Genomic DNA, 56,216 nt, shown 5'->3' on the forward strand with positions numbered 1-56,216 from the left:
ACCCAGTGCTGAAACGGTAAGATTACCGAGTTTGCGCGTTGACATAATCTCTCCTGCTTGCGATGAATCGTTATTGTTCTGTGCCCCGGAAGCGACAGATGTGGAGGCGCCCCACGATAGCGAGCTGACCGCCATACCCGCGCTTAGTAACGCTGTCCGGGATATAAAACTGCGTCGACTGATTGTTTCAGGCGACGTTGAGAATGCCTCAGCCGAAGCGTCGAACTTGTCTAGTTTCATGGTGATCTCCAGAGGATGAATGACGTTAAGCTGCAGCGCATAAATCCGCACCCTACGAAAAACGCGCCAGTCCTTTGTAGGGTCGCCATTTATGGTGACCGAGAAAGCTTACTGACGAGCATTAGGGAAATTATTCCGCCCAATTCTTCAGCCAGTACGCATAAGGCACTGGCAGCACTGACTCTGGTGAGCTGATATTAAGGTCGCCTGCTGCCTGGAAAACCCAGTGCGGATTGGCCAAAAGCGTGCGGGCAAAAAACACCAGATCAAGTTTTGCATCCTGGATAAAGTCGTTAGCATCGCTGGCTCTGGTGATCATCCAACTGGTTGCTACCGGAATTCCGCTTTCTCTGCGCACCCGTTCAGCGTAGGGAACCATGAAATTTGGCCCCCAAGGTACCTGCTCGTCGGGAGTTGAGAGCGCCAACCCAACATCAATAAAGTCGATGCCGGCTTTTTTCAGCCATCGAATGACTTCCAGAGATTCAGCAAAGCTGTGTTCAGGACAGGCATCAAATTCGATGACGCCGAGCCGAGCGGTGAGTGGCAGGTGTGCAGGCCAGACGGACTTTACGGCCTCAACAACATCAAGCATAAAGCGGGCGCGGTTGGCTAAAGAGCCGCCGTATTGATCTTCACGAAGGTTGGTTTTTGATGAAAGGAATGTTTGAGCCATAAAGCCGTGGGCAAAATGCAGTTCAAGCCATTCAAATCCAGCTTCCGCCGCACGCCGCGCGGCCTCTCTGAAAGCATGAATGGTGTGCTTGATTTCCTCTAAAGACATCTCATGAGGAACGTAATCACTGTCTTGCACATAGGGCACTGCGCTGGCAGCAACCGGAATCCATGCCTTGGGATCCTGTTGATCCAAAGGCGCGCCACCTAGCCACGGAGGAGTGCATCCCGCTTTTCTACCCGCATGCCCAAGCTGAATCCCCGCTACCGCACCGGCTTGTTTGATGGCTGAGGCAACCGAGGCTAATCCTACAGTATGAGCATCGCTCCACAGGCCCAGGTCACCCGGTGTAATACGTCCTTCAGGCAAAACGGCGGTTGCCTCTACGATGAGTAAACCCACGCCTCCGTTTGCCAACATTGAATAATGTGACTTGTGCCAGTCGTTAATGAGTCCACCGTCAGCCTGATATTGGCACATCGGCGAGGCAACGATTCTGTTGCGAAGGGTAATATCTTTAAGCGTGTAGGAATCAAATAAACCAGGCATTTTTAGTCTCGGCTCTTCAGATTAAGTGTTGAGCCATTATGGGGCGGCTTTGGCTCGCCAGGCTTGTCAGATCTGCCGAGAGAATTGCCTAAAACGACGCATGTACCTCGAAGAGTACATATTGAATTCTACTGATGATAAAATCGCCGTATTCAATTTTGGGGCGTTTGGTGGGCTTTAATGGTCGATAGTAATTTGAATGCTGGCGTTGGGGATTTGGCTGCGCTGATTAGCAGGATTGCCCAAAACGAGGGGGATCACTCAACCGCTATAGCTTCACTCTCGGTTCATCGCCGCAATATGGCAACGTTGCCCGTGCACTGTATTTATCAGATGGGTTTAGGTGTGGTGGTGCAGGGCGCAAAAGAGATCATGCTGGCGGGGAAACCGACGCATTACAGTGCGGGCGAATCTCTGCTCACCACCATCGATTTGCCGGTGGTATCGCATGTGACTCGGGCTAGCCAGCGCGAGCCTTTTCTAGGCTTGATGTTAACCTTTGATGCTCGCATGGTGGTGCAGATTGCCGCGCTGATGCCACCCGCCAAGTCCATTAAGGAAATACCACTCAATCCACTCTCTGTCGAACCTCTGGATGAGGGGTTGATTGATGCGTTAAGCCGCTTAATTAAGCTACTTGATGAGCCGGATTTGATGGCTCATCTTGAACCGCTTATCCAGCAAGAAATTGTGATGCGTTTATTAGCCAGCAACCACGGTCCACAGTTAAGACATATGGCGACTGCCGGTTCACCCAGTCAGAACATTTCCAGGATCGTTGGCTGGCTGAAGCAAAACTTCACGCGGCCTGTCAGCATGGAAGAACTGGCAGCGAATGCTTTTATGAGTCCATCGACGTTTCGTCAGCATTTTCGCGCTATGACCGGTGTCAGCCCTTTGCAATACCAGAAAAAGCTACGACTCCAGGAAGCCAGACAGCAGATGTTGAGCAAAAACCTCGATGCCAACAGCGCGGCGTTAATGGTTGGTTATGAGAGTGCATCGCAGTTCAGCCGTGAATACAGACGCGAGTTTGGCGAATCTCCGCAAAGAGATATCAAACGCATGCGTTTATCTGAAGAAGGATAAAGGGTATTCGCTGCCTATTGCCTGCGGTGATTGGATAATATCGCTAATCGTAATTTCTTTATAACCTCCCACAGTATCCAGTATTCGTCTTCTATCTCCTTGAATAAAAAAAATTAGCTTCGGACACCTAAAGTCATCGGCATTGCTGCCGATACAAACCTGTGAATTTTTTTTATCAATCAGTCTCAACCATTAATCATTGTTTCCTCCGCACGACAGAGGATTTTTCAATCAAGGATTTGATGTGAATTTACCCTTTTCTAAAAAAGCTGCATCCGTGTTGATCGCCGCTTCTCTGACTTCCAGTTGTGCCTCAATGAATGATTTTGCCCGTGATTACGGTACCGCTGCCGGTTGTATCGGCGGTGCCGCATTGGGCGGCGGCATTACTTACCTCGTCACTCATGATGCTAAGAAAGCGCTGGTGGGTGGACTGGCGGGCGGCGTGGCGGGATGCGTGGTCGGGAACGTTTGGCAGAATCGTGAACAGGCGCTGGCTAAAGTCGCCCAGGAAGAAAAAATTCGCATCAGCACTCAGGCACTCAAGGCGCAGGAGAACAGCAAGCAGGAGCCGGTGGGGATTGTTGCACAAGTTGAGGACGGCACCATGTTCGCCATCGACAGTGCCGAACTGACCAGCAGCGGCATGCGTCAGGTGCAAAAAATTGCTGCGGCGATGAAAGGCGGCCAGCAATCTTCCAGCGATGTTTTGCTGGTGGTTGGACATACGGACGCCACTGGCAACGCCGAACACAATCAGCAACTTTCTGAAGCGCGTGCCCGCAACGTTGGGCTGGTGCTGGAGCAAAGTGGCATCAAAGCCAGCCAGCTCTATTTCCAGGGCGTGGGTTCCTCACGTCCATTGGCGGATAACGATTCCATTTCGGGTCGGGCACAAAACCGCCGGGTTGAAATCGTGGCGTTAGCGAATGAAACGCTGCTGCGCCAACGTCTGGCGCTAGAGAGCAACAACCCACTCTATTTACGTCACAGCTCTGCGGCTGAAAGCACGCTGGCGCGCACTTCAACCACCAAGACGGCGCCACGTAAAACGAGCAAGAAGGCTGCGACACAAAACGCAGAAGTAAAAGCGCCGGAAGTGGTGACCCAACCGACACAAGCCATCGCTGAGAGCAATCCCGCTAACTTTGTTGATTTTGGTGGCAAGCCCACCAGCGCACAGGTCACGGGTCTCGCCAGCAACTTAAAGCCGCTGTCACAAGGTTTCAGCCTGATTAGCCAGGCGCAAGCCAGCAGCGTCAGCGGTAGCTGTCTCACCGATCTTCCTCGCGTCAGCGGACTGGCAAAGAATTTAGCCAGCGGTAAAGCCATCGACCAGCATGATACGCGCGAATATCTGCCCAATATGAACGGGCGCGCCTGGGCGGGATTGGTGAATGGCAACCTGGTAACTTTGACGCCGGTATTTGTTCTCAAAGACGGTGCAGTGGTGACGCAAAACCCACAAGTGCTGATCACGCCGAACTACGCGCAGGGTAATCGCAAAGCGCTGCAAGGCATGGCGAGTGTCGCCAACAGTTGGGAAGGGGAAGACAGCATTCTCTACCGCGTCTACATTGCCGATGCCCAGCAACAACCGATCTCCTGCGTCGACCTGTTGCTGCCAAAGTCGGGCAAGCCTGCGCAACAAGGACAACTTTTCTACAGCAACCATCGTCAGCCGTGGCTGGCCAATTACGCACCTCAGCGTGGATAAACGGATAACTCTCTTATGGAAATTTTAGATACTTTAATGCAGGCGATCGCTACCTATCGCTACATCTTCTGGCCGCTTTTCGGGTTGTTGGCGCTAACACTTGGCGTGATCAAATGGTGGGATCAAGTTCGTTACTTCTTCCTCAACCTGTTTTGTTCCCTACCGCTGTTTGGCCACATCACCCGTTTGTCGCGCAGCCATGAATCTCGCCGTGCAGGCACCGGTGGACGCATCTGGCATCCGGCAGAAGAAGCGTTGTGTGGCAAGTTCTATCAGTTTCATAGCATCTCCAACCGCGATGCCGATTTTTATCTGCGCTGCGTTAACTATCTGAACAAAGTGGATGAGCGAGGCCGCAAACCGACCAGCGTGGTGCTGTGGTTATGCAGCATCGCGCTCGTCATTCTGGAAGCCTTTATCTTTGCGCTGGTGCTGTCGCCATTCATTGCCAACAACATCTCTGCCAACCAGGCGGAGTTGTCGGCGATTGTGGTTTCGGTGCTGATTGGTGTGATTCTGGTGCCTGCAACCCATTTAATGGGCACGCAGTTACACAAAAATACGCTGTTGAGCAAAATCCGGTATTGGCATAAAGAAGCACGTCTGGAAGGCCATGCGCAGGCGCTGGTGAAAGATAACCGCGTCTCGCTGGAAAACAGCCGCATTGATGATGATGCGCCCAGCTATTTGCAAATGCTCAACCGTGTGAACCACGGTATTGGCGCAAAACCGCAATATGTCCAAACGGTGGTGACGCTGCTGTTGATCGTCACCTTCGCGGTAGGCGCCTATTTCATTCGTGCGGCAACCATCAATGCCGCCGAAACTCAGGCGGTTAATGGCACGCCATTTAGCCAGACCAGCGCGGCGAACAACGCTTCACCTTTTGAGTTGCCACAGCAAGCGGTGGAAGATAATCAGCAGGCTGATAAGCAAGCGGCGAAAGAGGTGAGTGACAACCGCGTGTTCGCTTCCAAATTAACCTTCATTATCCTGTCGGTGATTTTCATCGGCGTACAGATCATCGGAATTTTGATTGGTTATTACCGTTCTCTGGTCGGCATCGAATCGCGCCTGGCGGCGAAATATATCGGTAATTTCAGCAGCTCTGAAGAGTTTGCCGCGTGGTACGCCATGCGCCGTGAACGCGTGGAGCGTGATGCGCAAGATAAACTGGCGAGTTTGCAGAATCGTATGGCGATGCAGCGTGCCAGCAGCGCCAGCATTGCACAAACCGATGTGCGGACCTTTGATGACTACGTGCGCGGTAAGCAGCGCGATAAAGCGCTGGCTGACGATCAGCATCAGCAATTTAACGCCACGCGCGCAACCGTTGCTCCAGAGCGCCCGGTGCATCAGCCAGAACCGGCTTTGGTATTTGAACCCACAACGCCAACGCCTGCACCGGTGGCACTGGAAACGGCACCTGCTGCTAACGCCGATGAAAAAGCGCGCATTGCGGAATTGGGCGATTTGACAGCCTTAGATGATGAAGAACTGCGTTTAGTGGCTGAGGATTTGGGTCTGTCACTTGAAGCACTGCTCAGTCGTCGTAAAGTGCAGCGCGTGCTCAATAAGGCCAGAGGATAATTAGGTGAAGATCAGCAAATGGTGTTTGCTGCTGTTAGCCGGGGTGAGTGCCCTGGCGCAGGCTGCGGACCGCAACGATATTCCGAGCTGCTATGACTATGCCAAACTTAGTCAATATCGCCCGGCCAACAGCGGTCGTGAACTGGTGGTGATTATTGATCAAACGGTGAAAGTCCCCCTGGACATCAAGAATGCCAGCTGGCAGCAGATCATGCGCTTTAGCCAGCCCGGCGATCATGTGGTGCTGTATCAGTTTTCAGCGTTATTGCAGAACAATTTCATGCAGCGCTTATTTGATGGGCGTCTGGAGCCGTTACTCACGGACAAGAAAATCCGCGACAATCAAGGCATGGAGAGTTTGAAGAACCTCGACAAATGCCTGAGTGAGCAGAAGCAATATTTCGCGAGCGCGTTGGGCGGACTGATGGCAAAAAGTTTCGCTGAGAAGGGCGATAACATCGCTAAAAGCGAGATTCTCGATAGCCTTAAGCGCATCAGCCACGATCTTCAGCAGGATCAAAGCGCATCACGCACCTTGTTCCTCATCTCCGATATGCTGGAAAACAGTGCTTTCGATAGCTTCTACCGCAATAACGCCCTGCGTGTGCTCTCACCAGAGAAAGAGTTGCAGCAGGTTAAACAGCAGAATCTGTTAGCGGATTTTTCCGGCGCTAAGGTGTTTATTGCGGGTGCAGGGTTGATTGATACCGATGCGAAAAACAATTACCGCTCAGGGAAAATCATTCAGCAGCTTGAGATATTCTGGCGCGACTATTTTACTGCGTCGAATGCTGAGTTGGTGAGTTTTGGTGCACCGGCGTTGAATGTGGATTTGCAGTAAGTTGCTCAGAAATGATGTATTCACTGCCTTAGCGTCAGGCTAGGGCAGTGAATATGAGTCGCGACTTCGTCACCATAATGGTTTTATGGTGGATTACCCATGTTCACCTGCTCACTGTTGACCTGGACAAAGCGCTTTAATATCTCCCGCACCTGCATTGAAAGAATGTGTGCGTATGGCAAGGTCCGCTATGAGCGATTTGCGGACATTGCTAACAGCGCTTTGTGTCAATTAACCGGGAGCATTTCAACCACGGAAAAGGCTTTATCCATGTACATCATATTATGCCCTTGAACATGATAGGGAAACTTTATACGGTCAATCCAGAACATGATCTGATACCTTTATGTCCCAATTGCCATGCTATGGTACATCGCTTTAAAAACAATGAATTAGATTAAAAAAATGAAAGAACATCTATCATCGTGCAAATGATAATATCAAAGATCTACTCACCTTTTACCGCCATCAAGTAGCTGACATTAAATTCCTAGCGAGTAATCAACCTCAGTACCTGATACTAGTCGCCCATAAATACGCCTCTACCTACTCTACGTAATTCATTTAACCACTTAATAACCTTTTCCCTATTTACTTCTCTAATAGGATATTTTCTTGCTTTACAGATTTCTTGAGCACCAGGAGAAAATGATGATGTTGTTACAATTATTCCACCCTTAGCATTTTCATCAATAACATCTGCCCAGAGAGATTTTACCAACACCTTGTCAATTTTTGATTTTGTTCGTTTGCACTGAATAAGCTGAACGGGAGGTGCGCTGGCATCTGCATTAGGATGCCAAACTCGTACATCAATACCACCATCATTTCTTCCACTTCCTATCTCAACTTTATATCCTTTTCGTTCAAAGTACTCAGCAGTTAGTGCTTCGAACTGTCTCCAATGCATTGAACCTAGTTTATCAGTATTAATTGATAAATAGTTCAAATATCTTTGATCTATGAACCTTCCATACATTGCATCTAATGATTCACTCTCAAACAAGTCTTTAAGCTCAAGTGGTGATTCCCAATCAATTACTCTTGCGGAAAGCCAGTCCCAAGGGCTAGCTTCTTCACTATTTTTAATTAATTCAACGAGTCTATGTGCAATAATCAACGCTTCACTTCCAAACTGTATTTGGATATCTTCAAAGTATTGGCTTTCATTGAAATCGTTGAATATTGATTGTTTTCCTTTGTCAAAGTGAATCTCTCCAAGATAATATAATACTTGTTGGAAAAGTTTTCTCTTGCTTGGGTCACTCCTAAACTCTATCTCGAGCAATGTAGGTGCATGACCAATAAAGTCTTGCGATGTCACACCTAGGCGATACAAAAACTTTTGAAAAGTATCTTCAATGTGATTTGTTCTGATTCGACACAACTCCTCTTTCTGACTAGTGAAAACATTAAATAGTGGGTCATCTTTGTCTAAAAGTTGAATCATTTCCTTGTTATTGAGCGCTAGTCCTGACTTATAACCTATTCTATCGCTAAAAAATGACCTAAATGATGTGTTTATTGTAATCCATGTGCCCATTAAGCAATCCTCAAAGCATTAAGTTAGTTTCATTTACTTATATATTTAAAGCTATCCTTAAGGAAGTCTGATCCATTTCAAATGTATACTTAAGACTATCCATTAGTAATATAACAAACTCAGTAGAGGTACAACGTTTGCATAAAAAATATTGCAAGGTCCGCACTTGGCACGAACCAGACCTGATTCCCAAGGGCTGCTGAGAGCGAACAGCGCAAGAGGCCGTTAGTCTGCATCTGTTGTGAGTTATATTAATTGAGTCAAATAAGTAACTTTTTTATATTTAATTTTATTTCTGTTAGTGTAGCCTTAAGTACCTGTAAACAAATCTTAGCTGTATGCTCTCTTGGTGTGAAGCCAGATGACATTTGCTGATAAGGATGAATATAATTACGAAAGTCCCTTAAAGTATGCGAGAACTTATAAGTATCAAGCTGAATGAGTCCTAAATCTTTCGCCGCATCAATAAAGGCCGCGAGATTCCAGTCATGAAAAGGCTGAACTTTACCATTACGATTCTTAGGAGAAGACTTCACCGTATTAAAAGCTCGGGGATAACTAGAGGCTAATCCAAGAAAAACCCCTTCTAAAGTACTACCAGCGATTAGTATCGTAGAGAGATAAGCCGCCGAATTATAGGTTTTTTCAATTTCATCGACTCGCTTGTTCAGAACTTCAGTTATATTAAGGTCCAAACCTAAATCAGAGATAGTAAAACCACTAAATTCACGACTCAAAAAGTCAGATTCAGATAGGTTACCGGACTTAAACGTAGTCTCTTTTAATTCAATCTTGTGAAGCTTTTTGAAATTTATTTCAGCTTCGTTTCTAACAACTTGCCATTTATCAAAAGCTAAGTACTGGTTGAAATCAAAAATATAGCGATCCAACTCATCAATACGACTTATAAAATTGACAGGATTGAAAACCTCTTTAATGCATTGATCAAGCCGTGGAGTTCCATTGATTTTTTCTAAACAATCGTCTGTATACTTCCAACGAGAAGGGAAGCCATTTCCATATGAATGATTAAAACCTAGTGCATTGAAAAACTTAACCAAATCAGGCCCAGAACGATACTCAGTAACTTCGTTTATCAAGTCTCGAAGTTTTTCACTCGTTTTATTATTAATGATCATTCAAAACCCTCAAGTACTTGTAACGTGCCTTGGAAAGAGATATGGCATTTTTTTATCGCCTCTTACGCTAGCATGTAGAGCGTAGTAATTCGGATCTTATGATATTCCTGATATGTCTTCTTCAAGTTCTTTAGCTGACTTTGAGATTACATATTTAAACCGTCTTTCTATTTCACTGTCGCTCATTTTTTTTGTTTTGTCTTTGCCTATCCACATTGAAACCAACTCCCTCTTCTGAGATTTATCAAGGTTATCAAAGTTAGGTATGTATTTGAATGTTTCAGCAGTTCCTCGGCGAAGTTCATAGAATGTTTTTATTAAGGATTTTTGTTTTATATCGGATGAAAGCCTGAAACGCCTAATCAGATTGCTCACGGTATGGTTAACGGAACGAAGTTGAGTCGTTGTGGTTATTTGAGAAAAATATGATACCCATCCAAGGCGTTTTCCTTCAAATACGCACCCCGTAATTCTCAGATTGAGCTTCCACTGGCAATAAGCTATCGCGCGCTCTTTATCTACTTTACTCTTGGCCTGCACTAATGCGTGTCTGTAAGCGGTGAAAATTTTAGCCAAAGATGCTTCAAATCTGAGAATGCTTTCATGTTTAATGAGCAATTCTCCGTGGCTTATATGATAACCAAGAAAGTCAAAGGATCCACGGAGAGAGCCAACTTTAGACTTTGAGTTCTCTTCATGTAATGGGTGAGGTTTTAGGTTCAGAAGTTCGAGTTTATCAATGACATTAGATGCCATTGATTCAGCTTGTCCATTATTCGTCAATATTAGAATATCATCAACGTAGCGCATAAACCAGATATCTGGTATTGCATTCATATCTTTGTCGAAAGTCGATAAGGAAATTTCGGCTAAGATATTTGATATTGCTAACCCTTGAGGAACTCCTATTGCATTAGATGATGCTCCTTTACTGCCTTTGAATTCGCTTACTGTAGGCACTACCAACGAAGACATTATTAATTTTTTAATCTCATTTTTTCTGACCTTTTTTTTCATCACATCAGCTATCAGCTTATGTTCAATTGAAGGATAGAAAGCTCTGAGGTCTATTTTTGCATATTCTGTGTAAATACCGCTATGCAGTGAAACCTTCAGTGAATTGATGACAGTGTGTGGAAGCCTTAACCTTGATTCGGGATAGATTTCCGTAAGGCATTCGCAGAGAGCCCTAAGCGTGATCCTGTCTCTGGCAGTTGGTATTGAGATCTGCCTTGGATTTGAGTTAGCTCCCTTTGAGATTAGTTTCTCTTTATAGGCAGTGAACTTATAACCACCAGACAAAACTTTTTCAGAAATGAATTTAACTTCACTTTTAATTCTAGGTTCAAGTTTGGCAGGGCGTACCCGGTCAATACCAATAGCTCCGGATTCTTTTATTCTTTCCTCATATATTTTCAGGAGGTTTCGTTCCGAAAAGGATTTCTTGAATTTTCGGTTAGCTGCCATAGTTTATCCAAAAAATCAGGAGAGGGAGCAAATAGAAGGAGTAAGTGAAAATGAATCGCCTTCCTTTCCAGTATTTAACTATCTGCATTTCGTCATCGGTTGGGATTCTCGAACTCAATCCTATTTGGGCAACTCGTGCAGCCTTGTCATCAATGTCAAGATGATTTTCAACCTCATCGAGTAATTCATGATATTTATCTCGTTGCTCTGGAGTTAAGGGGACACCATCAGTTGTGTTATAATACAGCCGTTGTAACGACAGATAGTTCCGTCTCATGGCAATCGCTCTTCCGCGAAAATCGAGGTTTGAAACCACAAGAGAAATTCCTAGCAAAGCTACCGAGAGTATTGATGCGATAATATCGGTATTATTTCCTAGGACTTTTGGGAAGCGAATTGATATGACGGAAAGTACCGCGCTAAATATAGCATACCAGACGAGAATAAACTGAGAATGTTTCTCAAGCCACTCTAATCTAAGATGTGCATTAATACGTGCTTTATATGTGAACCAGATATTGTCCCGCATAAAAACTCCATTTAATTTTTTTGGGATGAGGAGGGGGCAGGAGAGATTGGAACCGTTGAACACCCTGCTAAGCAGGATCAGTGAGCTTAAAGCCCAACAGCAAAGGTCGCTGTTCATTATCAGAGCCGCCCTTACATAAGTAAGAGGAAGTACCTGCCCCATCCTTCTGAATTATGTCTAATTTATCAGATTGAAGTCAATCTGATGCTTATGAAATGAATTGATTAATAATCATCCGCTCGATTAGCGAATGCTGAGACGGATTAGATCGATTAGTCAGCATCCAGTTGTACATCAACGAGTGCAGGTCACTTCCGCTTTTGGCACAAAGCGGACATCTCTATGTTTGATCGGTTTGAATATGGCTAAGACGTTAATCAAAACTGATCTCGATCTGAGTTGATAACAAAGGTATTACAACCCATATTCCCCGCTCAACAACCCAAACAGCCAATCGTTATGCCACGCATTTCTCAGCCAGTAATTTTCCCGCAGTTCACCTTCTAATACAAAACCGACTTTTTCCAGCAGTCGACGTGAGGGCGTATTGCCTGCGGTAACGGTGGCGCTCAGACGTCGGATGCCGCCGTCGCCAAACGCATAGTCACAAATCGCCCGAAGCGACTCGTGCGCATAGCCTTTGCCTTGCGCTTCCGGTGCGAACAGAAAGCCGACTTCGGCGCAGTCATTTTCACGATGAATATAGCCGCTGAAACCGATGCGATTACCTGACTGCTTCTCCCGCACTACCAGACACAACCAATGCGCGCTGCGTGGCGACCAGAGTGGCAATCTCGCAGTGAAATCGGTGTGAATTTTTTCTTCAGATTTTGCATCGGAAATGTAATGCATGACCTGTGGCGAGAGCTGGAGCTGACGGAAGAAATCCCAGTCGTCTTCGGTGATTTGCGAGCAGGTGAGTCTGAGGGTTTCGAGATGCAGTTTAGCGGTCACATTTCACCTTCGTTTATCAAATACGAAAGTGGATCAAGGTAAACCAGGTCGCCATAAATGGCGACCCTACAAATCACAACTGGAACCGCAACGCCACGCCAAATGCCTGCTCGGCACCGACAATAATCGCCGACGCTTCCTCGCGGAACGGCACGTCGCCGAGCAGCAAGCTGGCTTTCACCTTGAGCAAATCCGTGGTGCGCAAACTCAATCCTGCCATGCGTGCGCTGCCGTCGTAATCAATCGGCAATCCGGCGAAGCGCTGTTTCACATATTCCGCAGAGGCAAAGCGCACCGTCGCCACGCCCGCTTTGAGCACAAACGCGCCTTCCTGACAGGCGGTGAGCTTATCGGCACCAAACAAGCGGCTATAAGGCTGCGCGGCAGCGGCGGGATCTTGCGCCACTACCACGAATTCGACGATATCGCTCACGCCATTGGGATGGACGCGCCATGCGTCCTGCCATACCGAATCCGGCGTGTCGTGCTGGCAAAAGAAACTGCGACCGTTTGCCACCAGAGACGGGCGCAACCGCACGGTGCGGAAACGCGCTTCCTGCTCGGTGCCGTCCGGTAAGGTAACGGGACGGAAAAAGCTCGCCGGCAGATCGCCGTCGATGTCCTGACTCTCCAGATAGCGCCACACCGCGTCGGCATCCTCGGTTTTCCACACCAAACCGCTGAGGCCAATCGGCGACTGCCACAGATCCTGGCGCAGATTGCCACGTCCAGCTTCAAACCCCAACAGCTCCAGATAGTTATCACCAAAAATCGCCAGATGATTACTGGAACCGAGCGAGTGATGGCCGCGCTCGGTCAGCTGAAATCCCAGGCGACGAAACAGCGCGCTGGCGTCATCCAGCTGGCTGGCAACGTTGATCACCACATGGTCGAGACGTGGAACAGGTACAGAAATCGCCATCGGTTTTCTCCTTGCTCTCATGGTCACGATGCCAGCGCCTGTTGCTGGCGCAGCGTCAGCAGCGCGCGCTGCGCCAGTTCGGTGAAATAATGCACCGCCGGTTCCAGCATCGCTTCATCCGGATCGAATCCGGCGTGATGCAGGCCAAATTCACTGGCGCTGCCGATGCTCACAAACGCGCCCGGCAGCTGCTGCAGGTAGAAGGCGAAGTCTTCGCCGCCCATTTGTGGCGTGCCGACTTGGGTTTGATAGCCTTGCTCTGCTGCCAGTTCCAGCGCGAAATCGGCCCATTGCGGCGTGTTGACCAGTGAGGGCGGGCCTTCCTGCCACACCAGCTCCGCCTGCGCGCCAAATCCGGCGGCGATGCCATTGATCAGCGCTGTGATTTTCTGCGGGATCTGCGCGCGAATCGTGGCGTTGTGAGTACGCACAGTGCCTTCCAGTTCCACCGTTTGTGGCAGTACGTTCCAGCTGTTGCCCGCAGTAAAGCGCGTGACGCTGACCACCACCGATTCCAGCGAACTGAACACGCGACTCGGCAGCGTTTGCAGCGCGGTGACGATGTGGCTGCCAATAACGATGCTATCAATGCCTTCATGCGGACGCGCGGCGTGCGCGCCTTTGCCGGTGATATTGATTTGAAAGCGATCGACGTTGGCATAATAAGCGCCGCCGCGTGTACGCAGCGTGCCGGTCGGCAGATCCGGCGCGTTATGCAGGCCGAAAATCGCCTGCACATCTTTTAGCGCACCCGCCGCCAGCAGCTGTTTCGCGCCGGTGAAAATCTCCTCGGCAGGCTGAAACAGAATGCGTACGCGGCCGGGCAGCTGGGATTCGATGCGTTTCAGCTGCTGCGCGACGCCCAGCATCACGCTGCTGTGCAGATCGTGGCCGCAAGCGTGCATCACGCCCGGCTGCTGCGATCGCCACGCGTGATCGCTTTGCTCGTCGATGGGCAGGGCGTCGATGTCGGCACGCAGCGCAATCAGCGGTTCGCCGTGACCGATTTCTGCCACGACACCGGTTTTCAGCTCCAGCGGCAGCAGCTTGACGTTCAGTTCCTGCAGCCAACGGGTAAGGCGTTCGGTGGTGGCAAATTCCTGATCCGACAATTCGGGATGCTGATGCAGCTCGCGTCGCCAGCGCACCAGCTGTTGATGGGAAAGATCCGTCATGGTCATCCTTGTGTGTGTTCAGGTAAGAAAGGTTCGCCGAGCGTCAGCATCAGGCGGTTCGCCCAGGCGAAGAAGGCGGCGGATTGAATCAGGTCCAGCAGCTCCAGCGTGCTGAATCCCTGATCGCGCAGCGCCTGCAGCTGTTTCAGGCTGGTGGCGGCAGGCGTGATCGATAAGGTGGCAACCAGATCGATCTGCGCCGCCCAACGGGCCGATTGTCCGTGCGACAGCTCAGCGCCCGGCGCCACATTGAGCAGCTTCTGCACCGCCGGTTCATCTTTCGACAGCTGGCTGGCTTTGCGTGCATGGACCGATGCGCAGTAGATGCAGCCGTTGACCTTGCTCACTACCGTGGCGGCGAGTTCACGTTCGGCGCGCGAGAGTCCGCCAGCGGTGTAGAAGATGCCTTTATCGGTCAGCGTGCGCTGTTCGAGCAGCGGTTGATTGCGTCCCAGCAGGCGGAAATAATCGGAATCGCTATGGCCGAATTTCGCCAGCGTCGCCTGCTCTTCAGCGCTAAATTCCTGCAGCGGTTTCGCCGCCAGCCACGGTTCCCAACCCAGTTCCTGTTGGGTAAAGGCGGTGAGGGCAGTTTTCCCGCTGAGGGTGAGCGGCGCATCGTGCCATTTACCGGCAACCGCATGTGGCTGCGCAACGGTTTCTTCGCCATTGAGCAAACGCAAACCCGCGAGTAAGCGGCTCTGGAAGCTGACAAAGGCAATCAGCTGCGCCAGCGTGACGATGCCGCGCGGCGACCAGCCAGCAGTTTGCAGTTTTTCGATGTGCTGCGGCGCGGCATCAACCGGACGCAGGCTCAGCAGTTCCGCAAACGCCAGACCCGCAGCGAAGCGCGCGTTTTGCGGCTGATCGTGCTGGCGGTAATGCGCTTCAAGACTTGACGCACCATGCCAGGCCGCGACCTGCGCGGCGAGGGCGAAGCGCTCTGCTAACGGTAAATCTTCATCATCTTGCAAAAACAGCACGTCGTAGCTGCCTTGCGTGTGCTGCGTGGCGGCATGACGCTCGGCGCGGGCTTGTGCCAGTTCAGAAGCGGGATCGATATCCGCTAGCGCGGCCAGTAAATCTGTCGGTTGAGACATGCAATTCTCCAGTTAAGCGTTAGAAGGTCACCATCAATGGCGACCCTACAAATCCCAGGGTCGCCATTGATGGCGACCGCTAATGACTTAGCCGCGCAGCGCGGGCGCAATATGTTCGGCAATCAATTCGATGGAACGCAGAATGTCGGCGTGTGGCGGATCGATGGAGTGCACCTGGAAGCTGATATCGGTGACGCGTTGCAGCGACGTATCGGCGAGCAGCGACTGCCGCACCTGGTCGGCATCGCCGAAGTGCGCATCCAGCTGGCGCGCCTGTTCGTCCAGCGTATTGCCAATAACGTGTCCTGATTCACGGAAATGCTGCGCCTGGCGCTGCAAGCCCGGTTCGGCAAGGCGGCGCGCGTAGTCTGTTGAATCTGCGACAAAAGCGGTGCGCGATGCCAGAATGCGCGGCGCAATGCCCGCCGGTAATGCCGCCAGATAGGCATCGATCATCGGGTTTTGTATCTGGTCGAGCGGCAAATCCGGCTGGCCCGCTGGACGCGGCTGGGTGCGCGACAGCATCAAACCGTGCCCGGCTTGTCCCGCGCGCGCGGCACCTTCCACCGAGAAGGTGGCGATCCACACGCGCTGTGCCAGCGTCGGCGCAGCGGGATAAAGATGGTTATCCGGATGTCCCAGCGTATCGCCGCGCCAGGCGCTCAGCAGCTGATGCAGATGATCGGCAAACACGCTGGCGCGTTGGTCGATGGTGATGCCGAACGGCAGAAACGAGGTCGCGGTGCCGCCCGACCCTAAACCGACTTCGAGGCGACCGTTGCTCAGCAGATCCAGCACCGCCGCATCTTCGGCGACGCGCAGCGCGTTCTCCATCGCTAGCGTGATGATGCCAGTGCCAAGGCGAATGGTGCGGGTGTGCGCGGCAACGTGGGCCAGAAACAGTAGCGGCGACGGCAAGCCGCCTTCTTTCTCGTGAAAGTGGTGCTGCGCAATCCACGCGCTATCAAAACCGTTGCGCTCAGCGTGCTGAATCTGCTCGGTTGCCAGGCGATAGCGCTGCTGTGCGGTAGTGTCATCCAGCAGGCGGGTGAAAAATCCAATACGTTTACGCGTCATGCAGACTCCTTAATCAGCGGACGGAAAGCGGGAATCGCGTCAATCAGCGAACGGGTATACGGATGCTGAGGCGCGTTAAATAGCGTGACGGTGTCACCTTGTTCAACCACTTCACCGGCGCGCAGCACGGTGACGCTGTGCGCAATGCGGCGCACGGTGGCGAGGTCGTGGGTAATAAAAAGATAAGTGAGGCCGAGTTCACGTTGCAGCTGTTGCAGCAGTTGCAGAATCTGCGCCTGTACCGTGACATCCAGCGCCGAGGTGGCTTCATCCAGCACCAGAATCGCCGGTTGCAGAATCAGCGCGCGGGCGATGGCTACACGCTGACGCTGGCCGCCGGATAACTCACGCGGTTTGCGCGTCAGCAACTCCAGCGGTAACGCTACGCGCTGTGCCACGGCGGCGACGCGTTCCCGGCGCTGCGCGCTGCTGAGTTTCTCAAAGTTACGCAGCGGTTCCTCAATGATGGCGAACAGCGTCTGGCGCGGATCGAGCGAGGCAAATGGGTTCTGATAGACAAACTGAATCTTGCGGCGTAATTGGCGTTGCGCTTCACCGCGCAGCGCGGTGGCGTCGATCCCATCGATCACCACGCGACCGCTGTCGGCCTGCTCAAAGCCTAAAAGAATGCGCGCCAGCGTGGTTTTCCCCGAGCCGGATTCGCCGACCAGCGCGTGCGTGGTGCCGCGCGCCACCGTGACGCACACCTCTTTCGCCACCTGCAACTGCTGCTGGCGACCAAGGGAAAACTGTTTATTGATGCCGGAGAGCTGAATCGCTGGTGACGAGAAGTTGGCTTGTGTCGGCACCGACAGCGCGCTGTCGCCCGGATCGGCATCCTTTAACAGCTGCCGCGTATAGGCATGTTTCGGCGCGTTGATCACCTGCGCCGCCGGGCCTTGTTCCTGTACTTCGCCATGACGAAATACCAGCAGGCGATCGGCACGTTCTGCCGCCAGCGCCAAATCGTGCGTGACAAACAGCACTGCCGTGCCGGATTCACGGCGCAGCACATCCAGCAGATCGAGAATGCGTTTTTGCACCGTGACATCCAACGCGCTGGTGGGCTCATCGGCAATGATGATCTGCGGACGCATGGCGAGGGCGATCGCGATCAATACGCGCTGTTTCATGCCGCCGGAAAGCTGATGCGGATACTGCTTGAGGCGCTGTTCCGGATGGCTCAGCCCTACTTTTTGCAGCAGTTCCAGCACGCGCTGCTGGCGTTCAGCTTTGCTGATTTTCAGGTGCAGCTGCAGCATTTCACCGACCTGATCGCCGATGGTTTTCACCGAATTAAGCGAGTTGCCCGGATCCTGCGGCACTAAGCTGATGCTGACGCCGCGCAGGCTATCAAGACGTTTTGATGACCAGCCAGCGATATCGGTGCCGTTCAGCACAATCCTGCCGCTGTCACGGCGGCCGTTTTCCGCCATCAAACCAATAATCGCCTGCGCGGTGGTGGTTTTGCCGGAGCCGGATTCACCGACCAGCGCCACCATTTCACCGGGCTGTAATTCAAAGCTGACGTTGTGAACCACCGCACGCCACTCGCCGCGCTGGCGATAGCTGAGGGTTAAATTTTCAATGGCTAATAACGCGCTCATGCGTCACCTCCGGCCAGTTGACGGCTGATGCGGTTAGCGGCCAGCACCACGGCCACCACCACAATGCCAGGGAAAGTGGTGAGCCACCACGCGGTCGCCAGATAGTTACGTCCTTCGGCGATCAATAATCCCCATTCGGGCGTTGGCGGCGGCGTGCCGTAGCCGAGAAAGCTCAGCGTCGACAGCGCCAGAATCGCCTGACCAAACTGCAAGGCGGCGAAGGCGATCACCGCCGTCAGCGAGTTGGGTAAAATGTGACGCCACAACACGCGCCAGAAACTGCCGCCGCTGCCGTAAGCCGCTTCGACGAATTCACTGCGGCGCACGCGCACCACTTCACCGCGCGCCAGGCGGGCAAAGCTGGCAATTGAGGCGATGCCCACCGCCAGCGCGGCGTGAACGGTGCCGAAACCCAGCAGAATCAGAATGCTGAGCGACAGCAGCAGCGAGGGAATCGACAGCAGCACATCAACCAGGCGCATCAGCCAGTTTTCGGTGCGACCGCCCATCGCGCCCGCCAGCACGCCGAGCGTGGTGCCGCCAATCAGCCCCATCGCCACAGCTGCGACCGCCGCCGACAGCGACTGTGACGCACCATAAATAATGCGCGTGTAGAGATCGCGGCCTAGCTGATCGGTGCCGAGCCAGTATGCGGCCTGCGGCGGCAGACGCTGCGCGCCGGGCACGCCTTCAGTCGGACTGAAATGGGTAAACAGGCCAGGCGCAAACGCCGCCAGCAGCGTCAGCAGCATCACGCCCCACGCCAGCCACAATCCGGGCTGGATGTTGAACACGCGCGGAGTGCTGATTTTTTGCCGCGCAGTGGAGTAATCGACCAGGCTCATCGGTGGCCTCCGGCAATGGATTGCAGACGTGGATCGAACAACGGCATCAGCGCATCGACCAGCAGGTTAATCAGTACAAACGCCAGCGCGGAGATCATCACCACCGCCTGTAACACTGCGACGTCCTGATTATTCACCGCCTGCTGCGTCAGCTGGCCAACACCGCTTAGGCCAAACACCGTTTCGGTAATCAGCGCTCCGGCGATCAGTTCTCCGAGCAGCAAACCGGCGACGTTCAGCACCGGCAGCAGCGCATTGCGCATCACGTGGTGCCACAGCACATGGCTTTCGCTGGCGCCTTTGGCGCGCGCCACCGCCACAAACGGCTGGGTAGAAACCTGATCGATGCTACGTAACAGAATCTGCGCCAGCGGCGCGGAGATCGGGATCGCCACGGTAATCACTGGCAGGATTAAACCCTGCAGCGCCGACGGATTGATCACCGGGATCCAGCGCAGCTGGAAGGAGAACAGCTGAATCAGCGCGATGCCGAGCCAGAAGGTTGGCAGCGAGATAAACAGCGCCGGTACCGATTGCAGCACGGAACGCAGGAAGCGCAGCGCTGGCAAACGCGATAACGCCGCCAGCGCGAACGCGATAATCGTTGCCAGCGCAAAGCCGAGCAGCGCCAGTTGCAGCGTGGCGGGCAGGTTGCTGATCAGCTGTTCGCTGACCGGCACGCCCGCCTGCACCGAGTAACCAAAATCGCCGCGCAGCATCGCCAGCAGCGTGTGCACGTACTGCTGCCAGAGCGGATTATCCGCGCCGTAAGCCAGTCGCATTTCGGCGATCTGATCCGGGCTGAGGCCCAGATCCGGGTTCTGAAACTTGATCAGCACCGCATCGCCGGGCAGCACCTGCAGCAGAAAGAACGACAGGGTAAACGCGGCCCACAGCACCAATACGCTTTGACCCACTCTTCGCAGCAGTGAACGTTGCATCATTAACCTGCCTTAGTGTTTTTCCAGCCACGCGCCGTAGAACGACGGACGACCTACGGCTTCAAAATTCACGCCTTTCAGCCACGGCGCACCAGCAAACACCTGCGGTTCTTCAAAGATCGGAATCACATACGCCTGATCGAGCAGATAACGCTGCGCATCGCCGGTCACCGCCAGACGTTTCGCTGGGTCGACTTCCGAGGAGATAGCCAGTAACAGCGTATTCAGCTTGTCGTCGCGGAAGTTCTGTACCTTGTCGCTGGAGCCGCCTTTCTGCAGCAGCGCATCGCGGTTAGTTGGATAGAACTGGCTCTTCACTACGTCAGGATCGGCGCGGCCCACTTCGGAAACGGTAAGCGGGGTTTTCAGCGGATCGAGGTTATCCAGCACGCGGCTGCCGGCATCACCGGCTTTCACCGCCAGCGCGACACCCACCTGACGCCACTGTTGTGCCACCAGCTGCAGCACCTCTTTGTTCTGCGGCTGCGGCAGCGATTCATAAATGGTCAACGCCAGTTTCTTGCCATCCTTCTCGCGGATGCCGTCGCTGCCCGGTTTCCAGCCCGCTTCATCCAGCAGTTTTTTTGATAGCGCCGGATCGAATTTCAGCTTGTCGGCCAGATTGACGTAACCGGCCGCCGAAGTGGCGATCACCGATGTGGCCTGCGGATAGTTCGGTGAGAACAGGGTTTGCACCACTTGCTGCGCGTTGGTGGCGTGCAGCAGTGCCAGGCGTACTTTCACATCGCTGACCAGCGGGTTATCCGGGCGGAAGCTGATGCTGTCGTTGACGCCACGCGTGGGCGCCGCGTAAATCGGGAAGTTTTGCTGCTGCGCCTGCTTTTCGTCATAGGCTTGCACCTGACGAATAAAGTCGGCCTGGCCGGCCAGCAGCGCGCCGATGCGCACGCTGTCTTCCGGCGTGACGATGAATTTAATGCCGTCGAGATTGGCTGGACCTTGCTGGGCGAGATTTTTCGGGCCCCATTGATAATCTTTGCGCGCGGTTAAATCGACTTCGCGCCCGAGTTTTTCATCGCTGACCACAAACGGACCGGAACCGACAATATGACGCGCATCGCCGAGTTGATCGAAGCTACGTTGCAGCGTGCTGAGAGAAACTAATCCCGATCCAATCGTTGCGGTGCCCTGTAAAAAACCCGGTGACGGTTTTTTGAAATAGAATTTCACCGTCTGAGGATCAATAACTTCACTGCGATCGTAATTATTAATCACTTCGGAAACCGGCAGGCGCTGGGCTTTATTTCCCAGACCGTAAGTATCAAAGTTTTTGGCTACCGCATTGGCATCTAAAGGCGTGCCATCGGAGAAGGTGACGCCGGGACGAATTTTAAAGGTATATTCGGTTTTATCGGCGTTGCTGCTCCAGCTTTCGGCAATCCAGGGTTCAACTTGTAATGTTTTTGGATTCTGCCACGTCAGTTTATCGGTGATTTGATTCAGAATTCCGCCATTGGGATAAAAGCCACCGGCAGGTGGATAAAGGTTGGTGTGCGCCTGTTGTTCGAGATAAACCAGCGTGCCGCCTTTAACCGGCGTGTCTGCCGCGTGGGCGCTAAAAATCCCTGATAGCAGGGCCAAACTCAACGCCTGCAAGTGAAAATGCTTAGTCATGGTGTTTCCCTTTTTTATCAATAGCCCGACGGGCGGTTTTCATCATTGAATGCCGCACACGGGAGTTGAACCAAGGAATTGCACTAAGCTTTGCCGAAAAAAATAAATAGAAGTTTAGATCGCCAATTATGGCGACCTGATTATTGCGGAACATATATTGAGGTCGCCATAAATGGCGACCCTACGGTGATTATACGTGGTTGTTACATCACGCCCATTAAACGCGGTAACCACAGCGATATCGCCGGAATATAGGTAATCAGCATCAGCACAATAAACAACATGCCATAGAAAGGCAGCATGGCGCTGACCACTTGCTCAATCTTTTGTTTGCTCACTGCGCTGGCGACAAATAATACCGTGCCGACCGGTGGCGTAATTAAACCGATGCCCAGGTTGGTCAGCATAATCATACCGAAATGCACCGGATCGACGCCCAGCGCGGTGGCCACCGGTAACAGTACCGGGGTTAAAATCAGGATCAGCGGCGCCATGTCCATTAGCGTTCCCACCACCAGCAACAGCAGGTTGATACACATTAAAATTACATACTTGTTGCTGGAGAATTGGGTAAAGGCTTCGGTAATGATGGTGGGTAATTGCATAAAGGTCATCACCGCACCGAAACCGGCCGCGAAGGCAATCAACACCATCACAATGGTTACCGTTTTAATGGTGCGGAATACCAGAATATGCAATTGCGTCCATTTAAAATCACGGTAAATAAACATGGTGACAAAGAACGCCCAGATGCAGGCGATGGCCGCCGATTCAGAGGCAGTGAAAACGCCCGAAAGAATCCCGCCGAGAATGATGAAAATGGTAAACAGTCCCCAAAACGCATCGAAGAAGATTTTCACCGCCTGCTTGTAAGGGATGCGCTCGCCTTTGGGGTAACCACGTTTACGCGCAAAGCCGAGGCACATGACCATCAAACAGAAACCCAACAGCAGGCCGGGAATAATCCCGGCGACAAACAGGGAAGAGATGGTGACAACGCCTCCGGTGGCGAGCGAATAAATTACCGAGTTATGGCTGGGCGGGGTTAAAACCGCCTGTACCGAGCCGCTGGCGGTCACCGCCGCGGCGAAATCACGCGGATAACCTTTCTCCTCCATCTGCGGAATCATCACCGACCCAATCGAGGCGGTATCTGCTACCGAGGATCCCGAAATCGCGCCAAAGAAGGTTGAGGCGACGATATTCACCAGCGACAAACCGCCACGAATAAAGCCAACGAAAATATAGGCGAAGTTGACCAGCCGCCGGGCAATGCCGCCTTCCGCCATAATCGCGCCAGCCAGAATAAAGAAGGGAATGGTCAGCAGCGAAAACTTATTAATGCCGTTGGTAATCTGAATCACCACCGCTTCCAGCGGTAAGTCGATCCACCATGCGCCGATAAACGCGCTCAATCCAACGGCGAATGCCACCGGAAAACCCACCAGCAGCAACACTACCAAACTGCCTATCAAAATCAGTGCGTCCATTTTCTTCTCCGCTTAGTGGGTGCCGCCAAGAGTCACGATGGCGCGTTGGCTTTGATCGCCATTAACCAATCGCTCAATCACAAACAACAGCGTAAAGATCGCGCCGACCGGAATTGGCAAATACATTTCGCCGTAGGTCACCGCCGGCAATGAGGCCAGCGTTTGCACCCACATCGCTTCACACAGGTTGTAACTGGCGCGGAAAATCACCAGGCAGGTGATGATCATCAGCGCATCAGACAACTTCAGCAGCCAGCGCTGATTCGCCGGCGAGAGCCGGTCAGTCATCATCGAGACACAAATATGCGTACCCGCGCGAAACCCGACTGGCGCACCAATAAAGGTAAAGATGATCATGCAAATGATGGCGACCGGTTCTGGCCAGGATAATGCGTCGTTCAGCACATAGCGTGAGAAAATCCCGATGGGAATCACCGTCACCATGATTAACAAGGCAACGGCGGCAATCGCCATGCACAGCAAATAAAGCCCATCCATCAGACGAGAATATGCAGTCATAATGTTTACCTGGTTAAAACGCCACGAAGGCACGTGGCGTGGGGAGGATTACTTCACATCAGCAATTTGTTTCATCAAATCCTGATATTTGCCGCCAAACTGATCGCGCACCGGCTGCGTGGCTTTCATGAAGGTTTCACGATCGGTTTCCTGGAAGGTGACGCCACCGGCTTTCATCTTCTCGATGGATTGTTGGGTGTAGGTTGCCCAAAGCTGGCGTTCTTCTTCCTGCGCCTCTTTGCCTAATTTCTTCAGCAACGCCTGGTCATCCGCCGAGAGACGATTCCACAACGGTTTGGAGTAGAGAATCATTTCAGGCTGAATGAAGTGGCCAGTGAGCGTGTAGTACTTCGCAACAGGCATATAGTTGTGGGCGACAAAGGTTGGCGGGTTGTTTTCAGTGCCATCGACCACGCCGGTTTGCATGGCGCTAAACACTTCGCTCACGCCCATCGCGACCGGATTCGCCCCCATCGCTTTTAAGGTAGCCAGGGAGATCGCACTGTTTTGCACGCGGATTTTCATGCCCTTAAGATCTTCGGGTTTGGCGATCGGTTTTTTGGTGATCATGTTGCGCACACCGGCGTCGGTCCAGCCGAGGAAAATCATGCGGGCGTTGGGATCGTTATCGAATTTCTCGACGATATTTTTCCCGATATCACCATCCAGCACCTTGTGCATATGGTCCTCATCGCGAAAAACATACGGCAAGGTTAATACGCTGGTTTCTGGCGCGATGCTGGTGACCGGTGCCAGCGAAACACGAATCATATCAATCGCGCCCAGTTGCACCTGCTGCAGCGTTTGGTCTTCATCACCCAATACGCCACCGGCGTAAACCTTCATCTCTAACCGCCCGTCAGTGGCTTTTTTCAGCTTCTCGCCCATGTGTTCAAGTGCCACCACGGTGGGATAACCCGCTGGTTGTACTTCGGCTACTTTGATGACTTTAGCGGACGCCACAGCAGGGCAAAACGCTGCCGCAGAGGATAACGAAACTACCAGAAGTAATTTTTTAAACGTCATGCTTTTTCTCCAGCTAAGGGGGAGGCAGGAAGGTGCGGCGCATTGATTTTGTCGAGAGGTGCCGCGTGGTGCCAGCATAGAGAAAATAGTGGCTGGAAAAATAAGGGAATTGCGATTGGATGAATTGCGTCACATTTTGAAACGATGTTTTAATAATTTTATATTGAATATCACATTTTCAAAACATCGCCGCAACAATCCATATTTATCGGGGATAATTGTGTGTTTTCAAAGGAGTTTAAACCAAACGGTCCAATCTATCTCCCTGATATGCATAAAGTAAATATAGATACGACAATATCATGTTTTACGAACCCGCCTTCTGCGCCACACACTACTCGCCATATTCATGACGAAAAGGATAAGGCGCATGTCATACCGACTGAGTTTGCTGGATAAATCGCCGATTGCTGATGGAGAGACAGCCAGCCACGCGCTTCACCGCACTTTACAGCTGGCGCAGCAGGCGGAAAGCTGGGGTTATCACCGCTTCTGGTTGGCGGAACACCACAATAGCGATCGTCTGGCGAGTCCGTCGCCGGAACTGCTGATCGCCTGGATCATCGGCCAGACGCAACATATTCGCGTCGGGTCCGGCGGCGTGATGCTGCAACACTACAGCCCGTACAAAGTGGCGGAAAACTTCAACTTGCTGGCGTCATTAGCGCCGGGACGCATTGACGTTGGTGTCGGCAAAGCGCCGGGCGGCTTGCCGCTTTCAACGCGTGCGCTGCAGCTGGGCGTGCATCTGCAGGAGAAAGGCAGCTTCGCCGAACAGTTGACGCTGCTGGATAGCTGGCTGCAAGTGCCGCCGGTGGGCGACGAAGAAATTCTGCGCGCCACGCCGCAGCCGCCGCGTCCGGCTAATCGCTTCCTGCTGGGTGCCAGTGAAGAGAGCGCCAAACTGGCGGCGGAACTCGGCTGGCAGCTGGTGTTCGCTGCGCACCACAACGGCGATCCGCAATTAATGGAAAAAGTCCTCAACAGCTATCGCCAGCACAGCAACGGCCAGCGCGCGCTGGTGGCGGTGCAAGTGGTGGTGGCGGATTCTCCGGCGGAAGCCGACCTGCTGGTGGATAACCTGCGCGTGTATCACGTCAGTGTCAAAGATGGCCCCAGCGTCAACGTCGGCAGCGTCGAGCAGGCCGAACGTTACGTGCGTCAGGGCGGTTACAGCGATTACGTGATCGAACCACGCACGCCATCGCTGCTGAAAGGCACCGCCGCGCAGGTGCATGCCAAGCTGGATGCGCTGCATCAGCATTTCGGCATTGAAGAGTTCGTGATTGATACGCCGGTGGCTGAAGAGCAGGCGCGCGTTAAATCACTCGAACTGCTGGCCACTCATCGTTTAGTCACGGCTTGATTTGCTGCTTACGGAGGCAGGTATGACGCAATTTAGCGAACATCAGCTGATTGACTGGCGACGTGAGCTGCACAGCTGGCCGGAGTTATCCGGTCGCGAAGTCGAAACCACCGCGCGCCTGCGTCGCTGGTTACAGGACGCCGGTTTGCGTCTGCTGGATTATCCGCTGGAAACCGGCGTGATCGTGGAAGTTGGGCGCGGCGACACGCTGATTGCGCTGCGTGCCGATATCGATGCGCTACCGATTCACGAAGCCACCGGACTGGCTTACCGTTCGCGCAATAGCGGCGTGATGCACGCCTGCGGCCACGATGTACACAGCGCCGTAATGCTCGGCGCGGCCTTGCAGCTGAGAGCAGTTGAAGATCAATTGCCAGGTCGCATTCGTATTCTGTTCCAACCGGCGGAAGAGAACGCCACCGGCGCACGCCAGTTGATCAATGCGGGCGTGCTGGACGGGGTGCAGGCGATCTTCGGCATGCACAATGAACCCGGTTTGCCAACCGGTACCTTTGCCACACGCGGCGGCGCGTTTTACGCTAATGCGGATAAGTTTATCGTGCGCGTTTCCGGCAAAGGGGCGCACGCCGCGCATCCGGAAGAGGGCGTGGACAGCATTGTGGTCGCCAGCCAGATCATTCAGGCGCTGCAATCGCTCACCAGCCGTAGCTTCAACACGCTGGACAGCTTAGTGCTTAGCGTGACGCGCATCGACGCCGGTAAAACCTGGAACGTGCTACCCGGCGAGGCCGAATTTGGCGGCACGGTGCGCACCCATGACAAACAGGTGCGCGCAGAGCTGGAACAGCGCGCCCGCACGCTGGTCGAGAACATCGCCGCCGCCAACGGTGCCAGCGCCTCTTTTAGCTGGCATCCCGGTCCGCCGGTGCTGGAGAACGATGCGCGTTGGGCGCAGTTTGCCAGCAAAGTAGCGCAGCAGGTGGGTTACCGCGTGCAGACCGCTGAGCTGCACCTCGGCGGCGAAGATTTCGCTTACTACTTACAGCAGATCCCCGGCGCGTTTGTCAGCATTGGCAGCGCGAGCGAATTTGGTCTGCATCATGGCGGCTTCAACCCCGATGAAGCGCTGATTGCCCCCGCTGCACACTACTTTACTCAACTGGCTCAGCAAGCGTTGCAGCACCTCAACGCGCGATGTCGTGACGCCATTCTGAACTAGCTCGATTCACTGATTTCATTTCGATTCTGCACGGCGACACGATGTCGCCGTCAGGCTGCGCTTTGGCAAAAGAGAGAACATTATGACTGCAAGACAACTGCGATTGGGCACCATTCTGCATGGCGCATCCGGCAATATGTCCGCGTGGCGTCATCCGGCGGCGCTGGCGGATGCCAGCATCAATTTTGATTACGCCAAACATATTGCGCGCAAGGCGGAAGCGGGCAAGCTGGATTTCCTGTTTGTCGCCGATGGCCTGTTCATCAACGAAAAATCGATTCCCCACTTCCTCAATCGCTTCGAACCGCTGACCTTGCTGTCGGCGCTGGCGGGCGTCACTGAACATCTCGGTTTGGTCGGCACGGTTTCCACCTCGTACAGCGAGCCGTTTACCGTGGCGCGGCAGTTTGCCAGCCTCGATCATCTGAGCGGCGGTCGCGCGGGCTGGAATGTCGTGACCTCGCCGCTGGAAGGTTCGGCGAAGAACTTCTCGCGCCAGCAGCATCCGGAACATGCGCTGCGCTATCGCATCGCCGATGAGTATCTGCAAGTGGTGAAAGGGTTGTGGGATTCGTGGGAAGGCGACGCTTTCGTACGTAATAAACAGAGCGGCCAGTTCTTTGATCCCGAGAAGCTGCACACGCTGAATCACCACGGCGATTTTTTCCAGGTGCAAGGACCGCTGAATATCGAACGCACGCCACAAGGACGTCCGGTGGTGTTCCAGGCGGGCGCATCAGAAGATGGCCGCAAGCTGGCCGCTAAACATGCTGACGCCATCTTTACCCATCAGCCGACGCGCGAAGAAGCGCAGGAATTCTACCGCGATGTGAAAAAACAGCTGGTAGCGAATGGTCGCGAGCCGGGCGATCTGCACATTTTCCAGGGCGTTGGCGTGATTGTGGGCGACAGTGCGGAAGATGTGGAGCAGCAGTATCAAACCACCGCTGCGCTGGTTTCCATCAAAGATGCGCTCAACTATCTCGGACGCTTCTTCGATCATCACGACTTCTCACAATATCCGCTGGATGAGCCATTCCCTGAACTCGGCGATATCGGGCAAAACAGCTTCCGCAGCACCACCGACGAAATCAAGCGCAAGGCGCGCGAGCACGGCCACACGCTGCGTCAGGCAGCGCTGGAAGCCGCGACGCCGCGTCCGCTGTTTCACGGTACGCCAGAGCAGGTGGCCGATGGTTTGCAGCTGTGGTTTGAGAGCGAAGCGACCGATGGCTTCATCATTCAGGGCGGCACGCCAGATACCTTCGAACGCTTTGTCGATCGCGTGGTACCGATTCTGCAAGCACGCGGGTTAACCCGCAGCGAATACCCCGGAACCACGCTGCGCACCAGCTTTGGTCTGAAAGATCCGGTTAATCAATACACACAAAAATAAAACACGAGAATAAACGCTATGCAGAAAAAATCCCTTATCGCGCTGCTGTTGCTAGGCATGAGCAGCGCTGTATTCGCCGAAGATGTGGCGGTGAACGGTCAGAACGTCAGTGTTGAAGCCAACAAAACGCCGATTAATACCGCGAAGAATGCTGCCGCAGTAGCACAGATCCCAGCCGGACATCGCTTCGCCGTGCCGGGCTCATTCACCGTGGCGGTGGCCGCGCTGAATTCGCCGCCATTAACCGTATTCAGTGATGACAACAAAACCCTGCTCGGCAGTGAAGTGGATATCGCCCGCTTAGTCGCCGACAGCCTGGGTTTGAAACTCAACGTGGTGCCAACCTCGTGGGAAGACTGGCCGCTGGGCGTGGCTTCAGGCAAATACGATGCGGCGATCAGTAACGTGACCGTCACCAAAGAGCGCAAAGAGCGCTTCGATTTCGCCACCTATCGCAAAGATTCACTCGGCTTTTACGTCAAATCCAGCAGCCCAATTAAGGCGATCACCAAAGCGGAAGATATTGCCGGACTGCGCATTATCGTCGGCTCTGGCACCAATCAGGAATCAATTCTGCTGGCGTGGGATAAAGAGAATCAGGCCAAAGGATTGAAGCCGTTTACGCCGGTGTATACCAAAGACGATGCGGCACAAACGCTGGCGCTGCAGTCCGGTCGCGCCGATGCCTTTTTTGGCCCGAACGTGATTGGCGCATGGAAAGCGGCGCTGACTAAGCAAACACGTTTGGTTGGCAGCGTTGATGGCGGCTGGCCGAAAGCGGCGCACATCGCGGTGACGGTGAAGAAAGATGGCGGCCTGGTGCAGCCGATCAACACCGCGCTGAATGGCGTAATCAAAAACGGCGATTACGACAAGGTGCTGAAGCGTTGGGGTGAAGGCGTTGAGCGTATCGACAGTTCAGAGATCAATCCGGCCGGATTGGGCGATTAAGGAGGCCGCATGAGCGAGCAACTGTTCCGCGAAGTGTCACCGGAAGCGCCTGAATTGCAGCCGATTTTGACCGGACTGTTTGGTGAATACAGCGCGCGCTACGGCGCGTTCTTCACCAGCCAAAAAGAGGTTGAGCTGACCGAATGGTATTTGCCGCCGCGCGGGCTGTTTATCGTGCTGGAGCGGGACGGCGAGATCATCGCGATGGGCGCGTACAAACCTTATGACGCGGTGACCGCCGAGTTTAAACGCATCTGGACGCGCAGCGATCTACGACGTCAGGGATTGGCGCTGCTGATTCTGCAGGAACTGGAGCGTCGCGCGCTGCGTGCAGGCTACCAGCGCGTGTTTCTCACCACCGGTTTCCGTCAGCCGGAAGCGGTGAAGTTGTATATCGGCCACGGTTATCAGCCGCAGTTTGCGCTGCTGGAGGATATGGAAGTCTACAGCCAGCCGCCACACGATGGACGCTTGCGCTTCCTGAAAGTGATTGATGTGCATAGCGTGGCGCAGGCCAGCTAAGGAGTTGCAATGAGTAATGAACCACAACGTTTAACCGTGGTGCCGGCGCGTTATCCGGCACGTACCGTCGGCGCGATTGTCGCGCTGTTTATTCTGGCCAGTGTGATTGATTCTGTTGCCTTTAATCCGCGCTGGGAATGGGGCGTGTTCGCCAAATGGTTTTTTGATCCGGTGATCCTTAGCGGTTTGGGGCAAACGCTGCTGCTGACGCTGTTTGGCACCATTCTCAGCCTGATTTTTGGCGGCTTGCTGGCGCTGGCGCGCCTCTCGTCATCGTGGCTGCTGAGTACGCTGGCGTTCGGCTATATCTGGCTGTTCCGCTCGCTGCCGCTGATTGTGGTGCTGATCATCCTCTACAACTTCTCCTATCTGTACGACACGCTGTCGCTCGGCATTCCGTTTACCGCGCTGTCGTGGGGCCACTTCCAGACCATCAACGTGCTCGGCCAGTTCCCGGCAGCAGTAATTGGTTTGACGCTGGTGCAGAGCGCCTATAGCGCCGAGATTATTCGCGGCGGCTTTTTGGGTGTCGATCACGGTCAGTTTGAAGCGGCTTCGGCGTTGGGATTATCCTCCACGCGCCGCACCTTCCGCATCATTCTGCCGCAGGCGCTGCGCGCGATTATTCCCACCACCTTTAATGAAATCATCAGCCTCGCCAAAGGCACCTCGATGGTGTACGTGCTGGCGATGCCTGAACTGTTTTACACCATCCAGATGATCTACAACCGCACGCAGCAGGTAATTCCGCTGCTGATGGTTGGTGCGGCCTGGTATCTGATCATCACCACCGTATTGTCACTGCTGCAGCACAGCGTTGAGCGCTGGCTGGCGCGCAGCGTCACCCGTGAACCGCAGCCGTCGCGCTGGCGTCAATGGCGTAACCGCAGCGCCAAACCTGCAACCGAGGAGCTTTCCCATGTCCGAAGCCATTGATTACCGCAATCTGCATAGCGCTGGCGCCATTAGCATCACCGGCGTGAGCAAGTCGTTCGGCAAACTGAAAGCGTTGGATGATGTGTCACTGGAACTCGAACCGGGATCGGTGACGGTGATTCTCGGGCCATCGGGCTCGGGTAAATCCACGCTGCTGCGCACCATCAATCATCTTGAGCGCGTTGATGAAGGCTATATCCAGATCGATGGTGATTACATCGGTTATCAGCGACGCGGCGACAAGCTGTATGAGCTGAAAGAGAAGGCGATTCTGCGTCAGCGCATCAACGTTGGCTACGTGTTCCAGAACTTCAATCTGTTCCCGCATCTGACGGTGCTGGATAACCTGATCGAAGCGCCGATTGCGCATCGTCAGCTGTCGCGTCGTGAAGCGATCGATCGTGCCGGTGAGCTGCTGGATGTGGTGGGTTTACGCCACAAAGCCGATGCCTGGCCACGCCATTTGTCGGGCGGCCAGCAGCAGCGTATCGCGATTGCGCGAGCCTTGATGCTTAACCCACGTGTGATGCTGTTTGATGAACCGACGTCGGCGCTCGATCCCGAACTGGTGGGCGAAGTGCTGGATGTGATCAAAAAGCTGGTGCGTTCCGGCACCACGCTGGTGATTGTGACGCACGAAGTCGGTTTTGCACGTGAAGTGGCAGATAACGTGGTGTTTATGGTCGATGGCCGTATCGTCGAGCAGGGCAGCAGCCATCAGGTATTGAATCAGCCGCGCCACGAGCGCACCAAACGTTTTCTGGCACGGGTACTTTAATGGAACGAGTAATTATTACGGCGTTATTGACAGTGATGTTAGGCGCGCCAGCCATCGCAGCAGAAACGCTGGATGCCAAAAATAACGAAACGCCAATCAATATTGCGGCGAATCCACAGGCTATCGCGAAAATTCCGGCGGGTTTTCATTTCGTGAATCCGGGCTATTTAACCGTCGCCACCACGTCGATGAATTCGCCGCCGATCGGATTGTGGGCGTCGGATAATAAAACGCTGATTGGCAGCGATCCCGATATTGCACGTTTGCTGGCGGACAGTTTGGGCTTAAAACTGAAACTGGTGCCGGCCGCCTGGGAAGATTGGCCGCTGGGCATCACCGCCGGACGTTATGACGTGGCGATGTTCAATATTGCCGTTACCGAAGAGCGCAAAAAGAAGTTCGATTTCGCCACCTATCGCGCGGATAACCATGCATTTGCGGTGAAAACCAACAGCGCGATCACCGCGATTAAAGGCCGCGAAGACGTGGCAGGCAAGCGCATCATCGTTGGTTCAGGCACCAATCAGGAACGGATTTTACTCAGCTGGGATGAGAAGAACCGCGCGCAGGGCTTAGCACCGGTGCAGCCGATCTACCTCAATGATGATGCGGCAGCCACGCTGGCACTGCTTTCCGGGCGTGCTGATGCCTCGTTTGGTCCGCAGGCGATGGCAGCCTGGAAAGTTGCTTCGCGCGGGCAAACCAAAATCGTCGGCCACGGCCCGTTCCGCGCATGGGTGGCGGTGACCACTAAAAAAGGCAATGGATTGGATGTGGCGCTGCAGCAGGCGATTAATGGTGCGATTGCCAGCGGCGAATATAAACAAGTGTTGGCACGCTGGGGCGAACAGGAAGAGGCGGTGGAAACCTCGCAGGTCAATCCGCCGGGGATTGTTTATCAGTGATTTTCTAATACGCTAAATTTTGCGAGAAAGCTCACGATGTAAAAGTTGTGAGCTTTTTTTATTTCATTTGGTTTTAGGTTGGCTCACATTTATTTTTAGGTGGATTATTACTGGCTCTGTTAATTAATTGTCTTCTTTGTTTTTTTTGACAATTATTTTAAATTTCTTATTCAAATCACTAATGTTTGTGAAAAAAACCAGTGCTAAGATGTTCACGGTCTTGGGCGAGTGCGGTGTTTAACGTTTACCATTGCAAAAGGGAATTTGATTGTATGAGCTACCGTCAACCTGCATTAACCAATCAAAAATGGAAACGATTGGGGTGAAATAATGTTAGCTGAACCGTTAAATAAGAGTGTTATCAATTATGCGTGCCGTCAACGTAAACGCAAGCAGGGCGGACAACCACCGAGCGGAGGTAAAGGAATGCAAGAGCGAGTTAAAAGGCTGGAAGACAATGTGACCGAATTGGTCTCTGACGTGGCGGTGATTAAGTCAAACTATGCCACGAAACAGGATGTCGAGGCGGTCAAAGCGGATGTGGCGGTAATCAAGTCAAATTATGCGACTAAGGAGGATGTGGCTGCGGTAAAAGCCGATGTGGCAGTGATCAAGTCCAATTACGCCACTAAGGAGGATGTTGCGGCGATAAAGGTCGATTTGTATAAAGCGATGATCACACAAACCAAATGGATGGTGACTACCCAGTTTGTAACCTTAGGCGCGGGACTTTCTCTTGCGAAACTGCTGTTTTGAATTGTATGTGCTGGAACGGTCGCCATGAATGGCGACCCTACAAATATATAACGCGGTTTTTGTAGGGTGCGCATTCATGCGCACCTGGTCGCCATAAATGGCGATCATGCGAATATATGTTGTGGTTTTCGTTGGGTGCGCATTTATGCGCACCTGGTCACCATAAATGGCGACCCTACAAAGCTGGGTTATATTTTCGCTTTTTTAATCCATACCAGCGCATCTGCAACCGGCAGCGGACGGGCGAAATGGTAGCCCTGAAACAGATGACAGCCTTTATCGCGCAGGTAGGTGAAATACTCCTCACTCTCAATGCCTTCGGCGAGCACATTCAGTCCCATTTCACGCGATAACTCGATGGTTTTCTGCACCACAATCGCCGATGATTCATTTTTAAAAATCTGCATGATTAACGATTTATCGATCTTAATATCATTAATAGCAAAATCACTGATCGACTTAAGCGATGAATAGCCGACGCCAAAGTCATCAATCGCCCATTTAACACCCAATTGACTAAAATGGCTGATCACCTCGCCAATGCGCTTTTGATCATAGACAAAGGTAGTTTCAGTAATTTCAAACTTGAGACGTTCCGGACGGATTTTATAATGCGACAGCGTTAGCAAGGTATCCTGAGTGAAATCGCGGTGTATCAACTGCAGCGGACTGATGTTAATGGAAAAGGCCAAATCACCGAGATATTGACCGCGATCCCATTCGGCGATTTGCTGCAAGGCGCGTTCCATCACCCATTTGCCAATCTCTATTATCAAACCACTTTTCTCGGCCACGGGAATAAACACTTCTGGCGAGATAAAGCCTTTAGAAGGATGCTTCCAGCGTAGCAAGGCTTCAAATCCGATCAGTTTTTTATTGTTATCCACCTGTGGCTGGTAATAGAGTTCCAGCTGATTTTTTTCGATGGCTTGCGAAAGTTCGCGTTTGATTAAATCGGTTTCGGAGTAGTTGCCACGCAGTGTGAATGCGGTTAACAAGAGTGCGATCATCGGCACAGCACAGTTAACGATATAAAAGCCGGACTCATGCGGAATATTGAGCTGAAACGCGCTATGTTGCCATGTTAATCCTGTAGAAATAAAAAAGAGATAAACCACCAGGCAGATTAACGGGAATATTTTACTTAAGTAAGGTGTTTGCTGGCGTAATACCAATGCTGAACCCACGGTTAACGCCACCAAATAATTGTACTCGGAGTGTTTCTCTACCGCATGACCATTATCCAGCAGGAAAAGCAGCATTATGATCAGTAACAAAGCATGGACGATGATGTAGAGATGTTTGTTCAGCCGGTTACTGAAAGCCGCCACGACAATATAAAATCCTATCGCGGTGCTCAGGCAATATAAGGCTGTGACAGCAATTTCTCCCCTAATGAAATTAGTCGCTACCATATAAAAACCTGCCAGGATGCTGGAAAATCCAGCAATGAGCAGCGTTAGGCGTAATTTTTTCTCTGGGTTATCACCCTGCAAAATGAAGGGCAAATCTCTTAGCATGGAATATCTGGAATTAAAATAAGAGATCATCTGAGGTTCTCATTTTTTCTTTGTCATATTTTTCAAATAGCGTCGCATAATTATTTTAGATTCATGCCTGGTGAAAGTCATAGTTTTGTTTACTTAAATAATTGAATGTTCCTACCCAGTAACCCATATGCACGTTAGAATCAACTACCAACGGAGAGGCTTTTACCGAGCTTAAACCCACTTTCAACGTACTGATTGCAATGAAAATACGATTCCTGTCTGCCAACGAGCTAAAGCTGGCCGAGGTGCGTACCATCCTTGAGCCGGTCGGTGTCGAAGTGCTGCCCATCGCACGCCGTATTGAAGAGATTCAGACTGAAAATGAGGTCGAACTGGTGCGCGACAAGCTCACCAAAGCGTTCTCGATTATTGGTCGTCCGCTGTTTGTCGAGCACACTGGGCTCTATCTGGATGGTCTGAACGGCTTACCAGCCGGGCTGACGCGCATCTTCTGGAGCCGCTTGAATGCCGAGCGCTTCACCAAACTGGTGAATGGGCTGGATAGCCCATGCGTCACGGCGAAAACCGTGCTCGGCTATTGTGACGGGCAAAAAATGTATCAGTTCGAAGGCGAACTGCGCGGCACCATCGCCACCGAGCCTGCTGGTCCTCGCGAATTTCAGTGGGACTGCGTGTTTATCCCGGAAGGGCACACGCAAACATTCGCCGAAATGGGCGAGCTAAAAAATGAGATTTCAATGCGTCGCCTGGCGCTGGACCGCTTCGCTACCTTTTTGAAAACATCGCGGGGATTGGCATGAAACCCGAGCTAAAACGCGCCTACGATGCCGGTAAATTGATTCTGTTTGCCGGTGCGGGCATTTCACGCAATCTTGGTCTGCCGGAATGGCATGAGCTGATTGCGCATCTGGCTAAAGAACTGGGCTACGACCCGAAAATCTTCAATACCTACGGCACACATTTATCGCTGGCGGAGTATTACAAACAGCGTAAAGGCTCGCTGGGACCGCTGCGCAGCTGGATGGATCGCGAATGGCATCGCCCGGATATTGACGTGCGCAGTTCTGAAATTCACACCATGATCACGCAAGGCAACTTCTCACGCATCTACACCACCAATTACGATCGCTGGCTGGAGATGGCGCATGAGGCGCACAATGTGCCTTACAGCAAAGTGGCGAATGCGGCAGATTTGGTGTCGTTGACCGAAGATAAGCGCCATATCATTAAGTTACATGGTGATTTCGACGACGATACTTCCATCGTGCTGGATGAAAGCAGCTACTTTGAACGGCTCTATTTTGATTCGCCGCTGGATATCAAACTCACGCACGACGTGATGGGCAACTCGGTATTGTTTGTTGGCTACAGCATCAGCGATTTCAACATCCGTCTGTTATTCTACCGCCTGACAAAAATGTGGGGCCGCACCGGATTGGCCACCGCACGTCCCAAATCTTACCTGTTCACTAACCGCAATAATCCAGTGGCAAAAGAGGTGCTGGGGCAGTGGGGCATTGAGATGATCGTCTCGGAAGAGGACGATCCGCGCAAAGCGTTGGCGCTGTTCCTGGAAGAATTACTGGCTTAAAGGCAGAAAGTCATTGCCTGGAAAAGTTTGATCAGAATATACTGTATATAAATACAGTTAACCGAGGTGCATCATGGCAGTCGAAACCAAATATGTTGTAGTCAGAAAGGGTGAAGAAAAGATGACGTTTGCCAATAAAAAAGACGCGGATGCCTGGGACAAAATGCTTGATATGGCAGACGCCTTCACCGATTGGCTGCAGCAGCATCAGCCAGAACTGGGTGAAGCGCAGGCCGAAGCATTGGGTCTGCTGTTGGCTGAACAGAAAGATGCGGTGCAGCATATCCTGCGCACCAGCAAGCTGCCGGATATCGTAAAGGAAGAAGAGGTTGAGGCAGCGCCTGAAGCTTCTGCGGAAACCGAAGCTCCAGCGCCGGAAAAGAAAGTTCGCGCGGTTAAAGCAGCGTAAGAGGTTTTGTAGGGTGCGCATTTATGCGCACCTGGTTACACATCAAAGTTTAATTTGATACCGTGTACTACGCCCGCCGCCCGGTAATTTATCCAGACACCCTTTCGCCAGCAATTCAGTCAGATGTCGCGTAGCCGTGGCTTTACTCACTTTCGCCACTTTTTGATACTGACCTGCGCTGATGCCTTCACTAAATCCCTGTTCTCCGCCATCCAGTAAGCGATTCAGCACGCGGGTTTGTTCCGCACTCAACTCGGCCGCGTTATGCATCAACCAGAAGCGCGCTTTATTTTGCGTGCGTGTGACGGTTTCCAGTGCCTGTTCAAGACTGTCATTCAGCACATCACAAAACCACAGCAACCAATCGGTGACGTCCATTGCACCGCGCTGCGTCTCCTGCAGAATGCGGTAATAGTCGGCACGTCGCGCCAGAATCGATGCGGACATGGCATACAAACGGATGCTCTGGCTATCAGCCTGCGCCAGCACCAAATCTGTGAGGGCGCGAGTGATACGTCCATTACCGTCATCAAACGGGTGCAGCGTAACGAACCACAAGTGGCACAACGCGGCGCGCAACAGCGGATCGAGCAGCGGATCTTCGCGACTGTGATTAAACCAGGCGATAAATTCCTCCAGCTGTGCTTCCAGCCCAGCGCGTGGCGGCGCCTCGAAATGTACCGTTGGGCGATCGATACGGCCTGAAACCACCTGCATTGGCTCATCGCCGCGCAGCGTGCCCACATTCAGCCGCTTGATGGTCCATTCACTTTCGGGAAACAGCCAGCGATGCCACTGACATAAACGCGCCAACGTCAATTCCTGATCGCGTTGCGTAATGGCATCCATCATCATGGTTGCCAAACCTTCTGAACGTTCGGAAACCGGGTAAGGCTGATCGAGCGAAACGCCTAAACGGCGCGCAAGCGAAGATCTCACCGACTGCGCGTTGACGCGCTCATCTTCAATCGCTGAGGAAGAGAGGATATTGCTGAGCAGCGTATCCAGCGTTTGTTGCTCGCTGTTATCTTGCACGCTGGCACGGCCCAGCAACACGCCGCGCTGCTGCTGCAACTGGCGCAGGCGCGGAAGTAACTTCTCATCTTGCCAGCGAAACTGCGGCCAATCGGGCTGCTGCCAAATCCACATCATAAGCTCACTCCTGAATTGCATGAGCTGAATAGGATTGATATTCGGCTCATATAGTGAGCTGAATAATAGCCTGTAATCGGCTCAATGACCAGAAGGGAGCGGGCGCTGACCTAAAGCCGGTCGCCATGAATGGCGACCCTACGGAGTTTAGTGTATCGCCATCAAGTTCCCTCGCCGCGCGCCGATAGAGTGTTCAAAGGGATGTACGCGCACAGGGAGTGGTTCTGATTACCGAAAAGTGTCAACTCCAGGAGCGCCATAATGGCCAAACACGCATCACCTAAGAAAAAAATGAGCACCCGCACGCAGATGCTGCTGACGGGCGCCTTAACCATCACGCTCGGCTTTGCCGTGACCATCGGCGTGCTTAGCTGGCAATCCAGTAATGAACAAAAGTCGCTGGCCGAAAACTATCTGCAGCAGATTGCGCAAAGCCAGGCGCTGCAAATTCAGCATCAGCTCAGCTATGCGCGCGATGTGGCGCACAACCTCGGCCACAGCCTAATCGCGTTGCCTGCGGCAGGGATTCATGATCGTAAAGTCGCCGATAAGCTGATGGAATCTGCGCTGCGCGATAATCCTGATTATCTGTCGATCTCGGTGATCTTCGAAGAGAACGCCTTCGACGGACGTGACGCGGAGTTTGCCACCCAACCCAATGCGGCACCGAAAGGTCGCTACGCGTTCTTTGTCGACCGCGATCAAAGCGGCAAATTCAACATGCATCCGCTGACCTCAATCTTCACGCCGGGTCAGGGCGATTACTATCTGCTGCCACAAAAAAGCCAGAAAGACATGCTGATCGAGCCATACAGCTACGCCTACAACGGCGTGCCGACGCTGCTGACCTCGGTGGCGGCGCCGATTGTCAGCCAGGGCAAACTGTGGGGCGTAGTGACGTCGGATATTTCACTGGCGTCGCTGCAGGAGAAGGTCAACAAAATCAAACCGTGGGAAGGCAGCGGCTATGCGATGTTGCTCTCCAGCGCGGGCAATGTGGTCTCTTATCCAGATAAAAGCCAGACCAGCAAGCCGTGGAAAGGCGATACCCACAACTTCAGCAGCAGCGTGATGGAGCATCATGATGCGTTGTTGGGTGAAGATGTGTTGGTGACGTGGCAGCCGGTGGTAATTGGTAACAGCGATCAGAAATGGTATCTCGGTGTGGTTGCGCCGGTCAGTCAGGTGATGGCTGCGGCGCATCGTCAACTGATCAACGCGGTAATCCTGATGATCATCAGCATTCTGGTGGTGTGTACGCTGCTTGGCATGCTGTTCAGCCGCAAGGTGCTGAAGCCGATTGGTGGCGAACCGCTGGAAGCTGCAACTATCGCGCTGGCCGTCGCTGATGGCAAACTTGATAACGTCATCACGCTGAAAGGGCGAGATAACAGCAGCTTGTTCTACGCGCTGCATACCATGCAAAACCAACTGCGCGATATCGTGGGACAGATTCAGGATGCCAGTTCATCGGTGCGTCAGGGCGCGGGTGAAATCGCCAGCGGCAACCTCAATCTCGCCTCGCGAACCGAGCAGCAAGCCGCCGCGCTGGAGCAAACGGCCGCCAGCATGGAGCAGATCACCGCCACGGTAAAACACAACGCCACCAACGCGCATCAGGCAACAACGCTCACCGACAACGCCACGCATATCGCCAGCCGCGGTGAAACACTGGTGGGCGAAGTGGTGCAAACCATGGCGCAGATCGACGACAGTGCGAAGAAGATTGGCGACATTACCGCCATCATCAACAGCATCGCCTTCCAGACCAATATTCTGGCGCTTAACGCCGCAGTAGAAGCGGCACGCGCCGGGGAACAAGGGCGCGGCTTTGCCGTAGTGGCGTCGGAAGTGCGTAATCTGGCCCAGCGCAGCGCCAATGCGGTGAAAGATATCGGTGCGCTGATTGAGGAATCCACGCAGCGCGTCGGCAGCGGTGTGCAGCTGGTGCAGGATGCCGGCAGAACCATGCAGGAGATGACGCAGGCGGTGAATTCTGTGCGCACCATCATTGGTGAAATTGTGATTGCGTCCGATGAGCAGGCGCGCGGCATCAGCCAGGTGACCATTGCGGTGAACGAAATGGACAGCACCACGCAGCAGAACGCCGCGCTGGTGCAGGAGATGTCCGCCGCCGCCAGTTCGCTGGAAGATCAGGCCTCGCAGTTAGCGAACACGGTTGGGCGTTTCCAGCTGAGCTAAGTATGAGCGGCTGATTTATTCGATAGTCGGCTGCCCATCCACCATGTCATCAGCGCTGCGCAGGCGATTACGCCTAACACGGCAAAGGTCACATGATAGGAGTAGGCAGCCGCAATATTCCCAGCCAGCGCCGGGCTCATTGCCGCGCCGATTCCCTGCATCAGCATGATGAAACCCTGTCCCGCGTTGGTATGTCCGCTCCCTTGCAAGATTTTGACAATGTAGCCGGGGATCGCCACGCCAAGCAAACCCGCTGCCATTCCATCCAATATCTGCACCGGAACCATCGAAAATGTGCTGTCAAACAGGGAGGCAATCAGCGCACGCACCGGTAACACCAACAGTGCCAAAGTGATTAACTTTGTATACCCGAAACGCGAGGCATGGCGTGCGGCATAGAGCGCCATCGGGATCATGACGCACTGAGAGATCACCACCGTTGCGGCCGCGTAAAGTCCGGGGCTGATTTCAGCACTGTGCGCTGAGGCAACGCGCAAACTTAACATCGGCAACAGCGCTGCGTTGCCCAGATGAAACAGCAGCAGGGTTAACGCGGTAATGATCAACGCTGGATGGCGAACAACATGGCTGAGGCGCGGAAGGGTATCGCCGGATGAAGCGCTTGTCATACCGCGCGCGGCAACGTCATCAATCTCTTCACTGCGAATGAACAGCACAGCCAGCGCAGCACACAGCGCCATGGTTGTCATCAACACAAACACCGCGCCGGTTCCCCAGTACCACACTGCAGCGCCAGCAATGATGGCAGCGGTCATGTTTCCGCCATGATTGAAGGCTTCATTTTTCCCCATTTGCTGACCAAAACCGTCTGGGCCGGTTAAACCCAGAGTAATGCCGGTCAGTACAGGCGCAATGAGCGCCGCTGAGAGGCCAGTGACAATCTGCGACAAAACGGTTATCCAGGCTTGATCGAAATACCAGAGCAGCAAAGTGGCGCAAGTGATCAGCATTGAACCGGCAAGCAGCAGCGATCGTTTATGGCGCGTAGTGTCAGTTGCCAGGCCGGCCGGAAGCGTAGCGACAAGCCCGGCGAGGCCACCGGCGGTCATCACCCAGCCGATATCGCCCGCATTCCAGTAGCGTTCGGTGAGAAAGATGCCAAGGAAGGGGCCGAGCCCGTCCCGAACGTCAGCCATAAAAAAGTTAACCAGACACAAAGCCTGAAGCGAACGCAGTGGCATATGAATTCTCATTGATTCAATGGGAAGGAAACGATCATAATCATGGCAGGAAAACAGCACTTTGCCTGCGGTTAATCGCTCTGGGCGGTACCAAACCTCTGCCGATACTGGCCCGGCGTGACGCCGGTGAGTTTACGGAATATTTTACGGAAAGCGGAAGGATCGCCGTAGCCGATTTCCCAGGCAATCTGATCAACCGAACGATTGCTGAGTTCCAGCGCATCACGCGCTTTCATGATACGTACCTGCTGCACATAATCCGTTGGCCGCATGCCGGTCGCTTTCTGAAAATGGCGCAGAAAGGTACGTGGCGTCATGCTCGCCAGCGCTGACATGCTCTCAATGCTGTGCTGTTCGGCAAAATGGGCGTGCAGATGATGCTGTGCGCGCAGAATCTGGCTGTCGCCGTGATCGAAATTGGGGATAAATGCGGAGTAGGTGCTTTGTTCACGGCGCGGCGGATCGATTAGCAAAAAGCGCGAAGTCGCTAGCATGGTGCCGGTGCCGAGCACTTTTTCAATCAGCGTTAAACCCAAATCGGTCCACGCCAGAATGCCGCCAGCGGTAATAATATCGCCGTCGTCGATCACCATATTTTCCACCGCAACATTCACCGCAGGAAAACGCTCCGACAACGTCTGCGCAAAGGCCCAATGCGTAGTGGCGCGACGGTGATCGATCAGTCCGGTTTCTGCCAGCACAAAAGCACCGGCGCACACCGAGCAGAGCGTTACGCCTTGATCATAAAGCGCGCTCATCCAGTTGGCGGGCACCTTCATTGGCACCATTTTTGCCGGTTGCACCAGGCTTGGCGGCGCAATCACGTGGCTCAAACGATGTGGCGTATCGGGATGGCTATCCCAGACACAGGCCATTTTGTCGCTCTGCGCATCGATCTGCCAATGCGATACCCGAATTGCCCGCTTGCTCGCCTCTCCGGAAATAGCCTCCGCCCATTCTGCAGCTATCCTGAACATATCGGTTAGGCCATAAATCGCCGCAAGCTGGCAATCGGGATAGATCACCAGGCCAATCTCCGCCACAACGTTGTTTTCAGCAATTTTCATGACTTGTCACTTACAGCCCTTAATGTGTCATATTTGACAATATTAGCCGCTGCCGCTTTCCCTGACAATAAGCCCATCAAACGTAAACAATCACCTACAGAGGACATTCTCATGAGCAACGGCATCATTACTACTCAAGACGGCACCCGCATTTTCTACAAAGACTGGGGCCCGAAAAATGCCCAACCGGTGGTGTTTCACCACGGCTGGCCGTTAAGCGCCGATGACTGGGACAACCAAATGTTGTTCTTCTTAGCGCAAGGTTATCGCGTTATCGCCCACGACCGTCGCGGTCATGGCCGTTCCGATCAGACCGATAGCGGCAATGATATGAACACTTACGCCGCCGACGTGGCAGAACTGGCTAAAGCGCTGGACCTGCGCAACGCTATCCATATCGGTCACTCAACCGGTGGCGGTGAGGTGGCACGTTATGTGGCGCACGCTGAGCCAGGCCGCGTGGCGAAGGCGGTGTTAATGGGCGCAGTGCCGCCAATCATGCTGCAAACCACCGCCAATCCGGAAGGTTTGCCAATATCGGTGTTTGACGGTTTCCGCTCGGCGCTGGCAGCCAACCGCGCGCAGTTCTTTATCGATGTGCCAGCGGGTCCGTTTTATGGCTTCAATCGTCCGGGTGCGAAAGTTAGTCGGGGCTTGATCAATAACTGGTGGCGTCAGGGCATGGCGGGCGGCGCGAAGGCGCAATACGACTGTATCACTGCCTTCTCGGAAACTGATTTTACCGAGGATTTGAAAGCGATCACGGTGCCGGTGCTGGTGCTGCACGGGGAAGACGATCAGGTGGTGCCGATTGATGATTCGGCGCACAAGGCGATTAAGTTGCTCAAGCATGGCACGCTGAAAACCTATCCAGGTTTGTCGCACGGCATGTTTGCGACGCATCCTGAGCAAATTAATCCTGATTTACTGGCGTTTGCGCAAGCGTAGGATACGCGATGGTCGCCATGAATGGCGACCCTACGACAAACGCGTTATTTTTCGGTATGCGGCGGGTGTAATGCCGGTTACCCGGCTGAACACCCGCCGCATCACGTCAGCGCCGGAAAATCCGCACTCTAATGCCAGCGTTTTTGCTGGCAGAGATTTCTGCTCCAGCAGCTGTTTCGCTTTGGCCACGCGCTCACGCTCCAGCCATTGTCCCGGCGTCATTCCCAACTCGTTGCGGAACAGGCGTGTCAGATGCCTTTCACTGATCGCCATATGTTCTGCCATCATCGCCACGGTTTTGATCTCCGCCAGATGCGCAATCACCCAACGCTGTAACTCCTGCAACGCCGAACGGCCGCTCAACGACGCGCTTTTGCTGCGCATAAAATGCGTCTGATTGACCGGACGACGGAAAAACATCACCAGATGCGCAGCGATCTCAATTGCGACTTCACGTCCAAGATCCTCTTCCACCAGACGCAGCGCTAAATCCAGCCCGGACGTAACGCCCGCAGCGGTGCGCACGCGCCCATCTGCCACGCATAACGCATCGGCATCTACGGTTACATCTGGAAAGCGTGAAGCCAGCAAAGCTGCGCTTTCCCAATGCGTGGTCACGCGTTTGCCGGCTAGCAAACCGGTACGCGCCAGCAGCAGCGCGCCGCTGCACACCGAACCAAAACGCTGGCTGCGCTGGCATAAACCGCTCAGCGCATGCAGCAGGTTGTCATCGGCAGCAAAATCTTCTATGCCCGGCGCGCCCGCGATCAGAAAGGTGTGCGGCGCATAGTTTTGTGTTTCAGCCAGCTGCAAATCTGCGCTAAGCCGCACGCCGGATGATGCGTGAATTTCATTGCCCTCAACCGCGATAATGCGTGGCGTATAAATCTGCCGCTGTAGCAGGCGGTTGGCTTCGGCAAACACATCCAGCGGGCCGCAAACGTCGAGTAGCTGCACGCCCGGCACCGCCAGAATCGCTATTTCATGACGCATTCAATTCCTCATGTCGCAAAACATCACAATGTCTTTAATCGTCTGTAATGGTCACTTTAAGACTTTTAGCCTGCGCTTTATGGTGGAAAAAGACAACCAACCGGAGAGAGAAAATGAGTTTGAACATCACTGGCATCCGCATCCCCGACAGCAAAATGGCGCGCGAAGCGACGGAGTTTGTGCGCGATACCGAATCAGCGTTGCTGTTTAACCACTCCAGCCGCGTCTATTACTGGGGCGCGCTAGCGGGACAGCAGCGTGGACTTAACGTAGATCGCGAGCTGCTGTATATCGGCTGCATGTTCCATGACATTGGTCTGACGCACGAACACTGCAGCTGCGATAAGCGTTTCGAAGTGGATGGTGCCAATGCCGCGCGGGAATTTCTGCAAGGCTATGGCATCGCGCCCAGCGATATCGACAAGGTGTGGACCGCGATTGCACTGCATACCACACCGGGGATCCCAGAATTTATGGCACCAGAAATTGCGCTGGTAACCGCTGGCGTCGAGATGGACGTGTTGGGCATCGGCTTTGAGAAGTTTACTGAAAAGGAGATTGGCGCTGTGACGGCAAACTATCCGCGCCCGGCGGCATTCAAGGAGGAGATTATTCAGGCGTTTTACGATGGCATCCGGCATAAACCGGACACCACTTTTGGCAATGTGAAAGCCGATGTGATTAAGGATAAACAGCCAGATTTCTCACCGCTCAACTTCTGTAGCGTTATCCGTCAGTCTCGCTGGCCGGGCTGAGTGTGGTTTTCGCCCGGCTGTTCTCAGCCGGGAAACCCTGTTTAGCACGCAACGCAATCCCTAACGCGACCAACAGCAATAGCAGAATCGCCCACGGAAAAGATTGGGAACCGACATGTTCAAGCAACATTCCGCCCGTCAAACCGCCGAGGGCGATAGCGCTGTTCCAGGTGACGACATTCATGGAGAGCGCAACATCGGCATATTCACCGGCGGCATCTGCCAGCGCCGTTTGCAGCAGCGTCGCGGCTCCGCCGAAGGTGAGTCCCCAAACGGCAATTCCCACATAGATTACGGCGGGTGTTGGCGTACTCAGACCAAAAATCACCGACACCGCAGCAAAGATGGAGAGTGACAGCAGCACGGCCTTGCGCAGATGGGTATCAATGATCTTGCCGGTAATGAATATTCCGCCCAATGCCGCAATGCCAAAGATCAGCAGCACCACATCCACGCGATGCGCCAGACCGGCTGAAGTAATGAACGGCGCGATGTAGGTATAGAGAATGTTATGCGCCAGCATCCAGGTAAGCACCACGCCGAGCACGGCACACACGCCGGGAAGTCGTAATACTGCGCCAAGCGGCATTTTTTGCGTGGCAGATTGGCCGGGATAATTCGGCACAGCCAGCAGAATCCAGCCAATAAGAATGATAGAAAGTCCGGACATAGCAGCAAAAGTCAGACGCCATCCCAGCAATGATCCCATCCATGTTCCGGCTGGAACACCGAGCGAAAGGGCGATTGGCGTGCCCACCATGGCGAGCGCCAACGCGCGTCCCTGAAGTGATGGAACCACCATTCTCCGCGCATAGCCCGCAATCAGACTCCACGCTAAACCGGCTGAAGCGCCAGCAAAAAATCGCGCTATTAAAATGATGACGACGTCAGAAGAGACGGCGGTGAGGGTGTTAAACAGCAGAAATCCGCACACGGTGCTCAACAGCACAGCCCGGCGCGACCAGCTTCGGGTCAGCAATGTCAGCGGAATCGCGGCCAGTAGTGAACCGGCTGCATAAGCGGTAACCCATTGTCCGGCCAGCGACGGGGAAATATTGAGTCCCTGACTGATTTGTGGCAGCAAACCAGCGGGTATGGTTTCGGTCAAAATGCAGATAAAACCTGCCATTGCGAGCGCCAAAAGCGCCAGTATCGGCAGCTGTTGGGCTTCTTCATGCTTAAACGTTGAATTCATTATTTAGCCTGCTTGTGGTTTGCAACAGCGCCGCGAAGCGCTATGGATATATGTATCGATCGGTATTTATATTGCGTAGGCAAGCTGTGCGTTGTCAATGAATTCTGTATCGATTAGTATAAATAGCGGAGGACGTGATGATGAGAACAGGCAGACCAAGACAATTTGACCGTGATGAAGCGGTGATTAAAGCGATGCACCTTTTCTGGGAAAACGGCTATGAATCAACCTCGCTGGCACAGCTCAAAGCCTCGATAGGCAACGGCATAACCGCGCCAAGCTTCTATGCCGCGTTTGGATCGAAAGAGGCACTCTTTGCTGAAGCCGTGAACTGTTATTTGCAAACCCATGCACAGGTTACGGAAGCCTTATGGGATACCAGCGTGCCCGCCCGCCAGGCGCTGGAAACTGCGCTGCTCAACTCCGCCAGAATGCAGTACGATCCTTCGCATCCGCGCGGATGTATGGTTGCGCTGAGCGTGATGTCTTGCTGCTCAGATGAAAACCGCCACGTGTTAAAACCGCTTGAAGCATCGCGGATGCTTACTCGTGAAGGGATCAAGCATTGCGTTGAAAAGGGGATCAGCTGCGGTGAGTTGCGGGATGATGAAGAAACGCTTTCCCTGGCGGTCAGCTTCAACAGCTTTATGCTGGGCATCTCAACGCTGGCGCGGGATAACGTTCCCCTTATCGAAATTGAGCGGGGAATCGCTCAGATGATGAGGTTGTGGGATGCCTCGCGGACAACCCCACAACCTTAAACAACGCGTTACGGTTTGCGCTGCAGCGTAATGCGGGTCAACTCCGATGGTCGGCCCAAACGTACCGCCATGCCAGGCCAAAGCGCGGTGCCGTTGTTGACGTAGAGTTGCATACCATCCACCTGATACAGCCCTGATACGAAGCCGGCGTTGGGTTTGGCAAACAGGCGGTCAAAGCCAATGATCAGGCCGCCGTGTGTGTGCCCTGAGAGTTGCAGATCGATGTTTTTGAGCGCGTTTTGCCGCGCGTTGCGCGGTTGGTGATCGAGCAGGATTACCGGCGCATTTTCCGGCGCACCGGCCAGCGTCTTTTCCAGATCGGGGCCGACTGCACCACGTCGTGAAGCTGAGGTATCCGGCATGCCGGCGATCACCAACTCGGCGTTATCGCGCTTAATTACCGTATGGCGATTGAGTAACGGTTCCAGGCCCAGCGATGCCAGATGCGCGGTCCAGCGCTCCTGCTCAAAGAAATATTCGTGATTGCCGGTGATCGCATAAACGCCATCGCGGGCATGCAATCCACGCAGCGGCTCGACGTCCGCGCGACGATTCTGCAGCGTGCCATCAATCACATCGCCGGTGACCAGAATGAGATCGACATTCAGCGTCATGGCTTTTTGCACCAGCGCGCGCGTCCATTTTTCATTGAAGAGTTTGGTGATGTGCATATCGGTCAACTGCAACAGTTGATAGCCTTCGAATTCGCGCGGAAGGTTGTCGATCTCAATGGTCACATCTTTGATCGGCGGCACGCGGATAGCCTGATAAACGCCAACCGTGGCAAGAATCAAAGCAAAGGCCGCCGCCACATAACGCACTGCCGGCACGATTTCAAACGGATGACGGAACAACAGCGAAACCAGCGCCACCATATCAATCACAAACTGCGTCAGCGCGAGAAACAGTACGGCGCTGAAACCCCAGTTGAACAGGATGACAATCGCGCGCGGCATTTCTGGTGAGAACATGCTGCCAGAGGTAAAACGGCTCACCAACAGATACTGCGAAGCCAGTAACACCAGCAAAGACAGAATGATTTTTAACAGCAATGGCATGGCTAGCGGGAACAAAAATCGGGCGATCACATACCAGCTCGGTATGCTGAAAATCAGATGAAACATCACTCACTTCCCTGGTTTAAGGGCGCTGATTTAGCGCAAAAAATCAATACGCAGTGTAGCCTTAACTGATTACTATTGTGGCTTCGCACGTGCTTTATTTAGGCGCGATTCACCACGGAGGATGCATGCAACGCCAGCAGCTGTTCGACTACATTAATCAGCACTATCAGGTAGAACCCGATTATCCGTGGAAAAAGCACAGTGAATATGCGGTGCTGCGTCATCCGCGGCACCGCAAGTGGTTTGCGCTGGTGTTCCCGCTGGAGAGTCATAAACTCGGTTTGCCGGATGGGCCGGTTATCGATGTGATGAACATCAAAGCGCGTCCCGAACTCATTGGATCGCTGCGCCAGCTGCCCGGCGTTTATCCGGCTTACCACATGAATAAAGAGCATTGGCTGAGCATCACGCTGGAGAACGGCTTGCCGGATAGCGAGATTCTGGCGCTACTGGATGACAGCTTTAGTCTGACGTTTTAGGCTTGCGCGCCAGCAGTACATAAAGCGGTGACATTGGGAACGGTTGCAGCCGCTGTTGCTGTTCAAGCACAAATCCCACTTGTTGTAACTGAAGTGCCAATTCACCCTCTTGCGTGACACTGTAACCACGCATCATCAATGGCGTGAAGAACGGCAAGATGCGGCGCGCGTCGGCTGGGTTGCAGGGCACTTCAGCATGCGCGCTGATCAATAATCCGCCCGGCCTGAGCTGTTCAAACCATTTCCTGAGCATCGCTTCTCTATCCTCGATGAAATAGAGAAACGAAGAACTCCAGATAATATCAACCTGTCGCTTTTCCGAGAACTGTGCCAGCGCGCAACAGCGATCGGTTAATCCGGCTCTTTCGATATTGCGCTGTGCCACAGTGGCGGTTTGCGGCAAATCGAGCACCACCGCTGAAAGATGGGGAAAACGCTGCGCCAGTGCGATGGCGATCAATCCCGGCCCGCCGCCCATATCCAGCAACAGCGCCGGACGCTGAAAATCGGCCAATTTATCCGCAATCGCGCAGGCGGTATCGGCGCTGAGCGCGCGTTGCTCCTGCGCAATTTGGTGCAGCGCGGCATCGGCCCAGGCGGTATCGATTTGCAGCGGATCCTGCCAGCCGGGCGCGGCTTGCTGCAATAACTGCGGCAGACGCGTAACAAACTGCTGCAATGTTTGATGACGATAGCGCCACGCAGCGCCGATATAGCGCTCGCCTGCGCGGCACAAGTATTGACGTGCATCAGATGCGACAAAATAGTTTTCTCCTTCACGCGAAAGCAGTTCACTGCTCCACAACAGCCTGAGCAGATGTTCAACCGGCGCGGTTCGCCAGCCGCAATGCTCAGCTACCTGCGCGGCATTGGCGGGAAGGTTGAGGAAATCAAATAGTTGGTTGTCGAATGCCAGCGCAATCGCGCCGTTCAGCGCCTGCTGCGCCAGTAAATCATCGAGAATGGGTAACGGTGAAGACATGGCAGAATCCTGGGTCATTGAGTCAGAACAACAGACTAGCCTTTCACTCAAATGCAATTTATTCTCATTTGTCTGCGATACGACGGATTAACTCTGCGCGAGGATGATGGGATGCAAAACAGAATGCTGCACTGGCGGCAACATACGCCGCAACTGGGCGATCTGCGCGTGCGCCAGCTGGATTTGGCGCGTGGTATGCGGCTGGTGCAATCAGATTATCGTCCGTTGGCGGCGCTGGCCGAATCGTCGCAAGCCGTGCATCTCCAGCCGCAGTTGGTGCTGACCTTTGGTCTGAGCGGAGAATCGCGTTTCCGCGCTGGCAGTGGTCACGAAGTTGCCTTTAGCGCCGGACACCTTACCGTCACCAGCTTTCAGCACAGTGCGGGCGAGCGGCTATATCGCGCAGGCGAACGCGTGAAGCAGCTGCGTTTGATTCTTAACGTCGCCAGCGCTAGCCACTATTTTGGCGATGAGCAGGCTGAACGACTGTTCCAGCCGCAGCTTAAACGCCATCTTTTCAGCCGTTTTGGTCACGCCACGGTGGCACAACTTGCGCAGATTAATGACGATCCGTTGATGCTGGAGATTCAGGCGCTAAGCCTGTTGGCGCTGCATCGGCATCAACTACAGCTGCAATGCAGCGATGTGACAAGGTTGCATCCGCATACCGTGCAGCGTCTGGAGCAGGCGCGTGAATGGATGTGCAAACATCTGTCGCAACCCTTTTCTTTATCAACATTAGCCACAGCCGTGGGATTAAGTGATTACCAGTTGAAGAAGGGCTTTCAGCAGCATTTTCGCTGCACGCCAGGCGCGATGCTGTTGCAAATGCGCATGGAGCACGCGCACGCCTTGCTGGAGCAAGGATTTCAGGTTGCGCAGGCAGCGTGGCAGGTTGGCTATCAACATCCACGTAATTTCAGCGTGGCGTTCCAGCGCTATTTTGGCCGCCCGGCAAGTGCGATCACCGGGCGGAAAAAGAAGAATTAACGTGATCGACGCGATGGCATCATGCGTACTAATGTGTTGTCTTTGAACAGATAATGATGTGCCAGCGCGGCAACGGCATGAATGCCGATCAGCCAATAACCATAAGGCGCGAGGGTTTCATGCCAGCCCGCAATCGTGTCGGCAAAATCCGGATCCGGATCGCCGCTCACCGGCATCGGAATACCAAAAATCCACCAGGTTCGTCCCATATAGAAACGCGACAGAATCCCCAGCGTCGGTAAGACGATGAAAAACACGTAGATAGCCAGATGCATCAGATGCGCCAGGCCGGTTTGCCAGTGCGGCGGCTTGGGCACAATCGCCGGGCTGCGATGGCGAAAACGCAGCAGGATGCGTGACAGCATAATCACCAGCACACAGCTCCCTGCGCTGAAGTGACCAATGATCATCGCAAAGCCTTGCCACGAACCGCGCGTCGCCAATCCACGAAATTCCATGGTGCAATACGCAGTGACGACCAACAGGAAGGTCAACCAATGAAGAAAAATCTGCGATGGGGCGTATTTATTGCTCATCTCTAGTCCGTAAAAATGCCTGGCGGGACGACTACTTTAAGGGAAAATGCGCTGAATTAATTCATATTTTGACGCATCAGCAACAGCGTTTTTACTTTTCCGCTTCCGTTGCCACCAATAACTGACTTAGCAAGGTTTTCAACTGCGCTTGCTGCGCGGAATTCAGCGTTGCCAGCAGGCTATTTTGTGTTTGCGTATGCACCAGCAGCGCTTGCTCGATCTTTGCTAATCCCGCATCGGTGAGCGCCACCAGCATGCTGCGCTTATCCTCGGGATCGGCAACGCGCACAATCGAACCCACTTCTTCCAGCCGATTGAGCCGATTGGTCATCGCGCCCGATGTCACCAGCAACGATTTATACAGCTGCGTCGGCGATAAGCGATAGGGTGCGCCTGCGCGTCGCAGCGTCGCCAGCACATCAAATTCGCCATCGCGAAAGCCAAACGGTGCCAGCGCTTCAGCGCGGGTTTTCGCCAGATGTTTCATGATGCGCAGCATGCGGCCAAAAACCGCCATCGAAGACGCATCCAGCTCCGGCATCGCGCTGGCCCACTGTTCCACTACAAACTCGACATGATCGGTCAAACGGATTTCCCCTGATGCAGTTCTTAACTATTTGCACAATCCGTAGCGGCGCAATTTATTGCGCGATGAATCGCGCCGCTACGGATTGTGCGGTGATTAATATTCGACATCGCATCCCCATTTGTTGCTTTGTGCGCATGGGCTACTACTGCTCCAGAAAGTATCTTAACGTTAAGATACTTTTAATGTGCAAGGAGATGCAAAGTGAATCGTACTTTACCTGCGGTTGGGATGTTTGCCTTACTGGTTTTTATTATCGCACTGAATTTGCGGCCGATTATGGCGGCGATGGGGCCGCTGTTTCCGCTACTGCAGCGCGACGCGCAGCTTAGTGCCACGCAGCTTAGTCTGCTTACTACGTTGCCGGTGATCATGATGGGATTGGCGGCGTTGGCCGGTCCGCTGCTGCTGCGTCAGCTCGGTGAAGTGCGCGGTATTGCTGCCGGATTGGCGTTGCTGGCGCTGGCGAGCATCGCGCGTGGATTCGACCAATCCGCCACTATGTTAATTATCAGCGCGCTGGTGGCGGGCAGCGGAATAGGTTTAATTCAGGCCTTGATGCCCGCGCAGATCAAACGTCACTTCGGTGCAAAAGCAGGCACGCTAATGGCGCTGTTCACCACCGGGATTATGGCGGGTGCAGCGATTGCCGCCGCCAGCGCCGCGCCGTTAGCCAATGCGCAAGGTTTGGCGTTAACACTGGCGATTCCGGTCGTGCCGGCAATCATCGCGCTGTTGCTGTGGCTGACGGTTTCACACGGCATCGCACCGACACAAAGCAATCAACCTCCACGCGCCGCTCGCTCGGAGCGCGCCTGGCTGTTGATGATTTTCTTTGGTATCGGCACCGGCGCGTACACTTTAGTGCTGGCGTGGCTGCCGCCGTTTTACATGCAGCACGGCTGGCAACCGGAGCAGAGCGGCTACGTGTTGGGCGCGCTGACGCTGACGGAAGTGGCTGCGGGCTTTGTGCTGTCGGCGCTGATCCATCGCTTCCGCGATCGTCGCCGTCCGTTGCTGGTGGTGTTAACTCTGATTCTGCTGGGTTTGATCAGTTTGCTGACGCTGGGCGGCGCGCAGGCTTGGCTGCCTACTTTGCTGCTGGGATTGGGCATTGGCGCGCTATTTCCCCTCTCGCTAATCGTCACGCTCGATCACGCGCACACGCCCGAAGAAGCGGGCGCATTGCTCTCATTCGTGCAGGGTGGCGGCTACTTGCTGGCGGCATTGATGCCGCTGATCGCCGGCATCGTGCGTGACCGCGCCGCTTCGCTGGATAGCGCGTGGGTAATGATGAGCGTGGGCATTGTGCTGCTGATGGTGATGGCGCAGCGGTTTAAACCGCAGAGATAAACGGCATTGTTGCGGCATGAAAAGGTTGTCTCGTTATGTATGTTGTTTTATAACGCTCCGCACACTCTTCTTTGTTCAACAAAAGGAAATGACTACGTGAACCTGTTCATCTTTTACGTTGGCGGTAATGCCGGAAAATCCAACATCGAAGTGCACGACATCCAATTCGTTGCCGCTGAAAAACCGCAAGACGCCTGGCCCGCATTGCGTGAAGCCTGGTTTGGCGATGCCGATAAAATCCACGTCGATGGCTATGCGCGCGTGACCTGGGCCGATGGTTATCGCGTTTCTCTGTCGGCAGAACCGGCAACGGGCAGTAAAAAGCTTTTCTTTGTCAATGCCGGTGCTTACCATCCTTCGACGCTGGCGGAACTGCATGCGTTCGATCTGTTTGTGGCGGAAAACGTCAAAGAGGCCAAAGCCAAAGGCTTAGCGAACTTGCTGCCCGGCGCAGATCATCAACACAAAGACAATCTCAAAGATGTGGATGATTGTTTGCTGCTTGAGAAGGTGGGCGATCTCTACATCCATCTTACGCCAGACGCCAATGGCGAACCGTTCCGCCCTGAATGGCAAGGTTATCAACCCATTGGATCGTAGGGTCGTCATTTATGACGACCTGGCAAAACAAGGAGCAACTATGTCACCACAAGTGGGAATCGGCGTTTTAATTTTCCGCGGCGGGAAGCTGTTATTAGGACAACGCAAAGGCAGCCACGGCGCGGGCGACTGGTCTGCGCCGGGCGGGCATCTGGAGTTTGGCGAATCGCCGGAGTCTTGCGCACGTCGTGAAGTGCTGGAAGAAACCGGCCTACAGCTTGGTGAACTGCAAAACGGCGCGTTCATTAGCGATGTGTTTCCCGACGTCAACAAGCACTACATCACGCTGCTGATGGTGGCGCAGGATGCTATCGGTGAACCGCAGTTGATGGAGCCTGAAAAGTGCCACGGCTGGCAATGGTTTGCGCCTGAAGATCTGCCGCAACCGCTGTTTGCGCCGCTGCGCACCTGGATTGCACGCGATGGATTGGCGGCGCTAAAAGCATTGGCTACAGCGCGATAATCGCCTCGATCTCAATTTTCAAATCCGGCGAGAAAAGTTGACTGATTTGTACCAGCGAACTGGCGGGCAGATGATCGCCATAATGCTTAAACAGTACGGCGCGTATGGCAGTGATCTCATCAAATGAGGTGATGAAAATCGTCACCTTGATCAGCTTTTCCAGCGAACTCTTTTCCTCAGCCGCGATGGTATGCAACTGCTGGAAAATGGCTTCTGTTTGCGAAGCGATATCGGATTGCTGCGCTGGCGTACCAAAGGCGGTCAGGCCAGAAACATACAAGGTTTCATTGTGCTTTACCGCATGCACGTAAGGCGCTTTGACTTCACCCAATTGCGGATAGTTTTTACGCATCAGCATCTGTTTCTCCTTAAACGATTTTAAGCACCATCACCGTAACTTCTTCATCAGCCATTACGCGCTGCTCCACATCCTGCCAGCCGAAGCGGCGATAAAGCGCTTGTTGATCCGGCGTATACAGCCACAGCGCGGCAATCCCACGCAGACGCGCTTCAGTAATCAAGCGCGTCACCAAAGTACTCGCCAACCCTTTACCGCGATGTTCAGCTGCAGTAATCACTTCGCCGAGCCAAAACTCGCGATCGACGCTATCACCCAATTCGTAATGAATAATGCTGGCGGTGGCCATCAATTCGCCATCGGATGTGGTGGCAACCAGCGTTAGCGTTTTTGCCTCCGCTTGATTGCGCGCCTGCAAACGCTGCTGAATCACCGCCGCATCACGCCAGTTGGGGAAATCCGACCATTCGCGATGCAGCATTTGCGTTACTGCATCAAATAACTGTGGCTGCTGCGCCAGCAGGTTGATGTGCATTTCGAATCCTAAAGGTGGGCGGGCGAGAGTGACAACATAGCGGTTAGCTATTGATATTGCCAAGCAAACGGCGTTCGACAGTAGCGCCAGGCATAATCTGCAGAATACCGTGCTCCAGCATATCGCCCGCTTGTTGCAGTGATTCGAGCGGCATCGCCGGTAAACGTTCCAGCACAAACCACATCTGCGCTTGCTCAATACTGAGACGCGTGCGCACGCCTTGTCGCCAGTTCCAGCGCCGACAGGTTACGCCTGCGTCATCCCGCCATACCACTTCGCCAGGTTCTGGAGATTCATGGCTCAACACGCCTTCTTTATAGACATCGAACGGTTCGCTGCCATCGGCGCGCGTCAGCCGCGGGTTGCCCACGTAAGCGGCCACATTCTCACCGCCGACCGGAATGGCGAAACGAATGCTTACCGCATTGTAGAGATCAACGATCGGATCAATGGCCGCCATATTTCCGTCGCGCTGCACGCGCTTGCGCAGCGCATCTGCCGAGCAAGGCGTACGCTTCGGTTTAGCGCCAAAGCGTTTGAACATCTCAGCCCATTGCATCAGATGTGCTTCTGCCCACGGAAAGTCATCCTGCAACATGTCGCGACACGCTTGCGCTAAGGCTTCTTCACCAACGTGCGGACGCTCCACTGGCGCAGCCTGAACTAAAATGCTGAGCGCGGTAAAGTCAGGCGCTAAGGCAGAAACGGAAGGATCGATTGACGGGCTAAAGGCGAACATAACATAATCCTGTAATGACTAATTTATTCCATGATAGTGACCGATGAAGACGAAAGTCAATAAATTGACCGAAACAGGTTCTGATATCGACTACGTCAGCGCCGCCGTTTCAGCCAGCGTGAAAAGCTTCCGCCAACGGCAAAAACTGTCGCTGGATGAGTTGTCACGCCGTGCGGGCGTCAGTAAAGGCATGTTAGTTGAGATTGAGAAAGGTAGCGCAAATCCCAGTATCGCCATTCTGTGCAAAGTGGCGGCTGCGCTGGGAATATCGGTGGCCGATATTG

57 protein-coding genes and 1 pseudogene (2 of these 58 cut by a window edge) are annotated in these 56,216 nt (G+C 53.5%); 27 read left to right on the top strand and 31 right to left on the bottom strand.

The genetic code is table 11. The features are described from left to right. A protein-coding gene (locus tag FHW71_RS18830) for an aldo/keto reductase (protein ID WP_179452800.1) crosses the window boundary here: on the bottom strand, nt 1-45 show its beginning. 939 nt of this gene lie to the left of the window's left edge; the window shows 45 of its 984 coding nt (coding positions 1-45); the start codon lies at nt 43-45; its stop codon lies off the left edge, out of view. A gap of 325 nt (nt 46-370) precedes the next feature. Continuing rightward, complete coding sequence (locus FHW71_RS18835) at nt 371-1,465, bottom strand: NADH:flavin oxidoreductase/NADH oxidase (protein WP_179452722.1); 1,095 nt, start codon at nt 1,463-1,465, stop codon at nt 371-373. 180 nt (nt 1,466-1,645) lie between these two features. Between FHW71_RS18835 and FHW71_RS18840 the strand changes: the two genes are divergently transcribed. The 5 genes and pseudogenes from FHW71_RS18840 to FHW71_RS18860 all read left to right on the top strand — a co-directional run. After that, nucleotides 1,646-2,554, top strand: coding sequence for an AraC family transcriptional regulator (locus FHW71_RS18840; RefSeq protein WP_179452721.1), 909 nt, complete (start codon nt 1,646-1,648; stop codon nt 2,552-2,554). 244 nt (nt 2,555-2,798) lie between these two features. Then, a complete protein-coding gene (locus FHW71_RS18845) occupies nt 2,799-4,271 on the top strand; it encodes an OmpA family protein (protein ID WP_179452720.1) in 1,473 nt (490 codons plus the stop codon). Between the two features lie 15 nt (nt 4,272-4,286). After that, nucleotides 4,287-5,861, top strand: a complete 1,575-nt coding sequence (locus tag FHW71_RS18850) for a hypothetical protein (RefSeq protein WP_179452719.1) — start codon at nt 4,287-4,289, stop codon at nt 5,859-5,861. Between the two features lie 4 nt (nt 5,862-5,865). Then, a complete protein-coding gene (locus FHW71_RS18855; RefSeq protein WP_179452718.1) occupies nt 5,866-6,702 on the top strand; it encodes a hypothetical protein in 837 nt (278 codons plus the stop codon). A 242-nt stretch (nt 6,703-6,944) separates the two neighbouring features. Then, nucleotides 6,945-7,103, top strand: a pseudogene (locus FHW71_RS18860) (HNH endonuclease); the annotation flags it as partial. A 119-nt stretch (nt 7,104-7,222) separates the two neighbouring features. Here FHW71_RS18860 and FHW71_RS18865 read toward each other — a convergent pair. The 16 genes from FHW71_RS18865 to FHW71_RS18940 form a co-directional block, all read right to left on the bottom strand. Further along, on the bottom strand, nt 7,223-8,245 hold the full coding sequence (locus tag FHW71_RS18865) for a restriction endonuclease (RefSeq protein WP_179452717.1): 1,023 nt from the start codon (nt 8,243-8,245) through the stop codon (nt 7,223-7,225). A gap of 260 nt (nt 8,246-8,505) precedes the next feature. After that, nucleotides 8,506-9,384, bottom strand: a complete 879-nt coding sequence (locus tag FHW71_RS18870; protein WP_179452716.1) for a hypothetical protein — start codon at nt 9,382-9,384, stop codon at nt 8,506-8,508. A 96-nt stretch (nt 9,385-9,480) separates the two neighbouring features. Beyond that, the gene (locus FHW71_RS18875; protein ID WP_179452715.1) at nt 9,481-10,851 is read right to left on the bottom strand and encodes a reverse transcriptase domain-containing protein; all 1,371 of its coding nucleotides are present in this window, start codon (nt 10,849-10,851) and stop codon (nt 9,481-9,483) included. After that, entirely contained in the window at nt 10,841-11,380 is a 540-nt protein-coding gene (locus tag FHW71_RS18880) for an SLATT domain-containing protein (RefSeq protein ID WP_179452714.1), read from the bottom strand. Before FHW71_RS18880 ends, FHW71_RS18875 begins: the two co-directional genes overlap by 11 nt. Before the next feature lie 414 nt (nt 11,381-11,794). After that, a complete protein-coding gene (locus FHW71_RS18885; RefSeq protein ID WP_179452713.1) occupies nt 11,795-12,334 on the bottom strand; it encodes a GNAT family protein in 540 nt (179 codons plus the stop codon). A gap of 73 nt (nt 12,335-12,407) precedes the next feature. Further along, on the bottom strand, nt 12,408-13,256 hold the full coding sequence (locus FHW71_RS18890) for a VOC family protein (RefSeq protein WP_179452712.1): 849 nt from the start codon (nt 13,254-13,256) through the stop codon (nt 12,408-12,410). Between the two features lie 23 nt (nt 13,257-13,279). After that, nucleotides 13,280-14,431, bottom strand: a complete 1,152-nt coding sequence (locus FHW71_RS18895) for an amidohydrolase (RefSeq protein WP_179452711.1) — start codon at nt 14,429-14,431, stop codon at nt 13,280-13,282. A gap of 2 nt (nt 14,432-14,433) precedes the next feature. Next, the gene (locus FHW71_RS18900) at nt 14,434-15,531 is read right to left on the bottom strand and encodes an alkylhydroperoxidase domain protein (RefSeq protein WP_179452710.1); all 1,098 of its coding nucleotides are present in this window, start codon (nt 15,529-15,531) and stop codon (nt 14,434-14,436) included. Nucleotides 15,532-15,618: 87 nt separating this feature from the next. Then, nucleotides 15,619-16,608: a putative FMN-dependent luciferase-like monooxygenase gene (locus FHW71_RS18905; protein WP_179452709.1), complete on the bottom strand. Its 990-nt coding sequence runs from the start codon at nt 16,606-16,608 to the stop codon at nt 15,619-15,621. Beyond that, nucleotides 16,605-18,215 (bottom strand): ABC transporter ATP-binding protein, encoded by a 1,611-nt coding sequence (locus FHW71_RS18910; RefSeq protein WP_179452708.1) that lies wholly within the window; start codon nt 18,213-18,215, stop codon nt 16,605-16,607. The genes FHW71_RS18905 and FHW71_RS18910 overlap by 4 nt, the downstream gene beginning before the upstream one ends. Continuing rightward, nucleotides 18,212-19,060 carry an ABC transporter permease gene (locus FHW71_RS18915; protein ID WP_179452707.1) on the bottom strand — a complete coding sequence of 283 codons (849 nt, stop codon included), beginning with the start codon at nt 19,058-19,060 and terminating at the stop codon, nt 18,212-18,214. The genes FHW71_RS18910 and FHW71_RS18915 overlap by 4 nt, the downstream gene beginning before the upstream one ends. After that, nucleotides 19,057-20,001 carry an ABC transporter permease gene (locus tag FHW71_RS18920; RefSeq protein WP_175501720.1) on the bottom strand — a complete coding sequence of 315 codons (945 nt, stop codon included), beginning with the start codon at nt 19,999-20,001 and terminating at the stop codon, nt 19,057-19,059. The genes FHW71_RS18915 and FHW71_RS18920 overlap by 4 nt, the downstream gene beginning before the upstream one ends. 12 nt (nt 20,002-20,013) lie before the next feature. Beyond that, entirely contained in the window at nt 20,014-21,636 is a 1,623-nt protein-coding gene (locus FHW71_RS18925) for a TIGR04028 family ABC transporter substrate-binding protein (protein ID WP_179452706.1), read from the bottom strand. 203 nt (nt 21,637-21,839) lie between these two features. Further along, nucleotides 21,840-23,126 carry a TRAP transporter large permease gene (locus FHW71_RS18930; RefSeq protein WP_179452705.1) on the bottom strand — a complete coding sequence of 429 codons (1,287 nt, stop codon included), beginning with the start codon at nt 23,124-23,126 and terminating at the stop codon, nt 21,840-21,842. Between the two features lie 12 nt (nt 23,127-23,138). Beyond that, on the bottom strand, nt 23,139-23,645 hold the full coding sequence (locus FHW71_RS18935; protein WP_179452704.1) for a TRAP transporter small permease: 507 nt from the start codon (nt 23,643-23,645) through the stop codon (nt 23,139-23,141). Nucleotides 23,646-23,693: 48 nt separating this feature from the next. Continuing rightward, nucleotides 23,694-24,671 carry a TRAP transporter substrate-binding protein gene (locus tag FHW71_RS18940; protein ID WP_008108819.1) on the bottom strand — a complete coding sequence of 326 codons (978 nt, stop codon included), beginning with the start codon at nt 24,669-24,671 and terminating at the stop codon, nt 23,694-23,696. A gap of 370 nt (nt 24,672-25,041) precedes the next feature. On the opposite strand from FHW71_RS18940, the gene FHW71_RS18945 reads away from it, so the two are divergent. The 9 genes from FHW71_RS18945 to FHW71_RS18985 all read left to right on the top strand — a co-directional run bounded on the left by FHW71_RS18945 (nt 25,042) and on the right by FHW71_RS18985 (nt 33,461). Then, nucleotides 25,042-26,037 carry an MsnO8 family LLM class oxidoreductase gene (locus FHW71_RS18945; RefSeq protein WP_179452703.1) on the top strand — a complete coding sequence of 332 codons (996 nt, stop codon included), beginning with the start codon at nt 25,042-25,044 and terminating at the stop codon, nt 26,035-26,037. Nucleotides 26,038-26,059: 22 nt separating this feature from the next. Next, entirely contained in the window at nt 26,060-27,217 is a 1,158-nt protein-coding gene (locus tag FHW71_RS18950) for an amidohydrolase (protein ID WP_179452702.1), read from the top strand. A gap of 82 nt (nt 27,218-27,299) precedes the next feature. Then, on the top strand, nt 27,300-28,613 hold the full coding sequence (locus FHW71_RS18955) for an LLM class flavin-dependent oxidoreductase (RefSeq protein WP_179452701.1): 1,314 nt from the start codon (nt 27,300-27,302) through the stop codon (nt 28,611-28,613). A gap of 18 nt (nt 28,614-28,631) precedes the next feature. Beyond that, on the top strand, nt 28,632-29,564 hold the full coding sequence (locus tag FHW71_RS18960) for an ABC transporter substrate-binding protein (protein WP_008108813.1): 933 nt from the start codon (nt 28,632-28,634) through the stop codon (nt 29,562-29,564). Nucleotides 29,565-29,573: 9 nt separating this feature from the next. Next, nucleotides 29,574-30,086 (top strand): GNAT family N-acetyltransferase, encoded by a 513-nt coding sequence (locus FHW71_RS18965; protein ID WP_179452700.1) that lies wholly within the window; start codon nt 29,574-29,576, stop codon nt 30,084-30,086. A 9-nt stretch (nt 30,087-30,095) separates the two neighbouring features. Then, the gene (locus tag FHW71_RS18970; protein WP_008108808.1) at nt 30,096-31,022 is read left to right on the top strand and encodes an amino acid ABC transporter permease; all 927 of its coding nucleotides are present in this window, start codon (nt 30,096-30,098) and stop codon (nt 31,020-31,022) included. Continuing rightward, nucleotides 31,006-31,800, top strand: coding sequence for an amino acid ABC transporter ATP-binding protein (locus tag FHW71_RS18975; RefSeq protein WP_179452699.1), 795 nt, complete (start codon nt 31,006-31,008; stop codon nt 31,798-31,800). The genes FHW71_RS18970 and FHW71_RS18975 overlap by 17 nt, the downstream gene beginning before the upstream one ends. Further along, on the top strand, nt 31,800-32,705 hold the full coding sequence (locus tag FHW71_RS18980; protein WP_154157568.1) for an ABC transporter substrate-binding protein: 906 nt from the start codon (nt 31,800-31,802) through the stop codon (nt 32,703-32,705). Before FHW71_RS18975 ends, FHW71_RS18980 begins: the two co-directional genes overlap by 1 nt. A gap of 330 nt (nt 32,706-33,035) precedes the next feature. Beyond that, the gene (locus FHW71_RS18985) at nt 33,036-33,461 is read left to right on the top strand and encodes a hypothetical protein (RefSeq protein ID WP_286176355.1); all 426 of its coding nucleotides are present in this window, start codon (nt 33,036-33,038) and stop codon (nt 33,459-33,461) included. Nucleotides 33,462-33,649: 188 nt separating this feature from the next. Here FHW71_RS18985 and FHW71_RS18990 read toward each other — a convergent pair whose 3' ends face one another. Beyond that, nucleotides 33,650-35,011: an EAL domain-containing protein gene (locus FHW71_RS18990; RefSeq protein WP_179452698.1), complete on the bottom strand. Its 1,362-nt coding sequence runs from the start codon at nt 35,009-35,011 to the stop codon at nt 33,650-33,652. Between the two features lie 200 nt (nt 35,012-35,211). Between FHW71_RS18990 and FHW71_RS18995 the strand changes: the two genes are divergently transcribed. From FHW71_RS18995 to FHW71_RS19005, 3 genes are all read left to right on the top strand, one after another. After that, nucleotides 35,212-35,772 carry a non-canonical purine NTP pyrophosphatase gene (locus FHW71_RS18995; RefSeq protein WP_008108796.1) on the top strand — a complete coding sequence of 187 codons (561 nt, stop codon included), beginning with the start codon at nt 35,212-35,214 and terminating at the stop codon, nt 35,770-35,772. Further along, on the top strand, nt 35,769-36,563 hold the full coding sequence (locus FHW71_RS19000; RefSeq protein ID WP_008108794.1) for an SIR2 family protein: 795 nt from the start codon (nt 35,769-35,771) through the stop codon (nt 36,561-36,563). The genes FHW71_RS18995 and FHW71_RS19000 overlap by 4 nt, the downstream gene beginning before the upstream one ends. A gap of 73 nt (nt 36,564-36,636) precedes the next feature. Next, nucleotides 36,637-36,972 (top strand): YebG family protein, encoded by a 336-nt coding sequence (locus FHW71_RS19005; protein ID WP_179452697.1) that lies wholly within the window; start codon nt 36,637-36,639, stop codon nt 36,970-36,972. A 42-nt stretch (nt 36,973-37,014) separates the two neighbouring features. Here FHW71_RS19005 and FHW71_RS19010 read toward each other — a convergent pair whose 3' ends face one another. After that, on the bottom strand, nt 37,015-38,124 hold the full coding sequence (locus FHW71_RS19010) for a Fic family protein (RefSeq protein WP_179452696.1): 1,110 nt from the start codon (nt 38,122-38,124) through the stop codon (nt 37,015-37,017). 261 nt (nt 38,125-38,385) lie between these two features. On the opposite strand from FHW71_RS19010, the gene FHW71_RS19015 reads away from it, so the two are divergent. Then, nucleotides 38,386-40,326: a methyl-accepting chemotaxis protein gene (locus FHW71_RS19015; RefSeq protein WP_179452695.1), complete on the top strand. Its 1,941-nt coding sequence runs from the start codon at nt 38,386-38,388 to the stop codon at nt 40,324-40,326. Here the strand turns inward: FHW71_RS19015 and FHW71_RS19020 are convergent. Beyond that, complete coding sequence (locus FHW71_RS19020; RefSeq protein WP_179452694.1) at nt 40,323-41,528, bottom strand: MFS transporter; 1,206 nt, start codon at nt 41,526-41,528, stop codon at nt 40,323-40,325. The two genes, FHW71_RS19015 and FHW71_RS19020, sit on opposite strands and share 4 nt — an antisense overlap. Nucleotides 41,529-41,599: 71 nt before the next feature. Next, nucleotides 41,600-42,595, bottom strand: a complete 996-nt coding sequence (locus FHW71_RS19025; protein WP_179452693.1) for a GlxA family transcriptional regulator — start codon at nt 42,593-42,595, stop codon at nt 41,600-41,602. Between the two features lie 111 nt (nt 42,596-42,706). Here FHW71_RS19025 and FHW71_RS19030 point away from each other — a divergent pair, with 111 nt between their 5' ends. After that, on the top strand, nt 42,707-43,543 hold the full coding sequence (locus FHW71_RS19030) for an alpha/beta hydrolase (protein ID WP_179452692.1): 837 nt from the start codon (nt 42,707-42,709) through the stop codon (nt 43,541-43,543). Nucleotides 43,544-43,573: 30 nt separating this feature from the next. Here the strand turns inward: FHW71_RS19030 and FHW71_RS19035 are convergent, their stop codons facing one another. Beyond that, on the bottom strand, nt 43,574-44,536 hold the full coding sequence (locus tag FHW71_RS19035; RefSeq protein ID WP_061719538.1) for a helix-turn-helix domain-containing protein: 963 nt from the start codon (nt 44,534-44,536) through the stop codon (nt 43,574-43,576). A gap of 113 nt (nt 44,537-44,649) precedes the next feature. On the opposite strand from FHW71_RS19035, the gene FHW71_RS19040 reads away from it, so the two are divergent. Continuing rightward, nucleotides 44,650-45,291 (top strand): HD domain-containing protein, encoded by a 642-nt coding sequence (locus tag FHW71_RS19040; RefSeq protein ID WP_179452691.1) that lies wholly within the window; start codon nt 44,650-44,652, stop codon nt 45,289-45,291. On the opposite strand, the gene FHW71_RS19045 is transcribed toward FHW71_RS19040, so the two are convergent. Then, on the bottom strand, nt 45,263-46,486 hold the full coding sequence (locus tag FHW71_RS19045) for an MFS transporter (RefSeq protein WP_179452690.1): 1,224 nt from the start codon (nt 46,484-46,486) through the stop codon (nt 45,263-45,265). The genes FHW71_RS19040 and FHW71_RS19045 overlap by 29 nt on opposite strands. Nucleotides 46,487-46,623: 137 nt before the next feature. Between FHW71_RS19045 and FHW71_RS19050 the strand changes: the two genes are divergently transcribed. Beyond that, nucleotides 46,624-47,247, top strand: a complete 624-nt coding sequence (locus tag FHW71_RS19050; RefSeq protein ID WP_179452689.1) for a TetR/AcrR family transcriptional regulator — start codon at nt 46,624-46,626, stop codon at nt 47,245-47,247. Between the two features lie 8 nt (nt 47,248-47,255). On the opposite strand, the gene FHW71_RS19055 is transcribed toward FHW71_RS19050, so the two are convergent. Continuing rightward, entirely contained in the window at nt 47,256-48,371 is a 1,116-nt protein-coding gene (locus FHW71_RS19055; RefSeq protein ID WP_179452688.1) for a metallophosphoesterase, read from the bottom strand. Between the two features lie 125 nt (nt 48,372-48,496). Between FHW71_RS19055 and FHW71_RS19060 the strand changes: the two genes are divergently transcribed. Beyond that, nucleotides 48,497-48,850, top strand: a complete 354-nt coding sequence (locus tag FHW71_RS19060; protein WP_110866968.1) for an MmcQ/YjbR family DNA-binding protein — start codon at nt 48,497-48,499, stop codon at nt 48,848-48,850. Here FHW71_RS19060 and FHW71_RS19065 read toward each other — a convergent pair. Continuing rightward, nucleotides 48,834-49,832: a class I SAM-dependent methyltransferase gene (locus FHW71_RS19065; RefSeq protein WP_179452687.1), complete on the bottom strand. Its 999-nt coding sequence runs from the start codon at nt 49,830-49,832 to the stop codon at nt 48,834-48,836. The two genes, FHW71_RS19060 and FHW71_RS19065, sit on opposite strands and share 17 nt — an antisense overlap. Before the next feature lie 111 nt (nt 49,833-49,943). Between FHW71_RS19065 and FHW71_RS19070 the strand changes: the two genes are divergently transcribed. Further along, nucleotides 49,944-50,822, top strand: a complete 879-nt coding sequence (locus FHW71_RS19070; protein WP_179452686.1) for an AraC family transcriptional regulator — start codon at nt 49,944-49,946, stop codon at nt 50,820-50,822. On the opposite strand, the gene cybB is transcribed toward FHW71_RS19070, so the two are convergent. After that, entirely contained in the window at nt 50,819-51,358 is a 540-nt protein-coding gene (cybB, locus tag FHW71_RS19075; RefSeq protein WP_179452685.1) for a cytochrome b561, read from the bottom strand. The two genes, FHW71_RS19070 and cybB, sit on opposite strands and share 4 nt — an antisense overlap. A gap of 91 nt (nt 51,359-51,449) precedes the next feature. Further along, nucleotides 51,450-51,944 carry a MarR family transcriptional regulator gene (locus tag FHW71_RS19080; RefSeq protein WP_179452684.1) on the bottom strand — a complete coding sequence of 165 codons (495 nt, stop codon included), beginning with the start codon at nt 51,942-51,944 and terminating at the stop codon, nt 51,450-51,452. A gap of 204 nt (nt 51,945-52,148) precedes the next feature. Between FHW71_RS19080 and FHW71_RS19085 the strand changes: the two genes are divergently transcribed. From FHW71_RS19085 to FHW71_RS19095, 3 genes are all read left to right on the top strand, one after another. Then, nucleotides 52,149-53,297 (top strand): MFS transporter, encoded by a 1,149-nt coding sequence (locus FHW71_RS19085; RefSeq protein WP_353621000.1) that lies wholly within the window; start codon nt 52,149-52,151, stop codon nt 53,295-53,297. Between the two features lie 96 nt (nt 53,298-53,393). Further along, nucleotides 53,394-53,897: a DUF1543 domain-containing protein gene (locus FHW71_RS19090; protein ID WP_179452683.1), complete on the top strand. Its 504-nt coding sequence runs from the start codon at nt 53,394-53,396 to the stop codon at nt 53,895-53,897. A 40-nt stretch (nt 53,898-53,937) separates the two neighbouring features. Then, the gene (locus FHW71_RS19095; protein ID WP_179452682.1) at nt 53,938-54,360 is read left to right on the top strand and encodes an NUDIX hydrolase; all 423 of its coding nucleotides are present in this window, start codon (nt 53,938-53,940) and stop codon (nt 54,358-54,360) included. Here FHW71_RS19095 and FHW71_RS19100 read toward each other — a convergent pair. Genes FHW71_RS19100 through FHW71_RS19110 form a run of 3 tightly spaced genes read right to left on the bottom strand, consistent with a single transcriptional unit; the run spans nt 54,347 to nt 55,932 of the window. After that, the gene (locus FHW71_RS19100; protein ID WP_179452681.1) at nt 54,347-54,718 is read right to left on the bottom strand and encodes a RidA family protein; all 372 of its coding nucleotides are present in this window, start codon (nt 54,716-54,718) and stop codon (nt 54,347-54,349) included. The two genes, FHW71_RS19095 and FHW71_RS19100, sit on opposite strands and share 14 nt — an antisense overlap. A 10-nt stretch (nt 54,719-54,728) precedes the next feature. Further along, nucleotides 54,729-55,193 (bottom strand): GNAT family N-acetyltransferase, encoded by a 465-nt coding sequence (locus FHW71_RS19105; protein ID WP_179452680.1) that lies wholly within the window; start codon nt 55,191-55,193, stop codon nt 54,729-54,731. Nucleotides 55,194-55,236: 43 nt separating this feature from the next. Next, nucleotides 55,237-55,932, bottom strand: coding sequence for a B3/4 domain-containing protein (locus FHW71_RS19110; RefSeq protein WP_179452679.1), 696 nt, complete (start codon nt 55,930-55,932; stop codon nt 55,237-55,239). Nucleotides 55,933-55,975: 43 nt separating this feature from the next. Here FHW71_RS19110 and FHW71_RS19115 point away from each other — a divergent pair, with 43 nt between their 5' ends. Beyond that, nucleotides 55,976-56,216 carry the start of a helix-turn-helix domain-containing protein gene (locus tag FHW71_RS19115; RefSeq protein ID WP_179452678.1) on the top strand. Its footprint extends 362 nt past the window's final position, so 241 of the gene's 603 nt are visible here — the first part of the coding sequence; the start codon lies at nt 55,976-55,978; the stop codon falls past the right edge of the window.

Origin of the sequence: Enterobacter sp. Sphag1F (assembly GCF_014193275.1) — a bacterium.
In the GTDB taxonomy this organism is placed as follows: Bacteria; Pseudomonadota; Gammaproteobacteria; order Enterobacterales; family Enterobacteriaceae; genus Pantoea; species Pantoea symbiotica.

Excerpts from the sequence above, each read along its gene's own strand:
- FHW71_RS18835 (WP_179452722.1), bottom strand. The coding sequence starts at position 1,465 with ATGCCTGGTTTATTTGATTCCTACACGCTTAAAGATATTACCCTTCGC.
- FHW71_RS18840 (WP_179452721.1), top strand. The coding sequence starts at position 1,646 with ATGGTCGATAGTAATTTGAATGCTGGCGTTGGGGATTTGGCTGCGCTG.
- FHW71_RS18850 (WP_179452719.1), top strand. The coding sequence starts at position 4,287 with ATGGAAATTTTAGATACTTTAATGCAGGCGATCGCTACCTATCGCTAC.
- FHW71_RS18865 (WP_179452717.1), bottom strand. The coding sequence starts at position 8,245 with ATGGGCACATGGATTACAATAAACACATCATTTAGGTCATTTTTTAGC.
- FHW71_RS18870 (WP_179452716.1), bottom strand. The coding sequence starts at position 9,384 with ATGATCATTAATAATAAAACGAGTGAAAAACTTCGAGACTTGATAAAC.
- FHW71_RS18875 (WP_179452715.1), bottom strand. The coding sequence starts at position 10,851 with ATGGCAGCTAACCGAAAATTCAAGAAATCCTTTTCGGAACGAAACCTC.
- FHW71_RS18880 (WP_179452714.1), bottom strand. The coding sequence starts at position 11,380 with ATGCGGGACAATATCTGGTTCACATATAAAGCACGTATTAATGCACAT.
- FHW71_RS18890 (WP_179452712.1), bottom strand. The coding sequence starts at position 13,256 with ATGGCGATTTCTGTACCTGTTCCACGTCTCGACCATGTGGTGATCAAC.
- FHW71_RS18895 (WP_179452711.1), bottom strand. The coding sequence starts at position 14,431 with ATGACGGATCTTTCCCATCAACAGCTGGTGCGCTGGCGACGCGAGCTG.
- FHW71_RS18900 (WP_179452710.1), bottom strand. The coding sequence starts at position 15,531 with ATGTCTCAACCGACAGATTTACTGGCCGCGCTAGCGGATATCGATCCC.
- FHW71_RS18905 (WP_179452709.1), bottom strand. The coding sequence starts at position 16,608 with ATGACGCGTAAACGTATTGGATTTTTCACCCGCCTGCTGGATGACACT.
- FHW71_RS18910 (WP_179452708.1), bottom strand. The coding sequence starts at position 18,215 with ATGAGCGCGTTATTAGCCATTGAAAATTTAACCCTCAGCTATCGCCAG.
- FHW71_RS18915 (WP_179452707.1), bottom strand. The coding sequence starts at position 19,060 with ATGAGCCTGGTCGATTACTCCACTGCGCGGCAAAAAATCAGCACTCCG.
- FHW71_RS18920 (WP_175501720.1), bottom strand. The coding sequence starts at position 20,001 with ATGCAACGTTCACTGCTGCGAAGAGTGGGTCAAAGCGTATTGGTGCTG.
- FHW71_RS18925 (WP_179452706.1), bottom strand. The coding sequence starts at position 21,636 with ATGACTAAGCATTTTCACTTGCAGGCGTTGAGTTTGGCCCTGCTATCA.
- FHW71_RS18930 (WP_179452705.1), bottom strand. The coding sequence starts at position 23,126 with ATGGACGCACTGATTTTGATAGGCAGTTTGGTAGTGTTGCTGCTGGTG.
- FHW71_RS18935 (WP_179452704.1), bottom strand. The coding sequence starts at position 23,645 with ATGACTGCATATTCTCGTCTGATGGATGGGCTTTATTTGCTGTGCATG.
- FHW71_RS18940 (WP_008108819.1), bottom strand. The coding sequence starts at position 24,671 with ATGACGTTTAAAAAATTACTTCTGGTAGTTTCGTTATCCTCTGCGGCA.
- FHW71_RS18945 (WP_179452703.1), top strand. The coding sequence starts at position 25,042 with ATGTCATACCGACTGAGTTTGCTGGATAAATCGCCGATTGCTGATGGA.
- FHW71_RS18950 (WP_179452702.1), top strand. The coding sequence starts at position 26,060 with ATGACGCAATTTAGCGAACATCAGCTGATTGACTGGCGACGTGAGCTG.
- FHW71_RS18955 (WP_179452701.1), top strand. The coding sequence starts at position 27,300 with ATGACTGCAAGACAACTGCGATTGGGCACCATTCTGCATGGCGCATCC.
- FHW71_RS18960 (WP_008108813.1), top strand. The coding sequence starts at position 28,632 with ATGCAGAAAAAATCCCTTATCGCGCTGCTGTTGCTAGGCATGAGCAGC.
- FHW71_RS18965 (WP_179452700.1), top strand. The coding sequence starts at position 29,574 with ATGAGCGAGCAACTGTTCCGCGAAGTGTCACCGGAAGCGCCTGAATTG.
- FHW71_RS18970 (WP_008108808.1), top strand. The coding sequence starts at position 30,096 with ATGAGTAATGAACCACAACGTTTAACCGTGGTGCCGGCGCGTTATCCG.
- FHW71_RS18975 (WP_179452699.1), top strand. The coding sequence starts at position 31,006 with ATGTCCGAAGCCATTGATTACCGCAATCTGCATAGCGCTGGCGCCATT.
- FHW71_RS18980 (WP_154157568.1), top strand. The coding sequence starts at position 31,800 with ATGGAACGAGTAATTATTACGGCGTTATTGACAGTGATGTTAGGCGCG.
- FHW71_RS18985 (WP_286176355.1), top strand. The coding sequence starts at position 33,036 with ATGTTAGCTGAACCGTTAAATAAGAGTGTTATCAATTATGCGTGCCGT.
- FHW71_RS18990 (WP_179452698.1), bottom strand. The coding sequence starts at position 35,011 with ATGATCTCTTATTTTAATTCCAGATATTCCATGCTAAGAGATTTGCCC.
- FHW71_RS18995 (WP_008108796.1), top strand. The coding sequence starts at position 35,212 with ATGAAAATACGATTCCTGTCTGCCAACGAGCTAAAGCTGGCCGAGGTG.
- FHW71_RS19000 (WP_008108794.1), top strand. The coding sequence starts at position 35,769 with ATGAAACCCGAGCTAAAACGCGCCTACGATGCCGGTAAATTGATTCTG.
- FHW71_RS19005 (WP_179452697.1), top strand. The coding sequence starts at position 36,637 with ATGGCAGTCGAAACCAAATATGTTGTAGTCAGAAAGGGTGAAGAAAAG.
- FHW71_RS19010 (WP_179452696.1), bottom strand. The coding sequence starts at position 38,124 with ATGATGTGGATTTGGCAGCAGCCCGATTGGCCGCAGTTTCGCTGGCAA.
- FHW71_RS19015 (WP_179452695.1), top strand. The coding sequence starts at position 38,386 with ATGGCCAAACACGCATCACCTAAGAAAAAAATGAGCACCCGCACGCAG.
- FHW71_RS19020 (WP_179452694.1), bottom strand. The coding sequence starts at position 41,528 with ATGCCACTGCGTTCGCTTCAGGCTTTGTGTCTGGTTAACTTTTTTATG.
- FHW71_RS19025 (WP_179452693.1), bottom strand. The coding sequence starts at position 42,595 with ATGAAAATTGCTGAAAACAACGTTGTGGCGGAGATTGGCCTGGTGATC.
- FHW71_RS19030 (WP_179452692.1), top strand. The coding sequence starts at position 42,707 with ATGAGCAACGGCATCATTACTACTCAAGACGGCACCCGCATTTTCTAC.
- FHW71_RS19035 (WP_061719538.1), bottom strand. The coding sequence starts at position 44,536 with ATGCGTCATGAAATAGCGATTCTGGCGGTGCCGGGCGTGCAGCTACTC.
- FHW71_RS19040 (WP_179452691.1), top strand. The coding sequence starts at position 44,650 with ATGAGTTTGAACATCACTGGCATCCGCATCCCCGACAGCAAAATGGCG.
- FHW71_RS19045 (WP_179452690.1), bottom strand. The coding sequence starts at position 46,486 with ATGAATTCAACGTTTAAGCATGAAGAAGCCCAACAGCTGCCGATACTG.
- FHW71_RS19050 (WP_179452689.1), top strand. The coding sequence starts at position 46,624 with ATGATGAGAACAGGCAGACCAAGACAATTTGACCGTGATGAAGCGGTG.
- FHW71_RS19055 (WP_179452688.1), bottom strand. The coding sequence starts at position 48,371 with ATGTTTCATCTGATTTTCAGCATACCGAGCTGGTATGTGATCGCCCGA.
- FHW71_RS19060 (WP_110866968.1), top strand. The coding sequence starts at position 48,497 with ATGCAACGCCAGCAGCTGTTCGACTACATTAATCAGCACTATCAGGTA.
- FHW71_RS19065 (WP_179452687.1), bottom strand. The coding sequence starts at position 49,832 with ATGTCTTCACCGTTACCCATTCTCGATGATTTACTGGCGCAGCAGGCG.
- FHW71_RS19070 (WP_179452686.1), top strand. The coding sequence starts at position 49,944 with ATGCAAAACAGAATGCTGCACTGGCGGCAACATACGCCGCAACTGGGC.
- cybB (WP_179452685.1), bottom strand. The coding sequence starts at position 51,358 with ATGAGCAATAAATACGCCCCATCGCAGATTTTTCTTCATTGGTTGACC.
- FHW71_RS19095 (WP_179452682.1), top strand. The coding sequence starts at position 53,938 with ATGTCACCACAAGTGGGAATCGGCGTTTTAATTTTCCGCGGCGGGAAG.
- FHW71_RS19100 (WP_179452681.1), bottom strand. The coding sequence starts at position 54,718 with ATGCTGATGCGTAAAAACTATCCGCAATTGGGTGAAGTCAAAGCGCCT.
- FHW71_RS19105 (WP_179452680.1), bottom strand. The coding sequence starts at position 55,193 with ATGCACATCAACCTGCTGGCGCAGCAGCCACAGTTATTTGATGCAGTA.
- FHW71_RS19110 (WP_179452679.1), bottom strand. The coding sequence starts at position 55,932 with ATGTTCGCCTTTAGCCCGTCAATCGATCCTTCCGTTTCTGCCTTAGCG.